We start from the raw sequence: 54721 nt of genomic DNA on the forward strand, positions 1-54721 counted from the left end.
CAGATCAAGTGGGGCCTGGACTACATGAACTCCCGCTACGGCAGCCCCGCCAAGGCCTGGAACTTCTGGCAGGCCAACGGCTGGTACTGAGCCGAACAGCACCCCACAGCGCTTCCGCACCCCCGCCCACCCGGCGGGGGTGCGCGCGTATATACGGACAGAGCCGTTCGGGCTGCTTCCCCCGGCTCCCCGCGTGTCCCGCCCCCTCCCCGCACCCCCTGCCCGCAGGCTGCTGCGCATGCTGCCGGACCCCGAGACGCGCGGGCTGCGGCTGGTGGCCGTACTGCTCACCCTCACCGTGGTCAGCGGGATGATCGACGCCGTCAGCTATCTGGGGCTGGGCCGAGTCTTCACCGCCAACATGACCGGCAACGTCGTCGTCCTCGGCTTCGCCGCCGCAGGTGCCCCCGGCTTCTCGGTGCCCCATACGAGCGTGTCCCTGTGCTGCTTCCTGCTGGGCGCGGTGACCGGCGGCCGGGTGGGTGCCCGGCACACCCAGGGTTCCCGTCGTCGCCGGGCCCGGCTCGCCCTGGCGGCGGAGGCGGTGCTGGTCGGCGCCTCGGCGGCCGTCGCCTTCGCCTGGCCGGACCCGGGGACGACCCGGTACGCGCTGATCGCGCTCACCGCCTACGCGATGGGCCTGCGCAACGCGACCGTCCGCAAGCTGGGCGTACCGGACCTCACCACCACCGTGCTGACGATGACCTTGACCGCCCTCGCCTCCGAGTCCCGGCTCGGCGACGGCACCGGCCACCGCTCCCCGCGCCGTACGGCCGCCGTTCTCGCGATGGCCGGCGGTGCCTGCCTGGGCGCCTGGCTGGTCCTGAGCTACGGCCTGGCCCTCCCGCTGCTGATCGCCGCGCTCGCCTCGGCCGTGCTGGCGGTGGTGGCCTCGGGCAGGGAGTGAGGCGCACCACGCGTCGGCACGTCAGCCGGGCATCGCGCCGGCTAGCACGCGGTGGCTGTAACCGACGCCCAGGAGATGAAGCTGCCGAAGGCGGCGGGGCCGACGTTCAGCACGGGCCCCGCCGGGTTCTTCGAGTCACGGATGGCGACGGTGGTGGCGCAGGGAGGTTCGGCGACCTCCAGGCAATCACCGCCCTGGTCACCGCTGTACGAGGACTTACGCCAGGCCAGGTCCCCGATGGGAGCGCACTCGACGCAATTGCCGCCTTGGTCGCTGCTGTACGACGACCTACGCCACTTGCTCTCCATAGCGGTCCTCCATGACGCCCCGGATCAACTCCGCCGACTTCTTGATCGAGAGCGCGGCGGCCTGGAGGTGATCGTAACGGAGCGAGCAGTCCCTGACGGTGTCCGGGTTCGCAGTCGGATGCCCGCTGCTGTAGCCCTCCGTATAGACGATGCTCGGATCGCTGGTGAAGCGATAGACGTTGAACGAGCCTTGCAGGCCCGGGTGTTCCCCGGCCGAGTACGGCAGGATCTGCACGTTGATCCTCGGGTCATTCTCGAACGTCAATAGGTGGCTCAGTTGCTCGCGCATGACCTCACGGCCACCGATCTCCTGATGCAGCGCGGCCTCGCTGAGGATCATCCAGAAGACCGGCGGGTTCTCCTTCTCGAAGACGCGCTGACGGGCGAGTCGAGCGGTGGTCCGGTCCCCGAGCTTGTCCTGGTTCAGCACGCCGAGTACGGCGCGTGCGTAGGACGGAGTCTGAAGCAGGCCGTGGACGATGTGGGTCTGAAAGGCGCAGATCTCCACCGCCCGCGCTTCCAACTCCGCCGCCTCCTGAAACCACGGCGGAAGTTGACTGCGCAGCACCAGCTGAACCAGCCGGGTAAGCGCACCCCCCGTCCCCAACGCCGCGTCCACCCGCTGGCTGAACTCCAGCGTGGGGACCTTTCTCGCCGTCTCGACCTGACCGATAAGCGACCCGGTGTAGTTGGTGATCTGCCCCAACTCCCGCTGCGTGAGGCCCGCCGCCTCCCGGTACCGCCGTAGCTCGAAGCCGTAGTAGTGGAGCGGAGACGCGCCCGCGTCGAGGGTGCTGATGTTGGCCACGGTGGGACCCCTCTCACGCAACAGAGTCCACGCGGGGACTCGTTGTGTTCTTCCTGTAGCCGAGCGTAGTGAGAACAGGTCAGTCTCGTACCGTGAACCTGAATTTTCCCCACATTCCCCAGTACCGCATGGAAATCACGGTCGGCGAGCACTCGGTGCGCCACATCCGCCGGATCGTCCGCTCGCTGCTGCGCGAGTGGGAGCTGGAGCCGCTGACGTTCGCCGTGGAGCTGGGCGTCAGCGAGCTGGTCACCAACGTCGTACGGCATGTGCCCGACCGCCGCTGCCGGGTGGTCGTGGCCCGGCAGGCGGCGGGGGTCCGCGCCGAGGTGAGCGACGGCTTCGCCGCGCTGCCCCGGATGGAGACCGAGGTGGACACGGAGTCGGAGGGCGGGCGGGGCCTGGCCCTGCTGGACGCCGTGGTGGACAAGTGGGGGGTGTCACCGGGCGCCGGAGGAAAGACGGTGTGGTTCGAGTGCCACGGCGTCCCCACCGCGCCCGGTGGCGAACTCAGCCGATGACCCGTACGGACAGGGGGATCTGGTTGACCACCGTCCGGCCGGGGGCCAGCGTGCTGGTGAAGTTGGTGCAGTTCGCACCGAAGAAGTAAGCCAGCGTCTTGTTCGTCTCGTTGACGAGCGTCCGCGCGCGGGTCTGGAGGTTGATGCAGACGTCGTCCGGCGGGTTGAGGATCTGGAACTCCTGTCCGGCGTTGCTGATGTACCGGATCCTCCCGGTGGCGGCCTGTGCGTCGGGGGTGAGGCCGACGGCCAGGAGGGCGGCCGTACCGACCGCCAGGGCGACTCTGGCGGCATGCGCGATGCGGATCATGAGTGGTGTCCCCTTTCCCGTTCAAGCCCTCGTAAAGGGAAATCCCATCGATCAGGGGGATTAAAGGGGATGATCATGATTTACCACCTGGACAGGCGATAGTTCATGTAATCAGAGTCCGCCTCACCCGGACCGGAGTCCTCTCCGTGGCCGGAACCGGCACCCTCCCGCCGTCCGTCACCTGAAGTCGGTACGGCACCCGGCCGAGTGGCCTCGGTTGCAGGTCAGGGGCGCGATAAGGATCACATCGGGCGCCAGGAATGATCTTGGCCGAGCGGGCAGACGTACCTGCGTACCCGCGGTTTCACTGCACTGTGCATCTAAATGCATACAGCACGTAATGCGCAGAAGCCGCCTATGGTCGATTTTCGGCCCCACGCACGTCATCGTTGCCGTCGGCGGGCCGGACCCTGTCCCCGTCGAAAGGTAGGCGAGCCCCGTTTTGGCGACCGCCACTGCCGTCACCCCGCGTCCGACGACCCGCCGGGCCGCCAAGGCCCGCAATGTCACCGTCACCGATCCCGCCCTGGTCAGGCGCGCCGTCAAGGCGGCAGCGCTCGGCAACGCCATGGAATGGTTCGACTTCGGTGTCTACAGCTACATCGCGGTCACCCTGGGCAAGGTCTTCTTCCCGTCCGGCAACCCCACCGCGCAGTTGCTGTCCACCTTCGGTGCCTTCGCGGCGGCCTTCCTGGTCCGGCCGCTGGGCGGCATGGTCTTCGGGCCGCTGGGCGACCGCATCGGCCGCCAGAAGGTCCTCGCCCTCACGATGATCATGATGGCGGCGGGCACGTTCGCCATCGGCCTGATCCCGTCGTACTCGGTGATCGGCGTCGGCGCGCCGCTCCTGCTGCTGGCCGCCCGGCTGGTGCAGGGCTTCTCCACCGGCGGCGAGTACGCGGGCGCGTCCACCTTCATCGCCGAGTACGCCCCCGACAAGAAGCGCGGCTTCTTCGGCAGCTGGCTGGAGTTCGGCACCCTCGCCGGCTACATCGGCGGCGCGGGCCTGGTCACCCTGATGACCGCCCTGCTGTCCTCCGACGACCTGCTGTCCTGGGGCTGGCGCATCCCGTTCCTGATCGCGGGCCCGATGGGCATCATCGGCCTGTACCTGCGGATGCGGCTGGAGGAGACCCCGGCGTTCGCCGCGCAGCTGGAGAAGGCCGAGGCCCGGCCCAAGGTGCCGCTGCGCGACATGGTCGCGGGCCAGTGGAAGGCGCTGCTGATCTGCATGGGCCTGGTGCTGGTCTTCAACGTCACCGACTACATGCTGCTGTCGTACATGCCGAGCTACCTCACCAGTGAGCTGAAGTACGACGAGACCCACGGCCTGCTGGTCGTGCTCGGCGTGATGGCCCTGATGATGATCGTCCAGCCGTTCGCCGGTGCGCTCACCGACCGGATCGGCCGCCGCCCGGTGATCGCCGCGGGCTGCGCGGGCTTCCTGCTGCTGTCCGTCCCGGCCCTGCTGCTGATCCGCCAGGGCAGCCTGCTCGCGGTCGCCCTCGGCATGGCCGCGCTGGGCCTGCTGCTGGTGTGCTTCACCGCCGCCATGCCGGCCGCGCTGCCCGCGCTGTTCCCGACCCGGGTCCGCTACGGCTCCCTGTCCATCGGCTTCAACGTCTCCGTGTCCCTGTTCGGCGGTACGACCCCGCTCGTCGTGACCGCGCTGATCGGGGCCACCGGGAACATGATGATGCCCGCGTACTACATGATGGCCGCCGCCGTCGTGGGCGGGTTCGCCGTCTGGCGCATGTCCGAGTCGGCGGGCCGCCCGCTGCCGGGCTCCGCGCCGTCGGTCGAGGGCAGCTGACCGCTCCCGCGCGCCTTCAGGGGCCCGCGGCCGGATTCCTCCGGCCGCGGGCCCCTGCCGTGTCCGCGGGCCGTCGGTTCCCGGCCGGCTGCCCCATTCGCGTCCGTCTGCTGGGATCATCGGACGTGCAGGGCGGAACAGCCTCCGGAAGACACTCGGGAAAGGCAGCAGCGCTATGAGCGGGTCGCAGCTCTGGGTCGACGTCGACGACTACTTCACCAGCCATCTCTCACCGGACGACGAGGCGCTGCGGGCGGCCCTGCGGGACAGCGAGACCGCCGGGCTGCCCACGATCGCGGTCACGGCCGCGCAGGGCAAACTCCTCCAGCTGCTCGCCCTGACACAGGGCGCCCGGCACGTGCTGGAGATCGGCACGCTCGGCGGGTACAGCACGATCTGGCTGGGCCGCGCCCTGCCGGAGGACGGCCGGCTGATCACGCTGGAGTACAGCGCCAAGCACGCCGACGTGGCCGTCCGCAACATCTCCCGGGCCGGGCTGGAGCGGATCGTGGAAGTGCGGGTGGGCCCGGCCCTGGAGTCGCTGCCCAAGCTCGCCGACGAGAACCCGGCGCCGTTCGACCTGGTCTTCATCGACGCGGACAAGGCGAACAACCGGCACTACGTGGAGTGGGCGCTCAAGCTCACCCGGGCGGGCAGCCTGATCGTCCTGGACAACGTGGTGCGCGGCGGCCGGGTGGCCGACGCGCGCAGCACCGAACCGGACGTGGTCGGCACCCGCGCCGCGCTCGAACTGATCGCCTCGCACCCGCGGCTGTCCGGTACGGCCATCCAGACGGTCGGCCTCAAGGGGTACGACGGCTTCGCGCTGGCGCGGGTACAGGACTGACCGCGAGGGGCCGGCCGGCCTGTTGACCGGGTTCACAGCTGTGCGTTGCCGCGAGTCCAGGGGCTGTCGGGTGCCGGTTGACTCGGTTCACAGGCTGGCGATGGGCGACGCGGTGCAGGGGCTCGGGGGGGCCGCCACGGTTCACAGCCTGGTGAGGGACAACTCGGTTCACGCGCCGTGCCGAAACACCACGGCTCACAGGCCGGGGAGGGGCGCCTCGGTTCACAGGCCCGCGAAGGATGGCTCGGTTCACAGGCCCGCGAAGGATGGCTCGGTTCACAGGCTCGCGCGGGGTGCCGGGCACGAGGCGAACCGCTGTCCATTGACACCGTTCACAGCCGCCGCGTGCAATCCGCTGCTCACAGACTGTTCGCGCGGCGCCGCCGGTTCACACCTCGTGGAAGAACCCCACGTTCACGCTGCGCGAGCCGGAGCGTTCCTGGACGACGATCTCGCCCGACCCGCCGCGCGGCAGCGGCACGGTCGCGCCGTAGCCGACGGCCCGGGCATGCGGGCCGTAGGTGAGCCGGACGTCGGAGGCCGGGTCGGGCCGGGAGCCGCGCACCCAGGTCAGCTGCCAGGTGCCGTCCGGGACACAGCGGAACTCCAGGTGGACGCGGGAGACGAACAGCCAGTCCTCGGGAGTGACCAGCCGGCACACCGCCGCGTCCCGGCCGGCCCGCAGCACGGTGCCGGGCTCGCTGGGCACCTCGGCCAGCGTCATCCCGGCCGTGGCCCCCGCGTCCGCCCCGGAGACGGCGACCATGGTGAGTTCGAGCACGAGCGTTCCCCCCCTGAAACGTCCTGGTGCGGCGGCGGGTCGCGGCGGGCGGGCCGCCGTACCGTCGCCGCATGATAGGCCGCCCGGCACGGTGGCGTCCGGCACAATGGATCCATGACCGAGCGAAAGCCACCGGGCGTTCCGTTCGACTCCTGGGTGGACAAGCAGATCCGTGACGCGCAGGGGCGCGGGGAGTTCGAGGGGCTGCCGGGGGCGGGGGCGCCGCTGCCGGCGGAGGTCGACTCCACCTATGACGAACTGTGGTGGGTCAAGCGGAAGATGGCCCGGGAGGGGCTCGCGTACCTGCCGCCCGCGCTGGCGCTGCGCAAGGAGGCGGAGGACGCGCTCGTGGCGGCGTACGCGGCGCCCTCGGAGCGGATCGTCCGGAAGATCATCGAGGACGTCAACGTCCGGATCCGGGACATGATGTTCAAGCCGCCGCCCGGGCCTCCGCTGGGCAAGAAGCCGTACGACGTCGAGGAGGTCGTACGGGAATGGCGGCAGCGCAGGGCCACCGCCGGTGGCACGGATCCAGCGGGCTCAGCAGGCTCAGCGGAGTCAGCCGTGCAGTAGCCGTTCGGCCAGTTCCCGGTAGTCCCGCAGGGCGAGCCGCAGCTGTTCGGTGTCGGTCTCGGCGCCGGGCCCGTTTTCCTCGGCGCCCTCCCAGGACGTCCGCAGGGTGCGGCGACGCCGTGTCACCGCCTCGCTGAACCGGGCGGCGATCTCCTCCAGTGTCCGGTCGGCCCGTTCGACGGCCCCCTTCGGATGGTCCACGAACCCCACGGCCACCTCGCGTATCCGCCGTTCCCACTCCTCGACTTCCTCCCGCGCGAGCAGGGGGGAGCCTTCTCCGGAGGGGGCGGGCTGTGCGGCGGCGCCGGTGGCTGCTGCCGAGCCGGGTGCGTCGCGGGTCGATGCGCCCGGTGCCGTCGGCCAGGTGTCGCGGCCCGGGGAGTCGGTCGTCGTCGCCTCGCGCTGGGACGCCTCACCGGGCGCCGGCGCGGCCAGGCCGTTGTCGGGCATCCGGTCCTCCTCCGAGATCGCCTCACGCTCCACCCGGTGACTGGCGCCGAATCCCTGGTCGGCACCGGTTCCGAGCCCTTCCGTGCCGGGCCGCGGCCCGGCTCCGGCGCCCATGTCGTCCGTACCCGGCCGCAGGCCCTCCGTACCCGGCCGCAGACCTTCCGTGCCCGGCCGCAGGCCCTCCGTGCCCGCCGGGCCCGGGGGTGGCGGCGGGGTGTCGTCGGGGGTGCGGTCGTCGCCGGTCAGGCCCTCGCGACCGGGGCCGGAGGAACCGGGAGGCCGGCCGCCGGACGGTCCCGTGCCGCCCGTGCGCTCGCCGGAGATCCAGGTCGTGGCCTGCTCGGCCCGGCCCGGTCCGCCCGGGAGGCGTTCCTCGGGACGGAGCCTGCCCGGGGTCCGGTGGTCCGGGCTCGCGCGGCCCGGGGTCCATTCGTCCGTGCCCGGGGTGTCCTGCTGGGTGTCCTGTTCGGGTGTCCATTCCTCGCCCGGGGCCCGGGAGAGGCGTTCGGTGCGATGGCGGTCCTCGCCGGGACCGCTCGTCCTGTCCCGCATGATGCTCAGCTCGCTTTCGGTCGGCTCCGGTGCAGGGCCCACGGCGTGTGGGAGCGGGCGTGGGGGCGGCCGCCGTGGGAAGCCGTGGCCCGGTCCGTGCCCGCGGAGGCCCGGTGCCGGCCGGGCTCGGCGCTGGTCAGGTCGTCGAAGAGGGCGCGCGCGCCGAGCAGTGCCGCGCGCAGTTCCTCGGTGCCGCCGCCCGTGCGGGCCGTCCGGTGCAGGGTGCGGTAGCCGTCGACGTGGTCGGCGTGGTGCACGGACAGCGCGTCGACCTGCTCCTCGTACCGCCCGCCGTCGGGGTAGCCGCGCGCCGCCGCGAGCTGCGCGAGCAGCCGGTCGGCCTCGGCCACGGCCTCCTTCGGCGAGTCCACGAAGCGTTCCTGCACGGCCGTCCACAGCTGCGTGTACCGCTGCCGCTCAGCCCCGTCCAGGGGACGTTCCCTCAGGTCGCCGTGGCGTTCGAGGCGCTCGCCGAGTTCCCGTTCGGCCGCGTGGGTGTCCCCGTCGTGCAGGGCGACGGTTCGCTCGTACTCCGGCCCGAAGCGCCGCTTCAGGCTTGTCCCGCCGCGTCGGCCGCGGCTGCGCCAGGCGACGAGCCCGGCCGCGCCGAGGACCACGACCGCGGCGATCACGATCAGCAGAATGATCAGCCCAGTGGACATGGTTGCCTTCCGACCCCTTCCGATGGGACCGGCTCCGCCGGCCGGTTCATCACCCGGGTGACCCGGAACCCGGTCCACAAACGACGGCCCGCGCCCCACAATGGCCGCCATGACGTGGACGATCACCGCCGAGCCGTACGACTCCCCGGCCGCCGCCGCACTCTGGCGGGCCTACTACACGGAGGTCAGCGACCGCTGGTACCTGCTGCACGAGGGCCGCCGCACCGACCCCGGGGAGCTGGAGCGGGAGATCGCGGCGAACGCGGGCGCGGACCTGGCCCCGCCGACCGGGTGCCTGCTCGTCGGGCGGTACGACGGCACACCGGCCGGCACGGCGGGCGTACGGCTCCTGGACCCGGACACCGCCGAGCTGACCCGGGTGTTCGTGCTGCCGGGCATGCGCGGCCGGAACGGGGCCGCGCTGCTCGTGTCCGCCGCCGAGGTGCGCGCCCGGCTGCTGGGCGCCCGGCGGATCGTCCTGGACACCCGCGGTGACCTGGTCGAGGCCCGCGCCCTGTACGCCCGCCTCGGCTACACGGAGACCGCCCCGCACAACTCCGATCCGTACGCCGAGCACTGGTTCGGCAAGGAGCTGGGGTCGGACCCGCTCCCGGAACCGGAGCCGGCGGACCGGCTCAGCTGACCTGGGCCAGCGTGGTCCCGTTGTGCGGGCGTTCCCGCTCGGCGCCGCAGAGTTCCCCGGTGAGGTCGTGGACCAGGCGGGAGAGGTCGTCCCGGCGGCCGGGGCCCCACCAGTCGCCGAGCAGTTCGGCCAGCGACTCCTCGCGGACCGCGGCGAGCCGTTCGGCGACCTCGCGGCCCGCGTCGGTCAGTACCAGGTCCAGTCCCCGGCGCTCGGCGAGCCGCCGCTCCTCCACCTGGCGGGCGGCGGCCATGACCGCCTGGAGCGGGACCGCGCTGCGCTCGGCCAGCATCCCCGGTTCCACGGAGCCGTAGCGGCGGATGCGCAGCAGCAGCCAGCCCGCGGCGGGCAGCAGGTCGTACCCGGCCCGTTCGATGATCTTCCGGTAGACCTCGCGGCGGCCCTCCCGGGTGCCCAGCACCGACAGGGCCCGGCAGCACTCGTCGTAGGAGGAGCGGTGGACCGGGTTGGGCGGGATCGTCTCGGAGATGTCCGGCGCGGTGACCGAGCCGCGCAGCCGGTCCTCCTTGAGGAACCAGGCCAGCAGGAAGCCGAGGAGGGCGACGGGGGCGGCGTAGAGGAAGACGTCGGTGATGGCGGACGCGTAGGCGTGCAGGGCGGCCTGGCGCGGGGCGGGCGGCAGGGCGGCGATGCCGCGGGGGTCCGACTTCAGCGCGTCGGCGCTCAGGCCGGGCGGCAGCCGTACGCCCCGGAAGGCGGCGGTGAGCTGGTCGCCGAGGCGGCTCGCGAAGACCGTGCCGAAGATGGCCACGCCGAAGGAGGCGCCGATGGAGCGGAAGAAGGTGGCGCCGGAGGTGGCGACGCCCAGGTCCTCGTAGGGGACGGCGTTCTGCACGATGAGCACCAGTACCTGCATGACCAGGCCGAGTCCGAGGCCGAAGACGAAGAAGTAGGCGCTCATGACGGCGGTCCCGCCGTGCTCGTCGAGCCGGGCCAGGAGCAGCAGGCCGAGCGTGGTGACGGCGGTGCCGGCGACCGGGAACACCTTCCAGCGGCCGGTGCGGCTGACGATCTGCCCGGAGACGGTGGACGACAGCAGCAGGCCGAACACCATGGGCAGCATGTGCACGCCGGACAGGGTCGGGGTCACGCCGTGCACGACCTGGAGGAAGGTCGGCAGGTAGGTCATCGCGCCGAACATGGCGAAGCCGACGATGAAGCTGATGGCGGACGCCAGGGTGAAGGTGCGCACCCGGAACAGCTTCAGCGGCAGCACGGGTTCGGCGGCCCGCCGCTCCACGGCGACGAACGCCACGGCGAGGACGACGCCCAGGACGGCGAGCCCGATGATCCGCGCCGAGCCCCAGGCCCAGGTCGTACCGCCGAGCGAGGCGACCAGTACCAGGCAGGTGGCGACGGCGGCGATCAGGAAGGTGCCGAGGTAGTCGATGACGTGGTGGGCGGCGTGGCGCGGCAGGCGCAGCGCGACCGCGATCACGGCGAGGGCCACGATGCCGACGGGCAGGTTGACGTAGAACACCCAGCGCCAGCTGAGGTGCTCGGTGAACAGCCCGCCGAGCAGCGGCCCGAGCACGCTGGTGGCGCCGAAGACGGCACCGAACAGACCCTGGTAGCGCCCGCGTTCGCGCGGGGGGACGAGGTCGCCGACGATCGCCATGGACAGCACCATGAGTCCGCCGCCGCCCAGGCCCTGGAGCGCCCGGAAGGCGATGAGCTGGGGCATGTCCCGGGCCATGCCGCACAGCGCGGAACCGATCAGGAAGATGACGATGGCCGTCTGGAACAGCCGTTTGCGGCCGTACTGGTCGCCGAGCTTGCCCCACAGCGGGGTCGCGGCGGTGGAGGCCAGCAGATAGGCGGTGACGACCCAGGAGAGGTGTTCCAGGCCGCCCAGGTCGCTCACGATGGTCGGCAGCGCGGTCGAGACGATGGTCTGGTCGAGGGCGGCGAGCAGCAGGCCGAGCAGCAGCGCGCCGATCGGGACCAGCACGCTGCCCGGAACGTGCTCGCCGCCGCGGGTGTGCTCGGCCGCCGTGCCGTGCGTGTCCAGGGCCATGGGGACCTCCCGGGGCTCGGGTGCACCTTCCATCGTGATCTGTGTGACCGGTTATGGCCTGTCGAGCCCTGCGGAAACCGCGGTCGTCCGCATACCCTCTGAAGTTCCCGAGGGGAGGGGGACACGCGTGACGGGAGAGCGGGGCACCACGTGCCCGGAGTGCGGGACGCCGAGGGGGCCGGACCACACGCCGGCGTGCGACTGCACCGAGCGCGCGGCCGAGGCACTGCGCGAGGCCCGTACGGCGGAGGCAGCGGCGGCCGAGGACTTCGACCCCCTGCGGATCCGTCCGTACGTCACGGCGACCCCCTCGACGACGGACCGGCCGCCCGCGCACACCGACTTCGCCGAGCCCCCGCTCCCGCCCGCGCCGGCTCCCCGGCCACAGCCGTCCGCCCCCGAGGAGTCCGATGGCGGAAGCGGCCCCCGCTCCCGCCGCACGCTCCTGCTGGCGGGCGCGGGCATCGGCGTCGCACTCCTGGCGGCGACCGCCTTCGCCCTGGTCACCTACCGCACCCCGACCCACGACCGGGCGGCCCAGGAGATCAGGCAGAGCATCCCGGCAGAACCGACACGGGCTCCCGCGCCGGCCCCGTCCCCGCCGCCTCCGGCGGCCCCGCCCGCTCCCCCGCCGTCCCCGACCGCTCCGGCCCCGACGGCGACCACCACGCCCCCGTCCCCCAGGCCGACACCGACACCGACACCGTCCCGCGGCACCCCGTCCCCCACCCCGTCACCGACGGCCACGTCCGCCCCACCGCCCACACCGTCGCCGCCCCTGGTACTCCGGCGCGGCGACACCGGCCCCGAGGTCACGGAACTCCAGCGACGCCTACGCCGGCTGAACCTCTACGGCGACCGCGTCGACGGCACCTACTCCCGCCCCGTGGAAGACGCCGTACGCAACTACCAACTGGCCCGCGGCATCGAGGAAGACCCCCTGGGCGAATACGGCCCGGCAACCCGAAAAAGCCTGGAAAGGGAAACGAGCGACCCCTGAGGCGCCCCGAAAGGGGCGCGGGGAACGGCGCGACAAGCCACCACGAACCGGCAGGCCGTCAAGGGACGCGGGGAACTGCGCGAACAACCACCACGCGCCCGCACCCGAAAGCCGGGCCCGCGCCCCAGCCGACCCGACCCGCCCCGCTCAGCCGATCCGCAGCCGCACCGTCCCGTCGGCCCCCGCCTCCACCCGCACCCGCGTGAGGTCCCGCACCGCCGCGTCCGGCTCATGCACGACCGCCCGCGGCCCGACCCCCACGACCCGCATCCCCGCTGAGCGCCCCGCCGCGATCCCCGCACCGGAGTCCTCGAACACGACGCAGTCGGCCGGATCGATCCCCAGCCCGGCCGCGCCCTTGAGGAACCCCTCGGGGTCGGGCTTGCTCGCGCCGACCGACTCCGCGGTGACCCGGACCGCCGGCATCTCCAGCCCCGCCGCGGCCATGCGCGCGGTCGCCAGCCCGAGGTCGGCGGAGGTCACCAGCGCGTGCGGCAGCCCCGCCAGCGACGCGAGGAACGCCCCGGCGCCGGGCACCTCGACCACGCCCTCGGTGTCGGCGGTCTCCTCCGCGAGCATCCGCGCGTTCTCCGCGTGGTTCTCCTCCATCGGCCGGCCGGGCAGCAGCAGGGCCATGGAGGCGTACCCCTGCCGGCCGTGGACGACCTTCATCACCTCGTCGCCGTCCAGCCCGTGCCGTCCGGCCCAGCGCCGCCAGACGCGGTCGACCACGGCGTCCGAGTTGACGAGGGTGCCGTCCATGTCGAGCAGGAGGGCACGGCAGGTGAGGACGGTGGGCGTGGCGGTGGCCGGCATCGGCAGCTCCAGAAGGGAGGAAGGCCCGTGTCGGGAACGACGGCGGGAGGGACAAGGCGGCCCCGCCCGCCGGTCAGGGGAAACGGGCGGGAGCCACTTTGTTTCTCCACGGTACAAAACGGCTCCGCCTTTCCGCCACCGCCCCCGGCGAGGATTCACCGTCCGTTCGTCCGCCCGGCCGCTCAGCCGGCCACCGCCTCCCACAGGCTCCAGACGCCGAGCGCCAGCATCAGCATGGCCGCGATCTGCGTGATCAGCCGCAGCGGAACCCGCTTCATCAGGGCCTTTCCGCCGACGATGCCGAGCCCGGCGACGGCCCACAGGCCGAGCACCGCGCCGAGACCGACGGAGACCGGGTCGTCGTAGCGGGCGGCGAGGTTGGCGGTCATGATCTGGGTGAGATCGCCGAACTCGGCGACCAGGATGAGCATGAAGCCGGTGCCCGCGACCTTCCAGAAGGACTGGTCGGCGGGCTTCTTGACCTCTTCCTCGTCCTCGCCCTTCTTCAGCAGGAGCATCGCGGCCCCGCCGAGGAAGAGGACGCCGGTGACGGCGTGCACGATCTGCTGCGGCAGCAGGGTGAGCACGCTGCCGGCCGCTACGGCGAGCACGACGTGCAGCAGGAAGGCGGCGGCGACGCCCGCGAAGACGTACGAGGCGCGGTAGCGGGTGCCGAGCACCAGACCGGCGAGCGCGGTCTTGTCCGGCAGTTCGGCGAGGAAGACGACGCCGAAGACGAGCGCCGTCACGGTGATGCTGATCAAGGTTCCTCAATCGGTCGGGCTGCCCCGCCGAGAGTGCGGTACGTCATGCGATGACACCTCGGCACGGCAGCGCACTCGGCGCCCGCGCCGAGGGGCACGGGCGTGCACTGCTTGCCGAAGGTCTCGCTGGCGGCTCCTGCTGGAGGCCGCCTCCGGGCGCCGGCTCAGGCTCGCTGAGCAGTATGTCGACGGTCCGGCGAAGAGCTACTCCCCTTCTGCGCCTCCCATGGTACGGGATGTGAAAGTTTCGTCGTCAACCTTGTTTTGACATGATCACGTCATTACCGTCTTACCCAACGCTCATCCGCCGGCAACCCCTCATCGCGAGCATTCCCTCGCTCGCGCCCAACACCCACAACTCCAAAGGGAGTTCACCCATGTCCACGTTCTACGCGCGTCGACGGACGAGCATCCTGGCCGCCCTCACCGGCCTGATCGCGTCCGTCGCCCTGTTCAACTCGCCGACGGCCTCCGCCGCCCTGCCCACGCCGGTCAGCGCCGCGACCGCACGCGGATACCTCGCCCAGCTCACGGTGGCCACGGAGAACCGCACCGGCTACAGCCGCGACCTCTTCCCGCACTGGATCACCGTCAGCGGCACCTGCAACACCCGCGAGACGGTCCTCAAGCGGGACGGCACGAACGTCGTCACCGACTCCTCCTGTGCCGCGACCAGCGGCAGCTGGTACTCGCCGTACGACGGCGCGACCTGGACCGCCGCGTCCGACCTCGACATCGACCACCTCGTCCCGCTGGCCGAGGCCTGGGACTCCGGCGCGGGCAAGTGGACGACGGCCCAGCGGCAGGCGTTCGCCAACGACCTCACCCGGCCGCAGCTGATCGCCGTGACCGACAACGTCAACCAGGCCAAGGGCGACCAGGACCCGGCCACGTGGGTGCCGTCGCGGTCGGCGTACCTGTGCACCTACGTGCGGGCGTGGGTGCAGGTGAAGTACTACTACGGGCTCTCGGTGGACTCGGCCGAGAAGGGCGCGCTGACGAACTACCTGGCGAGCTGCTGAGCCGCACGGCGGACACGGCCCGCGCCCCTTCGCTCCGCTCAGGGCGCGGGCTTGCGCCTCATGAGGAAACCCGCCGCCGCGCCCGCCCCGAACAGCGCCGCCACCGAGACGCCCGTGGCGAGCCAGGTGGCGCCCAGCCACTGGGCGCCGTAGTAGCCGAGGGCCACGCTGTAGGCGGCCCAGGACAGGCCCGCCAGAGCGGACCAGGGGACGAAGTCGCGGGCGCGGCGGTGGGCGGCGCCGGCGCAGAAGGAGACGACCGAGCGGCCGGCGGGGGCGAAGCGGGCCAGGACGACCAGGGCGCCGCCGCCGCGGGCGAGGGCGTCACCGAGCCGTTCCTGCGCGGAGGTGAGCCGGCGGGAGCGGGCTATCGCCCGGTCCAGCCGCTCGCCGCCGCGCCAGGCGAGGCGGTAGGCCACCAGGTCGCCGAGGACCGAGGCCGTCGCGGCGGACAGGATCAGGGCCAGGATGTCCGGCACCTCGTGCGCGACCTGGCCCGCCGCGCCGGTGCCCGCCGCCGCTGCCGTCCCCGCCGTGATGACCAGCACTCCGCTGGGCAGCACCGGCAGGAACACATCGAGCAGGACGGAGACGGCCACCACGGCGTAGATCCATGGCCCGGCCGCCAGCGACCCCACACTTTCCCACACGACGACTCCCGACATTCCCCCGTTGACGGCTGTACAGCGTACGCGGGTGGTGTGACAGGAGGTTCGCGGGGGGTTCCCGAGTCGATCACGGGTCGTTCACCAGCACCCGTGCCGTTCGCGGGGAGGTGCACCAGCACCCGTGGCCGACGCGGGCGGGCGGCCGGTCACCCGAGGTCACCGGCCGCCCGTGGGGCGTGCGGTCAGACGGCCACCGGCGTCTTCTCGGCCGCCGTGCCGCTCTCCCGCGCCGGGCCCCGGGCGAAGAGGCGATCCAGGGCGAAGGCGCCGGAGCCGGTGAAGACCAGCAGCAGGAACGACCAGCAGAACAGCACGGACAGCTCGCCGCCGTTCTGTATCGGCCACAGCGCGAGCTGCTGGTGGACGTCGAAGTAGGCGTATGCCATCGAGCCGGAGGCGACCAGCGCGGCCCCGCGGGTGCCGAGGCCGAGCAGGACGAGGGCGCCGGCGACGAGCTGGATCAGCGCCGCGTACCAGCCGGGCCAGGTGCCGGCCGCGATGGTGCCGCCGTGGGTGCCGACGGCGCCGCCGAGGACGCCGAACATGGAGGCGGCGCCGTGCACGGCGAAGAGCAGGCCGATGACGACGCGGAAAAGCCCGAGGACATAGGGCTGAGCGGAATTGAGGCGAGCGGACATCTGGGGATGACTCCTCTTCGGTGTTCTGTCGGGCCGGCCGGGGACGTGGCCGGTCGTGGGGAGGGGGAACCGAATCGAGCCAAGGTTAGGGGTACCTAATCAGTACTTGCAAGTTCAACATCTGGCCATCTGTCATGGTCCCAACAGCCCCTCCGGCCCCTCCCGACACCGACCGCACTCACCTGGTCCCCGACCGCCCCCGCACCTCCAGCGAGCCCAGGAGTTCCGCCGTGGCGCGGGCCACGGCGTCCACGGCCGCGTCGAAGGCCTCGCGGTTGTGGGCGGCGGGGGCCCGGAAGCCCGAAACCTTGCGGACGTACTGCAACGCGGCCGCGCGGATGTCGTCGTCCGTGGCCTCACCTGGCAGCACGGGCGGGCGCAGCGTCTTGATGCTCCGGCACATGTCCCCAGTCTCGCGCCGGACGGCGGGCCCTGCGAAGATCGGCGCGAAGGCGGCCACCGACTCCCGGGGCCGACCGTCGAAGGGAACAATTCCATGACGCATCCGCTCACCGTGGCCGTCCTCGGTCCCGGCGGCACCGGCGGCCTGCTCGCCGCCCTGCTGTCGCGTTCCGGACATCACGTCCTCTGTCTGGCCGGTGCGGAAACGGCCGAAAATCTACGTCGCGACGGCATCACCGTCCGCAGTCCGCAGTTCGGTGACTTCACCGCCGCCGTCGACGCGGACACCGAGCTGCGCGTACCGGTGGACGCCTGCCTGGCCACCGTCAAGCACACCGCGCTCGACGCCGCCCTCACCCGGGTCCCGCCCGCCGTGCTCGGCGACGCCCTGCTCGTCCCGCTCCTGAACGGCGTCGAACACCCCGCTCTCCTGCGCGGGCGCTACCGCCCCGACCGGGTCGCCCCGGGGGTGATCCGCGTGGAGTCGACCCGGGTCGCACCGGGCGTGATCGAACACGGCAGCCCGTTCACGGAGATCGACCTGGCCGGGGACCCGGTCCCGCGGGCCCGGCTGGAGGCCCTGGCCGGCGTGCTGACGGAGTGCGGCGCGACCGCGCGGGTGGCCGGCGACGAGACGGCGGCGCTGTGGGCCAAGATGGCCTTCCTGGCCCCGTTCGCCCTGCTCACCACCCGGTACGGCGTCCCGCTCGGCACCGCCCGCACCCAACACCGCGCCGAGCTGGAGGCGCTGGTCGCCGAGACGGCCGCGGTCGGCCGGGCCTGCGGCGCCCCCGCCGATCCGGTGCGGGCCCTCGCCCGGTACGACGCCTTCCCGCCCGCCGCCAGGTCGTCCATGCAGCGCGACGCCGAGGCGGGCCGTCCGCTGGAGCTGGACGCCATCGGCGGCGCCCTGCTGCGGGCGGCCGAGCGGCACGGCGTACCGGTGCCGGTGGCGCGGCGACTGGTGCGGGAGCTGCGCGGGGCGGGATACTGACCGTCGGTCAGTCGAGCTACTGACCGGCGGTCACTCAGGCGTACTGACCGCCGGTCACTCGTACGGCTGAAACCTCACCCGTACCGCCCGTCCAGCCTCGCTTCGGTAATTCGAACAGGCGTAGCATTGCCGCGTGGCTACGACCTATGAATTCCCCAGTGACCTCCTCGCCGGTCAGGAGGAGCTGCATCAGGTCCGGGCCGAGCTGTCGGCCCTGCTCAAGCGGCTGCCCTGGTCGGTCGAGCCGATGGACGGCTTCAGCGACGACAACGGCTGGCGCAAGGTGGAGCGGCCGGCCTCCCCCGGCTGGACGGAGGACGAGCAGGCCCAGGTGGAGAAGTTGCGGCGGCGCGAGCACGAGCTGGCGGTCTTCGTCAGCACCCACCGGTTCTGGACCGACGTCCCGGCGGCGGAGCGGATGGACGCCCGGACCTGCCTGAAGCACGCCCGCGGGGAGCGGGCGGAGGACTGAGGAGCAGGCGGAGGACCAGGGAAGACGCGGGAAAGGGAAACGGCCCCTCGGAGACGTCTCCGAGGGGCCGTGTCTGTGGGCGCGGACGGTTTCGAACCGCCGACATCCTGCTTGTAAGGCAGGCGCTCTACCCCTGAGCTACGCACCCGGACAGGTCGACAGCCTACATGGCCCGGCGGGCCGCACCGCAAACAGCCGGGAACGTCACGCGGCCCCGGGCGAACCGGCCGGCCCGTGTGTTCGTCCTCACCGGGTGGGAGAATGACACCACCCAGGGCGAACCACCACACGGGAGAGGAATGTGACGGCGACACCGGGCACGCCAGCGACACCGCCGTACCCGTCGCCGTCCGCCGCCGGGACCCGGCGTGGCCGCGGTGCCGTCCGGGACACCCTCGCCCTGCTGGGCCTGCCGCTGCTGGCCGCGCCGCTGCTGGCCGCCGCGTTCGCCGGCGGGGGCGCCCGGCGCTGGTTCGGCGGGCGGGCCGAGAACCAGCGCGCCGAGGCCCAGGCCGCCAAGGACGCCGCGGCGACGGCCTTCTACGAACTCGACACCGCCCAGCGGGACCTGCGGATCTCGGTCGAGACCATCGCGGCGGCGGACGACTCCCCCGCCGCCCGCCGCGCCGTCACGGACTTCGCGGCGCTCGGGCACCGCGTCGACGAGGCCAGCCGGCGCTACATCGAGGCCGTCGACGCCCACGACCTGGACCGGGACGGGCTGGAGGCCGGCCCGGCCGCCCGGGCCCGCACCGAGCTGACCGCGGCCCGGGACGAACTGCTGCGGGTACGGCGGGAACTGGACGAGTTCGGCCGCTCGCTCGGGCCGCTGCTGGACAAGGCGGAGACCCGGCTGGCCCGGCTGGCGCCCGCCGTGGAGCGGGCCCGGCAGTCGCTGCTGGCCGCGAGCAACGCCCTGGACGCCGTACGCGCGCGGCGGCTGCGGGCCGACGACCTGGCCGCGCGGCTCGCCGCCCTGGCCCCGGAGCTGACCCGGCTGAACCAGGGCGCCGGGCAGCACGGGGTGGACGCCACGCTGGAGCGGGCCGAGCGGGTGCAGCGGGAGGCCGGCGCGATCCGGGCCGAGGCGGAGCGGCTGCCCGAGCGGGCGGCCGAGACCGAGCACCGGCTGGTGTCCCTGCGCACCCGGGCACAGGCGCTCACCACCCGGGCCGGACAGGTGGAGCCGGTGCTGAGCGAGCTGCGCCGCCGGTTCACCGCCGCCTGCTGGCAGGACCTCCAGCGGGTGCCCGCGCTGGCGGCCGAGAACGTACGGCAGGCCGAGGCGAAGCTGGCGGAGGCCCGCGCGGCGCGGGACGCCCAGCGGTGGGCCGACGCCACCGCGCTGCTGTCGACCGTCCGGGCCCTGCTGAACGCCGCCGACGAGGCGGTGTCGGCCGCCGGCGACCGGCTGGCCCGGCTGAACGCCGTGCAGAAGGACCCGCAGGAGGAGATCGAGCGCACCCGGTTCGCGATCCGGGACGCCCAGCGGCTGGCGATGGCGGGCCGTACGACACCCGATCCGCGGGACGCCGGGCCGCTGGACGAGGCGGTGGCCCGGCTGGCACGGGCGATCACCACGCTGGAGGAGCACCACCCGGACTACTGGCACTTCCTCGGCGAGACGGAAGCGGTACGGCAGAGCGTGGCACGGGTGGTGACCCGCATCCGCGAGGAACGCGGCACCGCCCACTGAGCCGGCCACCGGGCGGGTCACCGACTCCGCCGGGGGCCGCCCACGCACACCGGGCCGCGGCGAACCGCCGCCGCACGACACCGGCGGCCCCCCGCCGCACCGCACTCGCAGACACCACCCGCCACCCGCCACGACCACCCGAACGGCGGCAGCCGACACCGAACCCACGGGGCCGCCCGGAACGGCGGCCGGCACCGAGCCCCGCGGAGCCCGCGCAGGCCGGACGCGAACACCGAGTCGCCCCGGAGCCGCCACCATCCGAAAAGTCCTGCGGGGACGCCGGAGGGCGGCGTGTTGCCGGGTGGGCGGGGGCGGCGGATAGTGAGTTGACGGACGGATGGCCTCCGCTAGCGCCCGAGGAGGCGGACATGGCCACACACGCGGTGCGTTCGAGGAACGCCCGGGAACGCCGGCGGACCCGGCTGGACGACCACCTGCCCGTGGACCACCGGCTCAACCGGGTCTACCGCATCGGGGCGGGCCTGATCGGCGCGTTCCTGATCGCCTTCGGCATTCTCGGCCTGCTGGACCAGATCGGTTTCTTCAGCACGGGCGGCAACCAGGTCGCCGGACTGAACTCCAACGGCGCGCTCAGCGTGCTGTCGATCTGCATCGGCCTGCTGCTGCTGGCGGGCGCGGTGATCGGCGGGAACTTCGCGTCCACCCTGAACATGGTCCTCGGCGTGCTGTTCCTGCTGAACGGCTTCCTGTTCCTGGGCCTGCTGGACACCGAAAGCAACTTCCTGGCGTTCAAGATCCAGAACGTCTACTTCAGCTTCGTCGTGGGCCTGCTGCTGATGACCTTCGGCATGTACGGCCGGGTCGGACACGCGCTGCCGCACGACAATCCGTACTGGCGGGCCCGCCACCCCGAGTCCTCCCCGCGCGAGGAGGACGGCCGGCGGCAGGGCCCGCGGCAGGGACCTGATCAGGTCCGGTAGGCGTAGAACGCCGCGTTCGGGTACGAGGCGACCAGGCTGGCCACCGACCGGTTGTACGTGTTGGTCGAGTGGTAGGTCACGTACGGCACGCCCCGGCGGTCCCGGGAGGTGACGATCATCGTGTGGTCCTTCGACCCGTCCCGGTTGAAGTCCATCTGGATCACGTCACCGAGGTCCGCCTGGTAGACGTTGGCGAGGCTGGTGGCCCGCTGGGACGACAGGGCGAACCAGGACCACTCGTTCACGCCGACGAAGGAGTCCGACTGGATCTCGGAGTTGCCGAACCACTTGTGGAAGTCGTACGTGTACCCCGGTACGTGCTTCCAGCCGCCCGCCTTCAGGGCCTGGCTGACGAAGTTGGTGCAGTCGCCGCCGGCTCCCTGCCCGTTGAAGTTCGGGTAGGCCGGGTTGTACTTGCTCCAGTACTTCTGCGCGTAGGCCACCATGGCCTTGTAGTCGTAGCCGCTCGCGGAGAAGTTCTTCGCCCTGGCCGGGGCCGGCCAGGTGGTGGCGGCGCGGGCCGCGCTCGGCGGACCGTCGTCCTCGGCCGCGGTCTGCGGCTTGGCGACCTCCGGCTTGGCGACCTGGTTCACCGCGAGGTAGCCGTCGTCGGTGTCGCGGATGCCGGTGAGCCGCCAGTTCCCGTGCCGGTCGGCCGTGAAGGTCAGCTCGTGGTGCGCCTGGAAGCCGGTCGCCGCCGGGCTCTTGGACGTCGTCCTGCCGTAGGTCAGCGATGTGGTCTCGGTGACCGCGACCTTCGCCTTGCGGCCCTTCACCTGCGTCGCGTCGAGCCGGACCTGCGTGCTGCCCGCGCGGTACGTCTCGCCCAGCCGGGCCAGCCGCCCGCGCCGGTCGCGCAGTTCCTTCAGCGCCGACGTCTGTTCCCGCGTCTGCCCGCCGGACAGGCTCACCGAGCCGGAGAAGCCGGACGTGTGCCGGGTCTGCTTCGTTCCGGCGCCTTCCACCAGGGCCTGGGTGCGGTCGGTGAAGACCGCGTCGGCCAGCCGCTGGAAGGTCGCCTTGGTGGCCGCGTCCACCGTCGGGTCGTCGGTCACCGCCGCGCCCGCGCTCCAGTTCGGCACCAGGGCCACACCGGCGACCACCGACGCCGCCGCGGCGGTCACTATGGCCGTACGGCGCCCCTTACGGCTCAGTCTTCTGGATTTCAATGATGTTCCCCTCTACGCCGGTACACCTACCGGGCGAGGGGCATCTTCGCATGGCCGGTACACCGGTTGTGAAGAGGGGCGCACAAGTGGAATCAGCCGTGCGCACCGGTCATTTGACGACCGCCGACCAGTCCGGCGCCTGGGCCGGGTCGAGGCCGCGCAGGGCGGCCAGGGTCTGCGGTTTCTGCACGTCCAGCCAGTCCGCCAGCTCCTTGAAGGAGACGCACTTGACGCCCTCCTTGGTGCACACGTTCTTGACCACCTGGTCGATGGCCTTCATGTAGATGCCGCCGTTCCAGTCCTCGAAGTGGTTGCCGATGAACAGCGGCGCCCGGCTGCCGTAGTAGACCCGGTTGAAGCCGGCCATGTACGAGTCGACGGTCCGCCTCTCCCACTCGGGGAACTTGGCCGGGTCGCCCTGGGTCTCGCCCTCGGACTGGTTGTAGAGGAAGTTGAAGTCCATGGACAGGCCCTGGTACTTGCCGCTCTCGTACGGCAGCATCTGCAGCGGGAAGTCCCAGATGCCGTTCTTCTTCGAGGGCCATATCTGGAAGTCGCCCGGGGAACTGGCGTCGTAGCGCCAGCCGTAGCTCTTGATGGCCTTCAGCAGGTTCGGCTGGCCCTCCAGGCAGGGCGCCCGGCCACCGGTGACCTCCCGTTTGAAGTCGAAGGGCAGCGGCGGCAGGTCGGTGAAGCCGGTGTTGGTCTTCCAGTGCTCCACGAACGTGTAGAACTGGTCGATCTCGCTCTTCCACTGCGCCACGCTCCAGTCGCCGCCGCCCTTGGCGCCGCAGAAGTGGCCGTTGAAGTGGGTGCCGATCTCGTTGCCGTCCTCGTACGCCCTGGCCAGCTCCTCGACGGTGGTGCGGATGTGGTCGTCGGTGGCGTAGTCGATCGCCGCGTCGCCCGGGGCGTGCATCGGGCCCTGGTACTGCGCCTTCTTGCTCTTGGGCAGCAGGTAGATGCCGGTGAGGAAGAAGGTCATGTGGGCGTCGTACTCCTTCGCCAGCTCCCGGTAGTGCGAGAACAGGTGGTCGCCGCCCTCCAGCGCGCCGTCCCAGGAGAAGACCACGAACTGGGGAGGCTTCTCACCGGGCTTGAGCGGCACCGGCTTCAACTGGCCCTTCTGCGGGCCGGTGTAGGAGGTCGAGCCGTCCCCCAGGACCTTGACCTTGCCGTCCCAGGCCGGGCTCGGGGACGGCTTCGGGGTGGCGCTCGGCCTCGGTTTCCTGCCGGCCACGGCGGCCGGTGTGCTGTCGCTGTCCGTACCGGACAGCGCGAGGAACCCGGCCACCAGCGAGGCCACGACGAGGAGCGCGGCCAGGGTCAGGACCTGGGGGCGGGTGGCACGGGGCGCGCCGCGGCGGCGGGGGGCTCGACGGCGGCCTGACGACGACATCTTGCGGGGCATGCGCGGCTCATTCTGGGGAAGGGGCGGGTAGGCGGGGATTCCCTGCTCAGCCGAGGCCCGTCGCGGCCGACCAGAGGGCGTACGGGACGCTGCGGGCGGGCCCGGCCAGGCCCTTGAGCGGCAGTGGCTCCAGGGATCTGGCCAGGTCGATCCGGTAGACGACGATCGCGGTGGACACGGAGTCGGCCGTGCCGACGTACCAGGCGGCGGTGTCCTTGTCGGTGCCGCCGGCCTTTCCGGCCACCCCGGACCGGCCGGCCGCCGCGTCGGGGTGGGCGGTGCGGAAGGAGTCGGTGAGCGCGTCGGTGACCTGCTCGGCCACCCCGGCGCCGACCGCCCGCCGCGGGCGCGGGGTGTTCAGCGCGACCGGGGCGCCGTTGCGGGTGATCCGGCTCACCGAGTACGGCTCGGTGTGGTTGCCGCCCGCGGCGAAGGTGGCGTAACCGCTCGCCATCCGGATCGCGCTGGGCGTGGAGGTGCCCAGCGAAAGACCGGGCACCTGGGGGCCCATGCTGGAGCGCAGCAGCCCGGACGCCACGGCGGTGTCGCGCACCTTGTCCAGTCCGGTGTCCATGCCGAGCTGCATGAACGGGGTGTTCACCGACTTGGCGAGCGCCTCCCGCAGGGTGATCTTCCCGTACGACTTCCCGCCGTCGTTGTGCGCGGCGACCTTCTTGCCGCTGCGGTCCCAGTACGGCCCCTCGGGCGTGGTCACGGGCACGCCGTCGTCGCCGTCGTAGACGCTGTCCGGGCCGACGGGGGTGGCGGGGCCGCTGCGCGTCTTGTGCACACCGTGTTCGAGTCCGGCGGCGTAGACGAACGGCAGGAACGCGGTGCCGGCCGGGACCGTGGTGGCGTTGGACTCGTTGTAGCCCTGCCTGCGGTGGTCCGGGCCGCCGTAGACGGCGAGGACCCTGCCGTCCGCGGCCACCGAGGCGGCGCCGTAGTGCCCGTCCTCCGCCGCCTCGGGAGTGTCGTCCGCCGCCTTCTGGCGGGCCTTGGTGACGGCGTCGGTGAGGGCCTTCTCCCGCTTGCGGTCGAAGGTCGTGTAGATCTGGTAGCCGCCCAGGTCGAACTGCTTGTCCGTCAGGTGCCCGGCCTTCTTGGCGTACTGCGACGCCAGCTCCACCAGGTAGTCGCTCTGCTCGCCGGTGTCGTACAGCGGGTTGGTCCTCAGCGGCTCGGGGAACGTCGTGTACTTCGCCCGCTCCTGCTTCGACAGCTTGCCGATCTTGACCATCCGGTCCAGGATCCACGACCAGCGCTCCACCGCCCGCGCGTGGTTGGCCTTGCCGAGCGTGGGGTCGTACAGGCCGGCGCCCTTGAGCAGCGAGGCGAGCATCGCCGCCTCGGAGACGTTGAGCTTGTCGACGTCCTTGCCGTAGTAGGCCTGGGCGGCGCGCTGGATGCCGTAGGTGCCGCGGCCGAACCAGCTGGTGTTGAGATAGCCCTCGAGGATCTCGTCCTTGCTCATCTTGTTGTCGAGCTTGAGGGCGATCATCGCCTCGGTGAATTTACGGCTGACCGTCTGGTTCTGGGTCAGGTAAACGTTTTTCACATACTGCTGGGTAATGGTGGAACCGCCCTCGGTGTCCCCCTCGCCCACCGTGCGGAACAGGGCCCGGCTGATGCCTTTGAACGATATGCCCGGGTCCGAGTAGAAGCTCTCGTTCTCCGCCGCGAGCACCGCCCAGCGCACGTCCTGCGGAATGTCCTCCAGCGGCATCGCCTGCCGCTGCACCCAGCCCGTACGGGCCATGGGCGTGCCGTCGGACCAGAAGTAGACGTTGTCCTGCTGGGTGGCGTACGCGTTGATGTCGCTCGGTATGTCCGTCATCGCGTACGCGGTGACCAGGAAGGCGCCGAGCAGGCCGAAGGAGGCCAGGACGGTGCCGGTCCACTGGCGCCAGGAGGGTATCCAGCGGCGCCAGCCGGTACGGCCCGGGCGCGGGTAGACGGGCTTGAGGCGGCGCAGGAAGGGGACGGTCCGGCGCGCGTACGGGGCGAGCGGGCCGAGCAGGCGGCTCCCCGGGCGCTCCCGGGCGGCGGCGCGCGTGCCGCGCCGGCGCTCGGCCCGGCCACCGGCCGGGGCGGGGTCCTTCGGGGGTGCGGGGAGACGCAGCCGCATCGTTTCGTCAGCCCGGAGGGCGTCGACTCTCAGATGCAGGGTCTCGTCGGCCGCCGGCGGCCTTTCGCCACGGCCGCCCCCCATGGGGCCGTCCTCCCCCTGCGACGCATCGGTCACGCCTGCGTCTCCCTCCGCACTCGGTCTCGCTCGCGCGGGTGAGCTGAGCATCCTCGCCACGGCGTTCACAAATTATCAGTAACGTTTTCGAATGCCCTGCACATATGCCGCACGGATGACAACACTCATGGAACTTTGAGCTGCCCCCCGCTCCCCCCTGACGGCTAACCTGGGCCCATGCCTCGTTACGAGTACCGCTGCCGGAGCTGCGGCGACACGTTCGAACTGAACCGTCCTATGGCGGAGTCCGCCGACCCCGCGTCATGCCCCGCGGGACATGACGACACCGTGAAGCTTCTGTCGACGGTGGCCGTGGGGGGCGTCTCCGGTGCGCCGGCGCCCGCGCCCCGGGCCGGGGGCGGCGGGTGCTGTGGCGGAGGCTGCTGCGGTTAGCCCGCCTCGGGACACCGGGCCGTTCTCAGGAACTCCCGCAGGATCCGCTCCCCCGCCAGTACCCCCCGTTCCGGCAGCGCGGTGACCTGGGGGGCCGTCCAGTCGGTGTCCGCCAGTTCGCCGTGGCCCGGGCGCCAGCCCCGATCGGCCGCCAGGAGGAGGTCGGCGTCCAGCAGGGAGTCGCCCGCGGCCAGGACCGGCTCCGCGCCGGTGCGGCGGGCGACCTCGCGGACGGCCGCGCCCTTGGTGAGCGGCTTGGGCACGGCGTAGATCTTGCGGCCCTGGAGCGAGACCGTCCAGCCCCGGTTCTCCGCCCACACCGCCAGCTCCTTCACCCAGTCCTCGGGCAGCAGTTCGCGCTCCACCACCAGGTAGGCGAACAGGTCCTCGGCGACCCGGTGCCTGCGCACCCACACCGGGTCCGCCGAGCGCAGCAGATGCTCGCGGACCTCCTCCAGCGGCGCGCACTCGTCGGTGAGCCGCGCCAGCACCCGCGCGTGCCAGTCGGCGTCGGTGACCCCGTCGACCAGCAGATGGCCTCCGTTGGCGCAGATCGCGTACCGGGGCGGCGGGCCCGGCAGGTTGATCCGCTGGTACTGCTTGCGGGTCCGGGTCGTCGACGGCACGAACACGGCCGCGTCACCGAGGTCCGCCAGCAGCCCGGCCGCCGTCTCCGTCATGTAGGACAGCGGCCTGGCCTCGTGCACCTCCACGCACAGCAGCCGGGGCGCCCGGGCGTCCGGCATGGTCAGCGCGAGGGCCGCCGAGGAGTAGATCAGCGTGCGGTCGAGGTCGCTCGCCACCAGCACCGGCATCAGACGTGCACCGCCCTTCCGTCGGCACCCGTGGCACCGCGTGTGTACTTGGGGTGGATCAGCCCGACGCAGCTGTACGGCAGCCCGGCGACCTCCTCCACCGGTACGCCCCGCTGCTCGGCGAGGAGGCGTACGTGGGCCAGGTCGGCGCCGGCGCCCGCGCGGGCCAGGATCTTCCACGGCACCCGGCGCAGCAGCACCCGGGTGGTCTCGCCGACACCCGGCTTGACGAGGTTCACGTCCTGGATGCCGTACTCCTCGCAGATCCGCTCGACCGCCCGCCAGCCCGCCCAGGTCGGGGTGCGGTCGGTGGCGAGCAGTTCCCTGACCGCGCCGGTCACGGTGGGGGCGACCTCCTCGAACCGGGCGGAGACGGCGTCGAGGAAGGCCACGGAGACGTCGGCGGCGGCCAGTTCGCGGTAGAACTTCGCGCCGTGGTAGTCGTCCGGGCCGACCAGGTCCGCGCGCAGCACCGTGCGCGATATCAGCCCGGACACCGTGGAGTTGAGGCAGGCGGAGGGGATGAGGAAGTCGTCCCGGGTGCCGTACGTCCGCACGCAGGAGCCGGGGTCGGCGAGGACGGCGATCTCCGGGTCGAACCCGGTGACGCCCTCCTTCCGCCCGAACTCCTCCAGGGCCTGCGCGAGTTCGCGGGTGATGGCGCCCTTGCCGGTCCAGCCGTCGACGAAGACGACATCCCGGGGGTCGTGGTGGGCGGCCAGCCAGCGCAGCGCGTTGGCGTCGATGCCCCGGCCGCGCACGATCGACACGGCGTAGTGCGGCAGGTCCAGTCCGTGCCGGAACCGCGCCCAGCGGCGCATCAGGATGCCCACCGGGGTGCCCGCGCGGGCCAGGGAGACCAGCACCGGGCGGGGCGACCGCTCGGCGGTCACCAGGTCGGTGACCACGCCGACCGCCTGCGCCAGCCGGGCCGCCGACGCGTCCAGGGCGGCGTGGAACAGCTCCTGGTAGCGCTCGCTGGGCTGGTACTCCACCGGCAGCGACTCGGCGTAGTGCGCGCCGCCGCTCTGGACGGCCTCCTCCCGCTCCTCGGTCGGCGCCTCCAGCGCCACGTCGGACAGGTCCTGGAGCAGCCAGCCGACCTCTTCCGGGGCGTACGAGGAGAACGCGGGACCACGCAGGGGCTCGGGCAGCACGGGCGGCCTTTCGGGAACGTGCGGGACGTACGACGGCACGACCGCGAGCAGGACGTGCGGAACCTGCTCGGCGAGCCGGGCCAGCAGGCCGTCCGGCGCGTGCAGGGCGGGGGTGTCGGCGACGGAGTCGACCACGGCCACGACGGCGTCGAAGCCGGCTCCGGCCACGTTGTAGGCGTAGCGCTCGCCGGGACCGTCCGCCGGGTCGTCGTGGGCCGGGAAGACCAGGCGGCTGCGGATCGCGTACCCCGGGTCGTCGACCACGAGCACGGGCGACCGGGTGGTGGTGGAGAACCGCACCTCGGCGTCCGTACCGCCCTCCAGCTCCCGGGCCAGCCGCAGCGGGACGTACATCAGCTCCTCGGAGCCGAGCACGAGCACCCGCCGCGCGCCGGCGGGCAGGGCGTCCCGCAGCCGGGCGGCCAGGCCGGGGAGCGCGGCTTCGAGCCGGGCGCGGTGGGCGGGGGTGAACCCGTGCCGGCCGCCGTCGGGGAGGCCGGGGGGCCAGTGCAGGTCGACTCTCGCGACGTGGCCCGGCTGAGGCACCCCGTGCGCGGCGCGGGGCGGGACCTCGTGCCGCGCCTCGCGTTCCGCGACCAGCCGCCGCCCCTTCTCCAGCACCCCCTCCGGCAGTTCCACGACGCCGGAGGCGAGCGCGACCACGTCCACCCGTGCCCCGATCTCCCCGGCGAATCGTTCCAGCCGGGCCGTGTCATCGGCCGACCGCATGTCCACCAGGGCGACCACCACGTACCGCTGCCGCGGATACCGCTGGTGCAGGTCACGGATGGTGTTCAGCACCGTGTTGCCGGTGGAGAACTCGTCGTCCACCAGCACCAGCGGCCCCCGCCCGGACAGCAGCCCGGGATCCTCGGGAAGCAGCAGGTGCGACGTGGCGTGGGAGTGCGCCTCCTCGAACCCGCCCGCCGGGGCGACCCCGCGCACCGGCCGCCGCGTGGAGTGCAGGTACGGCACGGAGCCGAGCCCGTCCGCCACGGAGTGTCCCAGCCCGGTCGCGGTCTCCGCGTACCCGAGGACCACCGCGTCCGGCGCCTCGGCACCGAGCAGCGCGGCGACCCGGCGGCCCAGGCGCAGCCCATGGTCGTGGACCACGGACGGCGACTGCGGGACGTGTTTGCCGAGGACGTTCGAGACGAGCAGGTGGGCCCGCTTGGGGTTGCGGCGCAGCGCGAGCCCGAGCAGGGCCGGCAGCCCGTCGTCGCCCACGAGCCCGACACCGAGCCGCTCGGCGACCCAGCTGCCGGACCAGACCCCGTCGTTCACTGCGTTCTTCATGCGTTCCTTGGTCGGAGGGAGAGAGGTTCAGCCGGGTATGCCGGCGGCGAGCAGTTCCACGAAACCGACGTCCTCGTGGGCCACGCCGAACGCCTCGGCGCGCAGCAGGGTCCGCTCGGCCCAGGCGCGGTGCGGCTTCACCTCGTTCATCTTGTTCGTGTAGGCCGACCGCAGTACACCCCCGCCGCCGCGCTCCGGCCGCAGGATGTCCTGGGCGTCACTGAACTCCTCGTGACTGACCACGGAGAGCGCGTGCACGGGCAGGACGTGCGAGGGGTGGATGCAGGTCTTGCCGAGGAGACCGTTGGCCTGGTCGAGGGAGATCTCCCGGAGCAGGCCGTCCATGGCGTGGGCGATCAGCCGCTCGCGCAGTTCCGAAGCCTGCACCTCGAGGAAGGGACTCTGCCTCAGCTGCGGCTTGAACATGCGCTCGGAGGCGCGGAAGTACTCCCAGACGGGGCCGGTGACGGTGAACCCGGTGCCGTCGGCCCGGCCGAGCATGTTCACGACGTCGGCGATCACGGAGGCGACTATCTGGACGTCGTAGGCGGTCATGTCCGGGGCGCGGCGCAGGCCGTAGGAGGAGCAGAAGTCGGTGACGCCGAGGCGCAGGGCCAGCACCCGGTTCCGGTACTTGTCGACCGCGCGGAAGATCCCCTCCAGCGTCTCCATGCGCGACTCGCGGTACAGCAGCTCGGGCGACTCCAGGACCGGCATGGCGAACAGCCGCCGGCCGCCGGCGTGCTCGGCCGCCGCGACGGCCTCCAGGAAGGGGATGCCGCGTTCCCCGGTGAACTTGGGCAGCACGAACCCGGACAGCAGGCGCCCGGCCGGGCCGAGACGGCGGACCAGGTCCGGTATCTGCTCGGGGGTGCGCACCCGGATGAACAGCAGCGGCGGCTCCGCCCCGGGCCGGGCGGCGAGGTCGGCGAACTGCCGGACGAGGTTCTCCTCGCCCGCCCCCACGTCCGCGTCGTCGATCGAGTCCTCCAGGCACAGCACCATCGAGACCACGCCGCTGCCGGCCTGCTTGACGATGTCGTCCGCGAGCCGGGGCCGGGTCGCCGGGCTGTACAGCGTGGCACCGAGGGCCGCGGAGAGCAGGCGGGCCGGGGAGTCGGCGGTGAACGCGCACGGCTCCTGATGGAAGAGGCGCTTCCGCACCTCGGGGGCGATGTGCCCGAAATGACGCATAGGACTCCCTTTGGACTGCGGCCAAACCTCTGGGTTCGGTAAAGGGTGGCCGGTAATAGTACGTAGGGACCCATGTCGGAGGTTCCCAGTGGGCATGAATTCCCGGTAACTCCCCCATGCCGGCACCACGGCCCCCGCATTGTCGTGACCAGGACCGAGAGGGCAGGATGACCGCATGACGCACGCGATGCTGAAGGGGTCGAACGTCCCGCTGGAGGCCACCACGGTACGCGCCGTGCTGCGCTGGACACCCGGGCAGGGAGTTCCGGACGTGGATGTGTCGGCGCTGCTGCTGGGTTCCGACGGCCGTGTGCGCTCCGACGAGGACTTCGTCTTCTACAACCAGCCCCGGCACCCCTCCGGGGCGGTGTGGCGGCTGGGCAAGAAGCGGGTCGCCGAGGGACTGACCGACGCGATCCGGACAGACCTGACCGTGGTCGAGCCGGGCATCTCCCGGATCCTGCTGGTCGCCTCCGCCGACGGGGTCGCCTTCGACCAGGTGCCGGGGCTGGGCATCCTGCTGTACGACGCCTCCGCCGCCGACGGGGAGCCGCTGGCCCGGTTCGACATCAAGCCGGAGACCGGGTCCGAGACGGCGCTGATCTGCGGTGAGCTGTACCGGCGCGGGGAGGGCTGGAAGTTCCGGGCGCTGGGCGAGGGCTACTCCAACGGGCTGAAGGGGCTCGCGACGGACTTCGGCATCTCGGTGGACGAGTCGGAGACGGCGGAGGAGCCACCTACATCCGCCCTGCCGCTGCCGCCGGCGGTTCCGGCGTACGGGTATCCGCAGCCGGTGCCGGTGCCTGTGCCGGCGGCTTCGGCGGGGGAGGGGTACTTCCGGATGCCGCCGCAGGGGCCTCAGTTCATCGGGCGGTAGGCGGACGCGGTCCGCTCACCCCTACGCCTTCGCCTTGTAGCCCCTGCCCCACTGGAGGCCCCAGCCGTAGAGGCGGTCCAGTTCGCCCTGGAAGCCGTAGACGAACTTGACCTCGCGGCGGACGATCAGTTCGTCCTTGATGTTCTCCAGGAGGACGACGGCGCAGGAGCGGGCCTGGGGATGGCGTTCGTCCAGGCCGATCTCGATGCGGGGGCCGTTGCCGGGGTACAGGGTGACGACGGCGTGCGTACGGTCGAAGGCGGGCGTCTGGTCGTAGATGTAGACGAAGACCAGCAGCCGCTTGATGTCCTCGCGGTGGTCGAGGTTGACGTACATCGTCTCGCCGGAACCGGAGCCGAACCGGTCGTCGCCGCTGAGTTTGATGTACGGCGGTGCGTTGACGTCGCCGAGGTAGCCGCCGAGGGGCTGGACGACGCCCTTGGTGCCGTCGGTGAGTTCGTAGAGGCAGCCGAGGTCGAGGTCGACGTTGACCATGCTCTGGCCGTGGCCGAGGATCTCCGGCGGCTTGAGCGCCTTGAAGGGGTGGCGCAGCAGGCTGGTGCGGGAGCCCGGGCCGAAGTCGGAGGTCCGCATCCGCCAGGTGAGGTTGACGCGCAGATTTCCGGTGGCCGCGCCCTGCTTGGTGAGGGACACCGTCGGGTGCCGCCTGGTCAGCTCGATGGCGTTGGTGGCCGCGTTGCCCGAGTCGAAGTCGGCGGCGCGCCCGCCGAGCAGTCCGTCGAAGAAACCCATTCCCGCCCCCAGGTACCCGTCGTGACACCGGCGGGGCGGCCGGCCGTGCCGGCCGCCCCGCTCAGAGCGTTCCTCACCGGCCGGGGTGTCACACCCCGGAGGAGACCTCGGCCTTCGTGCCGCTGCCCTCGCCCGCGGCGGCCAGGGCGCGGTTGCGGCGCACGGAGGAGAAGAAGGACGCCAGGATCAGGACGACACCGATGGAGCCGGTGATGACCTCGTGGATCTCGTACCGGATGGTGACCAGGAGGACCACGGCGAGGGCGCCGATGGCGTAGTGGGCGCCGTGCTCCAGGTAGACGTAGTCGTCCAGGGTGCCCTGGCGGACCAGGTAGACGGTCAGCGAACGGACGTACATGGCGCCGATGCCGAGGCCGAGGGCCATCAGGACGATGTCGTTGGTGACGGCGAAGGCGCCGATCACGCCGTCGAAGGAGAAGGACGCATCCAGGACCTCCAGGTAGAGGAACATGAAGAACGCGGCCTGGCCGGCCAGCACGATCGCGGGCTTCTTCTTGCCGCTGCGGGCCGCCTCTTCCTCCTCCTCGTGCTCGCGCTCCTCCTCTTCCTCCAGCTTGTCCTCGAAGTAGCCGGAGAGACCGCCGACGATCATGTAGGTGATCAGGCCGGCGATGCCGGAGATCAGCACTGTCTGGGCCTTGTCGGCGTGGAGGCCGCCGTGCTGGTGGGCGTGGGTGGCGACGGTGAAGGAGGCGATCAGCAGGACGACCAGGGCGATGCAGACCGACAGCATGTCGACCTTGCCGAGCTTGGCCAGGGGCCGCTCGAGCCAGCGCAGCCACTGGATGTCCCGGTCCTCGAAGATGAAGTCCAGGAAGATCATCAGCAGGAACATGCCACCGAACGCGGCGATCGCCGGGTGGGCGTCGGTGACCAGCTGCTCGTAACGGACCTTGTTGTTGATCGCGAGGTCGACGGCCTCGATCGGGCCCATCTTGGCGCTGATGGCGACGATGACGACGGGGAAGACCAGCCGCATGCCGAAGACGGCGATGAGCACACCGACCGTGAGGAAGATCTTTTGCCAGAAGGGGCTCATCTTCTTCAGGATTCCGGCGTTGACCACCGCGTTGTCGAAGGACAACGAGATCTCCAGGATGGCCAGGATCGCCACGACCCCGAAGCCGGTCCATCCCCCGTAGAACGCCGCCGCGATCAGACCGAGCACGGTGATCGCGAAGGACCATCCGAAGGTTTTGAGAAGCACTGGCTACCCCATCATCTGTTGAGGCCCCTCCCGGACGAATTCCGAGGAGAGTTCTCCCCCGCGCCGTACGCGGCTTTACGAAACGTTGACTCCGAAGTCTAGAGCGATGCCCCGCAGGCCCGACGCGTACCCCTGACCGACCGCCCGGAACTTCCACTCGCCCTGGTACCGGTACAGCTCGCCGAAGATCATGGCCGTCTCGGTGGAGGCGTCCTCGCTGAGGTCGTAGCGGGCCAGCTCCTGGCCGTCGGCCTGGTTGACCACACGGATGAAGGCGTTGGAGACCTGGCCGAAGGTCTGGCCGCGCTCGTCCGCCATATGGATGGAGACCGGGAAGATGATCTTCTCGCAGTGGAGCGGGACCTTGGCGAGGTCCACCAGGATCGACTCGTCGTCGCCCTCGCCCTCACCGGTGAGGTTGTCACCGGTGTGCTCCACCGAGCCGTCGGGGCTCGTGAGCTGGTTGTAGAACACGAACCAGTCGTCGCCCAGCACCCGGTTCCCGGCGCCGCACAGCAGCGCGCTGGCGTCCAGGTCGAAGGGGGCGCCGGTGGTGGAGCGCGCGTCCCAGCCGAGGCCGATCAGGACATTGGTGAGGTTCGGTGCGGCCTTGGAGAGGGAGACGTTGCCTCCCTTGGCGAGCGTGACGCCCATGCTGGTCCTCCCCTGGGGTGCTTCCCTGGTCTCCTGCGCGTCCGGCGCCGCCCGTGAACGGTGCGGCGCCGGACCCTGCGGATGTCGTTGTGCTGCCGGGATCAGACGTTGACGCCGAAGTCCTGCGCGATGCCGCGCAGCCCGGAGGCGTAGCCCTGGCCGATGGCGCGGAACTTCCACTCCGTGCCGTGGCGGTACAGCTCGCCGAAGACCATGGCCGTCTCGGTGGAGGCGTCCTCGCTGAGGTCGTAGCGGGCGATCTCGGCGCCCCCGGCCTGGTTGACGACGCGGATGAAGGCGTTGCGGACCTGGCCGAAGGACTGCTGGCGGTTCTCGGCGTCGTAGATCGACACCGGGAACACGATCTTGTCGACGTCGGCCGGGACGCCGGCCAGGTTCACCTTGATCTGCTCGTCGTCGCCCTCGCCCTCACCGGTGAGGTTGTCACCGGTGTGCTCCACCGAGCCGTCGGGGCTCTTGAGGTTGTTGAAGAAGACGAAGTGCTGGTCGCTGACGACCTTGCCGGAGTTGTTCAGCAGCAGCGCGCTCGCGTCGAGGTCGAAGTCGGTGCCGGTCGTGGTCCGCACGTCCCACCCCAGGCCGACGATGACCGCGGTCAGGCCCGGGGCCTCCTTCGTCAGCGATACGTTGCCGCCCTTGCTGAGGCTGACTCCCACGGGTCCTCCATGTGGTGTTCAGGGGCGGGGAGCCCCGTCGTGCTTCGGATATGGGATCAACGTGCCGATCCTAGTGACGGGTTCCCGCCCCCCGCAGACCTTGGGCCGAGGAAACCCAGGTGTCGGCCCGCCCGGCTCACAGAGTGTCGAGCGCCTTCACGTACTCGCCGAGGTCACGGGCGTCCGGCAGGCCGTTGACCACGGTCCACCGCACGACGCCCTCCTTGTCGATGATGAAGGTGCCCCGGACGGCGCAGCCCTTGTCCTCGTCGAAGACGCCGTACGCGCGCGAGACGTTGCCGTGCGGCCAGAAGTCGCTCAGCAGCGGGTACTCCAGGCCCTCCTGCTCGGCGAAGACGCGCAGGGTGTGGATGGAGTCGTTGGAGACGGCGAGCAGCTGGGTGTCGCGGTCCGTGAACTTCGGCAGGTTGTCACGCAGCTCGCACAGCTCGCCGGTGCACACACCGGTGAAGGCGAAGGGGTAGAAGAGCAGGACCACGTTCTTCTCGCCGCGGAAGTCCGAGAGCTTCACGCTGCGGCCGTGGTTGTCCTTGAGCTCGAAGTCGGGTGCCTTGTCGCCGACCTGGATCGCCATCGTCGTGCATCCCTTCGGTGGGCTGTTCGGGTGGGAGTGACGCATGAGCGCACACCGGCGCTCGGGTCCACCCTACGCAGCGGTCACCGAGGGGGGTGACGCCGGCCGGCCGGGCCTTCGGGCCCGGCCGGCCGGCGGCCGGCTCAGACGGTCACCGCTTGGACTTGGCGGCCTTGGGCGTCGCCAGGCGCGAGCCGCTCCAGTCCTTGCCGACGCTGACGCTCTTCGACGCCGTCAGGCCGGCCGTCGTGGCGGCGTCCTGGATGTCGCTCGGTTCCACATACCCGTCACGGCCGGTCTTCGGCGTGAAGAGCAGGATGGCGCCGCCCTCTTCGATGTACGTGGTGGCATCCACCAGCGCATCCGTCAGGTCGCCGTCGTCGTCACGGAACCACAGCACAACGGCGTCGGCCACGTCGTCGTAGTCCTCGTCCACGAGGTCAGTCCCGGTGACCTCCTCGATGGCCTCGCGGAGCTCCTGATCGACGTCGTCGTCGTAGCCGATCTCCTGGACCACCTGCCCGGGCTGGAACCCCAGCCTGGCGGCAGGGTTCGTCCGCTCCTCCGCGTGGTCCGCGGTCGCGCTCACGGGTTGCCTCCTGATCATGTCTTTGTTGAGTATCTCAGCCACGCGCGTGCGCGAAGCATTGGCCGTAGTCCACACGGGCGGGGCGGATCGCGCAAGTACCCGGCCGTCGGGACCGTCGAAACGGTGACGATCCCGGCCGTGTCGTCGCAACTCCTGGCACCGTATCGCGCTTTTCCCCCACCCACATCACGCCGGTGTGCCCGGTTTGCCCCGTTCGGAATCATCCTGGCTTACGTCGCTCGAACAATTTTGCCAAGCACGTCACACCCCGGGCGTATCGTTGCGTTTTGACCGGTGGTGCGCCGGCGGAGACGACCGTGGAGATGACGTACGCGTTCCCCAGGTACACGATGGGGAACGGTGCAGGCAGGTGTTAACGAGTACTCGCCCTCCGACAGGTAAGGAACAGCGTGGCTTCCGGATCCGATCGAAACCCGATCATCATTGGCGGCCTTCCGAGTCAGGTTCCTGACTTCGATCCCGAAGAGACCCAGGAATGGCTCGACTCCCTGGACGCCGCCGTCGACGAGCGCGGCCGGGAGCGGGCCCGCTATCTCATGCTGCGCCTGATCGAGCGGGCCCGCGAGAGGCGCGTGGCCGTGCCCGAGATGCGCAGCACGGACTACGTGAACACGATCCCCACCAAGAGCGAGCCGTTCTTCCCCGGCAACGAGGAGATCGAGCGCAGGATCCTGAACGCCACCCGCTGGAACGCCGCCGTCATGGTCTCACGTGCGCAGCGTCCGGGGATCGGCGTCGGCGGCCACATCGCCACCTTCGCCTCCTCCGCCTCGCTCTACGACGTCGGCTTCAACCACTTCTTCCGCGGCAAGGACGAGGGCGACGGCGGTGACCAGGTCTTCTTCCAGGGCCACGCCTCCCCCGGCATCTACGCCCGCGCGTACCTGCTCGACCGGCTCACCGACGAACAGCTCGACGGCTTCCGCCAGGAGAAGTCGAAGTACCCGAACGGCCTGTCCAGCTATCCGCACCCGCGCTCGATGCCGGACTTCTGGGAGTTCCCGACGGTCTCCATGGGCCTCGGCCCGCTCTCGGCGATCTACCAGGCGCGGATGAACCGCTACATGCAGGCGCGCGGCATCGCGGACACCTCGCGATCGCACGTGTGGGCGTTCCTCGGCGACGGCGAGATGGACGAGCCGGAGTCGCTCGGCCAGCTCACCCTGGCCGCCCGTGAGGGCCTGGACAACCTGACCTTCGTGGTCAACTGCAACCTCCAGCGCCTCGACGGCCCGGTGCGCGGCAACGGCAAGATCATCCAGGAGCTGGAGTCGGTCTTCCGGGGCGCCGGCTGGAACGTGATCAAGCTGATCTGGGACCGCTCCTGGGACCCGCTGCTCGCGCAGGACCGGGACGGCATCCTCGTCAACAAGATGAACACGACCCCGGACGGCCAGTTCCAGACGTACGCCACCGAGTCCGGCGCCTACATCCGCGAGCACTTCTTCGGCGACGACCACCGGCTGCGCGCGATGGTCGAGAACATGACCGACGACCAGATCCTGCACCTGGGCCGCGGCGGGCACGACCACCGCAAGATCTACGCCGCGTTCAAGGCGGCCAAGGAGCACGAGGGCCAGCCGACGGTCATCCTGGCCAAGACGGTCAAGGGCTGGACGCTGGGCCCGAACTTCGAGGGCCGCAACGCCACCCACCAGATGAAGAAGCTGACGGTCGACGACCTCAAGCGCTTCCGGGACCGGCTGCACCTGCCGATCTCCGACAAGGAGCTGGAGTCCGGCCTGCCGCCGTACTACCACCCGGGCCCGGACTCGGAGGAGATCCAGTACATGCACGACCGCCGCCGGTCCCTCGGCGGCTACGTCCCGACGCGCGTCGTGCGCTCGCAGCCGCTCGCCCTGCCGGACGACAAGGCGTACGCGACCGTGAAGAAGGGCTCGGGCCAGCAGTCCATCGCGACGACCATGGCCTTCGTCCGGCTTCTGAAGGACCTGATGCGGGACAAGGAGATCGGCAGGCGGTTCGTGCTGATCGCACCGGACGAGTACCGCACGTTCGGCATGGATTCCTTCTTCCCGAACGCGAAGATCTACAACCCGTTGGGCCAGCAGTACGAGTCGGTGGACCGCGAGCTGCTGCTCGCCTACAAGGAGTCGCCGACCGGCCAGATGCTGCACGACGGCATCTCCGAGGCGGGCTGCACGGCCTCCCTGATGGCCGCGGGCTCGGCGTACGCCACACACGGCGAGCCGCTGATCCCGGTGTACGTCTTCTACTCGATGTTCGGTTTCCAGCGCACCGGTGACCAGTTCTGGCAGATGGCCGACCAGCTGGCGCGCGGTTTCGTCCTGGGTGCGACCGCCGGCCGTACGACCCTGACCGGCGAGGGACTCCAGCACGCGGACGGCCACTCCCAGCTGCTGGCGTCCACGAACCCGGCGTGCGTGGCCTACGACCCGGCGTACGCCTACGAGATCGCGCACATCGTCCAGGAGGGCCTGCGCCGGATGTACGGCGGCTCGCCCGAGCACCCGCACGGCGAGGACGTCTTCTACTACCTCACCGTCTACAACGAGCCGATCCAGCACCCGGCCGAGCCCCCGAACGTGGACGTCGAGGGCATCGTCAAGGGCATCCACAAGATCGGCGAGGCCACCGGCGGGGCGATCCCGGCGCAGATCATGGCGTCCGGCGTGGCGGTCCCCTGGGCCCTCGAGGCGCAGCGGATCCTCGCCGAGGAGTGGAACGTCCGCGCGGACGTGTGGTCCGCGACGTCCTGGAACGAGCTGCGCCGCGAGGCCGTGGACTGCGAGCGGCACAACCTGCTGCACCCGGAGGAGGAGCAGCGGGTGCCGTTCGTGACCCGCAAGCTCGGTGGTGCCGAGGGTCCGTTCGTGGCCGTGTCCGACTGGATGCGGTCCGTTCCGGACCAGATCGCGCGCTGGGTGCCCGGCCCGTACCAGTCCCTGGGCGCCGACGGGTTCGGCTTCGCCGACACCCGGGGCGCCGCGCGCCGCTTCTTCCACATCGACGCGCAGTCCGTCGTGGTGGCGGTGCTGACGGAGCTGGCGCGGGAGGGGAAGGTCGACCGGTCCGTGCTGAAGCAGGCCGTCGACCGGTACCAGCTGCTGGACGTCTCGGCGGCGGATCCGGGACCGGCCGGGGGCGACGCGTAGCCGTTGCGCTCGGCTCCGGCCGGCAGGGGTGGCGGGGCGCGAGGGGCCGTGGGTCGTCCGCGGGCCGGTGGGGCGCGAGCGCGCGGTTCCCCGCGCCCCTTCGGGGGCGCCCGCCTTACCGTTTCTTTACGATGCGGGCATGGAGGAATTGTCCGCGCAGGCGCGGTGGGAGCGGTACACCGAACGGCCGTTGCTGGGGCTCGCGGTGGCCTTCGCCGTCGCTTACGCGGTGCCGATCGTGGACGCGTCCGCCGGGCGCCCGCTGACCGCCGCGTGCACGGGGGTCGAGTGGGCGGTGTGGGGGGCGTTCGCCCTGGACTATCTGGTCCGGCTGGCGCTCGCCCCGCACCGGAAGCGGTTCGTCCGGCGGCACTGGCTCGACCTGTGCGCGGTGGTGCTGCCGGTCCTGCAGCCGCTGCGGCTGCTGCGGCTGGTGTCGACGCTGCTGCTGGTGGGCCGGCGGGCGCGGATGGCTCCGCAGATCCGGCTGACCACGTATGTCGTCGGGGCCGTGATCGGGCTGTTGATGTTCGGCTCGCTGGCGGTGCTGTCCGTGGAACGCGAGTCACCGCACGGGAACATCCGGACGCTGGGTGACGCCGTGTGGTGGTCGTTCACGACGATGACGACCGTGGGGTACGGCGATCACGCGCCGACGACGGGGCTCGGGCGGATGATCGCGGTCGGGCTGATGCTGTCCGGCATCGCCCTGCTCGGTGTCGTCACCGCGAACATCGCCGCGTGGTTCATCTCGCGGTTCGAGAAGGACGACGTGGAGGAGCGGCGGCAGACGGAGGCGATCGCCGCCCTGACCGAGGAGGTGCGGGCGCTGCGCGCCGAGGTGGCCCGGCTGGCGGAGGCGGAACACCGAAGGGGCGCGGGGAGCCGCGCGATCAGCCACGGCTCACCCACGCCCGGCAACGGGCCGCAGGCCCGCTAGAGGAGCCCGTTGCCCCAGGTCGCCGCGCCCGCGAGGGCGATGACGGCGAGCAGGGTGTCGATCGCGCCCAGGATCAGGGCCACCAGCGCCGGCACATTGCGTTCGCCGGACCAGCTGCGGCCCATGGCCTGCCAGCCGCAGAAGATCGCGACGGGACCGAGGACGATCCCCAGCGCGAAGAATCCGGCCACCGCGCAGATCGCGCCGATGATCCCGAGCGTCGCGCGGTCCGGCCCGGTGCGTTGCCACGTCCGGCTACGCGACCGGGGGTACCCGCGTGTTCCGTGCCCGAAGCCTGCCATCATCAACTCCCTGAGGCATATGGACAGTTCGGCTTCACGGTGCGGGTACCCCGGTTCCGCCGGAGCAGACCCGGCGCGCTGTCCCCCTCCGACAGCGCGCGCCGCGGCCCCGTGGTCCTCCTATGCGCTGCGGAGGAGTTGACCCACTGTGACCTGCGGCGCGCGCCGGGAGCCAGCGATCTTGAGCGGAGTCACCCGGATAGGCGAACTCCGCCGGGTGGGCCGTCAGATGTGGCCCACGCCCGCACCCGCCTCCGCGTTCGTGCCGCGCTTGGTGAGCAGCGCGACGAGGACGGCGACCGCGGCCACGCCCGCCGCCACGAGGGAGGCGAGGCTCATGCCGTCGATGAAGGTGTGGTGGGCCACCTCGGTGATCTTCGCGGCTATGGGGGCCGGGGTGTTCTCGGTCACCGGAGCGACTCCCTGCTGGACCGCCTCGGCCGCCTGGTGCAGCTGCTGCGGGGGAAGCTTCGGCAGCCCGGCGTCCGCCCAGTTGTCCGCGAGGGTGTGGTCGACCTTGGAGGCCATCACCGCGCCCAGCACGGCCGTGCCGAGGCTGCCGCCGATCTGCATCGCCGCCTGCTGGAGACCGCCCGCGACACCGGACAGCTCCATCGGGGCGTTGCCGACGATGACCTCCGTGGCGCCGACCATGACCGGCGCCAGGCCGAGGCCGAGCAGTGCGAACCAGACGGACATCAGACCGCTGCCGGTGTTCTCCTCCAGCGTGGACATGCCGTACATGGCGATCGCGGTGACGGCCATGCCGCCCGCCAGCGGGATCCGCGGTCCGGCCTTGGTGATGAGGGCGCCGGCCAGCGGCGAGCCGACGATCATCATGCCGGTCAGCGGCAGCAGGTGCAGGCCCGCGTCGATCGGGCTCATGCCGTGGACGTTCTGCAGGTAGAAGGTGACGAAGAACAGACCGCCCATGAACGCGATGGCCATCAGGACCATCAGGACGACGCCCGCGGACAGCGGCACCGAGCGGAACAGCGCCAGCGGGATCAGCGGCTCCCGCACCCGCTTCTCCCAGACGGCGAACAGGACGAAGCCGACGACCGAGGCGATGAGGAACAGCCAGGTCCTGCCGTCGCCCCAGCCCCAGGCCGGAGCCTTGATCAGGGCCCAGACCAGGCAGAACATCGCGCCCGAGAGCAGGGCGATGCCGAGCACGTCGAAGGAGCGCGGAGCGTTCTCGGCGCGGTGGTCGAGCAGGATGAGCAGGCCGAGCAGCAGGGCGAGGGCGCCGACCGGCACGTTGATGAAGAACACCGACTGCCAGTTGACGTGCTCGACGAGGACACCGCCGAGGATCGGGCCGCCGGCGGTGGAGGCGCCGATGACCATGCCCCAGATGCCGATGGCCATGTTGAGCTTCTCGGCCGGGAAGGTCGCCCGCAGCAGGCCGAGCGCGGCCGGCATCAGCAGCGCGCCGAACAGGCCCTGGAAGACGCGGAAGGTGACGACCGCGGCGATGCTGTCCGACAGTCCGATGGCACCGGAGGCGGCGGCGAAGCCGGTGACGCCGATGAGGAAGGTCTGCCGGTGGCCGAAGCGGTCGCCCAGCTTGCCCGCCGTGATCAGGGAGACCGCGAGCGCCAGGAAGTAGGCGTTGGTGATCCACTGCAGCTGCGCCCAGCTGGCGTGCAGGTCCTTGCCGATGGCCGGGTTGGCGATGGCCACGATGGTGCCGTCGAGGGCCACCATCATGACCCCTACAGCGACGGTGATCAGCGTGAGCCACGGGTGGCCGCGCAGGCCCGTGCGCGGCCCGGACGGGGCGGCCGGCGCTTCGTCCCCCGGACCCGTCGCGTCGATGGTGGTCTGACTAGTCATACACTCAGATTAGTGACAGCCGCTGACAGTTGACAAACCAATTCACTAGTCGGTTACTGACACGAAAAATGGGGGGTCACAGGCCGGGCCGGACCGACGGTCCGCCCTCGTTCACCAGGAGAGTGGCCATGGAGACGCTGCGCGAGCGCAAGAAGCGGCGTACACGGGAATCGCTGCTGCGGGCCGCCCTGGAACTGTTCACCACGCAGGGGTACGAGCGCACGACCGTCGACGAGATCGCCGAGGCCGTCGACGTCTCCCAGCGCACCTTCTTCCGTTACTTCGCGGGCAAGGAGGATGTCGCCTTCGCGGTGCAGGACATGGCGGAGGCCGCGTTCGTGGCCGCCGTACGGACGCGTCCGCCGCACGAGGCGCCGATGCGGGCCCTGCGGCAGGCGTTCCTGGAGAGCTGGGACGAGATGCGCGAGACCGTCGAGTCGGTCGTGCCGGTCGAGCTGCACCTGAGCATGTACCGGACGATCGAGGCCGAGCCCGCGCTGCTCGCCGCCCGGCTGCGCCGGCTGGCCACGACGGAGGAGGCCCTCGCGCGGGTGCTGGCCGAGCGGGAGGGCGTCGACGTGGACACCGACCCCCGGCCCCGGCTGGCGGTGGCCGTGTTCGGCGGGGTGATGCGGGTCACCGAACGGCAGTGGTGCACCGGCGAGGACTCCGGGCCCGAGCTGATCCGGACGCTCACCATGTCGTACCTCGATCAGGTGGGTTCGGCGCTGACCGGAAACTGGCGGACCACCTGAGATCGTTGGCAGAGCGCCGACCCCATGACCACCGCCGCCGAAACGTGATGCCTGTCACTCGGTTACCCCGAGACCCGCCCGCTCTCCTAGTGTGTCCTCCCAGTGACTTCTTTCGACACCTCCCCGCAGCTCAGCATCTGGCGCGCCCTGCTGGCGCTGGCCGTGGTGTTCGTGATGCTCGCGACCACCGGCTGGACCGCCCTGCGCACCCACCGGGAGTCGTCGGCGCTCGCGGCCTCGCTCGCCGAATGGCGGCACGGACACCTCCACGGTCTCCGGCTGCCCGACCCCGACGCCGCCCCCGCCCGGCTCGCGCGCTTCTTCGGCTCGCTCACCCCGGGCGACCGCGACCGGCTGGCCCGCCGCTATCCGCTCGCGGTCGGCAACATGAACGGCGCCCCGGTCCCTCTGCGCTACCGGGCCAACCACCTCGCGCTGGAGCGGGCCCGCCGGACCGAGCGCTCCCGCATGCACGACGGCCGGCTCAGCACCGCGGGCCAGCAGGACGCGGGCCGGCGGATGCACCGCTACGAGTCCCTGCTGAGCGCGGGCCGGCAGATCCTGGCCTTCGACCCCGAGGGCTCCGGCCGGGTCGCCGAGGTGTTCGGCGACCTCGCCGCCGCCCGGCGGATCTCGGTCGTCGTCCCCGGCGTCGACACCGACCTGCTCACCTTCCAGCGCACGAGCCGTCCCTACAGCGCCCCGGTCGGCATGGCCAAGGCGCTGTACGCGGCCGAGCGCGCGGCACGCCCCTCGGCCCGTACGGCCGTGATCGCCTGGGCCGACTACACCTCTCCCGACGGGCTCGGGGTGGACGCGGCCACCGGGCGGCGCGCCGAGGAGGGCGCCGTACGGCTGAACGCGCTGCTGCGCGCTTTGCCCGGCCGGGCCCCGGTGTCGATGTTCTGCCACAGCTACGGCTCGGTGCTCTGCGGGGTCGCCGCACGCGGCATGCCCCGCCGGGTCGCCGACCTGGCGGTGGCCGCGAGTCCCGGCATGCGCGCGGCCAGCGCCGCCGGTCTCGGCACGACGGCCCGGGTGTGGGCCATGCGGGACGCCAGCGACTGGGTGCGCGATGTGCCCTATCTGGAGCTGGGCGGTCTCGGCCATGGCGCCGACCCGGTGTCCCCGGGGTTCGGGGCGCGGGTGCTGTCGGCCCGGGACGCCGAGGGACACAGCGGTTATTTCCAGCCGGGCACGGACAGCCTGCGCAATCTCGCCGACGTCGGGGTGGGCGCGTACGACGAGGTGACGTGCGCACGGGAGGACGATGCGTGCCGGTCCGGTCTGTCCGGTGCGCCGACGGCCCAACGCGCGTAGAAACAGCAGGAAGTGCGGTCCGCGAAGGTGGCGACGGAGGGACACGTGCCGCATACGATGAGCCGCATGGGTGACGTACTGGCGGGATTTCATGCCGTCTGGGAGTTCGAGTCCGACTCCGTGCTCATCCGTTACGAACGGGGGATTCGAACACCGAAGCTGTGGCAGGCGCTGGGCGAGCGCCGGATCCCGCTGGCGGCGGTCGAGGGCGTGACCCTCGCCCCGGGCCGGCGCGGGACGGTCGTCCTGCGCCTGGTGCCGCGCGCCGGCGCCGATCCGCTGATGGAGGCGGCCGACGGGCAGCTGAAGGAGGGCTCCGACCCGTACCGGCTGGTGCTGCCGGCCGAGCGGGAGACCCTCGCGGAGTACTACGCCGACGAGCTGAAGGGGCTGCTCACCGAGTCCGGCCCCGCCGACCGGCACCTGGTCGCGGCGCCCGGGGCGCCCCTCCAGTTCAAGGCCTACGACGGCAAGGCCTCCTTCGACGGGACGTCCGTGCAGTTCCGCTGGTCCTGGACGGGGGCGTCCTCGACGAAGTGGAAGGCCGGCGACCAGAGCTTCGCGGTGGCCGAGCTGAGCGGGGTGGAGTGGCGCTCGCCGGAGGTCTTCGAGGGACACCTGCGGCTTCTCCGGCGGGCGGCCGGCCCTGCGGCGCCCGCGCAGCCCGACCAGGATCCGGCTGCCGTCGTCTTCGGGCTGGGCTACGGCCCGGTGCACGAGTCGCTGCCGTTCGCCGCGGCGGTGCTGGCCGCCGTCCGCACCCGGGGGCCGGTGCCCGCGATACCGGCCCCGGCCCGGCGCGACCCCGCCGACATCGCCGAACGCATCCGCCACCTCGGCGAACTGCACCAGGCCGGGCTGGTCACCGACGAGGAGTTCTCCACCAAGAAGGCGGAACTCCTGGCGGAACTGTGACCCCCGGGTCGCCCCCGGCCGGGGCGGAGGGGGTGGCGGAGGTGGCGGGCTGACCGGGGGCCGGTCATGACCAGGCAGACCGGACGGCCGGACAACCGGCGTGACCGAGGGACCGGCGGGACGGGAAGACCGACCTGGCCAAACGGGCCGAGGGCCAATCCGGCCAGGCACGCCAGGCGGGCGACGCCACCAGACCGCCGGGGTGGCCAACTGGCCGAGGGCCGACGGGACCGGACAGCCGGGGCAGCCGGGGCAGCCGGACAACCGGCGTGACCGGCGTGACCGACGACACGGAAAAACCGACCCGACCGGACGCCGACGCCCAACACGGCCACACAGCCGACGCCACCAAGCCCCCGGGCCCGCCAACAACCAGCGTCACCGGACGACACACCCGGCCGGACCGCGAACCTGGCCGGAGACCGTTGCCACCAGGCAACCGAGGTGCCTGACGGGACGGAAATGACCGACCTGACCGGTCGGCCGACGGCCAGGCGGGCCACACAGCCGACGCCACCAAGCCACCGGGGTGGCCAACTGACCGAGGGCCGACGGGACCGGACAGCCGGGACAGCCGGGGCAGCCGGACAACCGGCGTGACCAACAGACCGACGACACGGACGCCGACGCCCAACACGGGCCACACAGCCGACGCCGCCAAGCCACCGGGGTGGCCGGCTGACCGAGGGCCGACGGGACCGGGCAGCCGGCCCGCGTACTCGGGTGGTGGGTGTTACTCGCGGCCCGCCGAGGCGAAACGCATGTCCGGGTAACGGTCGCCGGAGACCTGGCCCGCGATCGGCTCCAGGGCGGCCAGTTCCTCCTCGGTCAGGGTGATGCGGGTCGCCGCGACGTTCTCCTCGACCCGGCCCGGCTTGCGGGTGCCCGGGATCGGCACCACGGTCAGGCCGGCGACCGACGCCCGCTGCTGCGCCCAGGCCAGGGCGATCTGGCCGGGGGTGGCGCCCCGGGCCTCGGCGATGGCCCGGATCGGCTCCAGCAGGGCCGCGTTGGCGGCCGCGTTGGAGCCGGTGAAGCGGGGGTGCTGACGGCGGAAGTCGTCGCTCGTGAGGTCCTGCTCGGCGTTGGTGAAGGAGCCGGTGAGGAAGCCGCGGCCGAGCGGCGAGTACGGCACCAGGGCCACGCCCAGGTCCCGCGCGGCCGGTACCACCCTGGCCTCGATGTCCCGGCTGAACAGGGACCACTCCGACTGGAGGGCCGCGATCGGGTGCACGGCGTGCGCGGCGCGCAGTTCGTCCGCGGTCACCTCGCTGAGCCCCAGGTGCTTGACCTTGCCCTCGCGGACCAGCTCCGCCATCGTGCCGACGGTCTCCTCGATGGGGACGTTCACATCGCGGCGGTGCATGTAATAGAGGTCGATCACCTCGACGTCGAGCCGCTTCAGGCTGGCCTCGACCGCCTGGCGGATGTAGGGGGCGTCGTTGCGGATGATCCGCTTGGTCGGGTCGTCCGGCGGGATGGACAGCGCGAACTTGGTGGCGATGACCACCTCGTCCCGGTGGGCCTTGAAGAACGGGGAGAGGAACCGCTCGTTCTCCCCGTCGCCGTAGGCGTCCGCCGTGTCGTACAGCGTGACGCCCAGCTCCAGCGCCCGGTCCAGCGCGGCGCGGGCCTGCCCGGCGTCCGTCGGGCCGTAGCCGAAGTTCATGCCCATGCAGCCGAGGCCCTGCACGCCGACCTCCGGCCCGTCCGTGCCGAGCCGTACCGTCGGAATCCTGGCGTCGGTCATCGAGTGGTCCCCTCCATGGCGTAAAAACTGATCTTGCGGTCGAGTACGGCGAGCGTGTCGCGCAGTTCGGCGATCCGGTTGAGGACGTCCCGGCGGGTCGACTCCAGCAGGTCCCGCCGCTCCGCGTAGGTCCCCTCGCCCTCCCGGACCAGCTCCGCGTACCGGACCATGTCCGCCACCGGCATGCCGGTCAGCCGGAGCTTGGTCACGAAGTCCAGCCAGTCCAGGTCGCGGTTGCGGTAGCGGCGCTGGCCGGTGTGCGAGCGGTCGACGTGCGGCATCAGCCCGATCCGCTCGTACCAGCGCAGGGTGTGCGCGGTCAGCCCGGTGAAGGCGACGACCTCGCTGATCGTGTAGTGGTCCTGGCCGTCGGGGCGGGGGTGGCGCCGGGGAGGGGCGGAGCAGATGTCGGCGGGGGTGGCGTCCTCGGTGGCCGCTGGCGTGGTCTGCATCACCGTCATGCCCCCACGCTATGGGGTTGGAGTGCACTCCAAGCAAGCCGGTCCGGTGAGAAATCCCCGGGACCCGGCCCGGAGGCGGTGACTAGCCTGCGCCCCATGAGTCTCGTACGGCGGGCCCGGCCCGAGGATGCCGGGGAAGTGCTGCGACTGCGCCAGATCATGATCGACTCCCTGTGGGGCGACGGGGGCGGCGGGGGCGGCGGGGGTGACGGAGCGGCCGGCTGGCAGACCGAGTCGCTGCCGGGACTGCGCGAACAGCTCGCCAAGGACGACGGGGACTTCGCCGCGTTCGTGGTGGACCACCCCGGCCGGCCGGGCGCACTGGCCGCGCTGGTGGCGGGGACCGTGGAGTACCGCATAGGCAAGCCCGGCAATCCGCGGGGCCGGGTCGGGTACGTCTTCAGCGTGGCGACCGACCCGGACGTCCGCAGGCGGGGCTACGCGCGCGCGTGCATGGAGGAGCTGCTGGCCTGGTTCCGGGCGCGCGGCGCCGGGCATGTGCTGCTCAACGCCTCGCCGGAGGCCGAGCCGCTGTACACCTCGCTGGGCTTCACCCGGGATCCGGACCCGTCGATGCGGCTGCCGTTGTGAGCCGCATAGGCTCGGACGCATGTCGTTGCAGAGCCTGGCGCTGATCGAGAACTGGCCCGTCCCCACCGCCGCGGCGGGAGTCGTACGAGCCGACGGGACCGTCCTCGGGACGCACGGTCCCGTCGGGCACCGCTTCCCGCTGGCCTCCGTCACCAAGCCGCTGGCGGCCTACGCGGCGCTCGTCGCCTACGAGGAGGGCGCGATCGAGCTGGACGAGCCGGCCGGTCCGCCCGGGGCGACGGTCCGTCACCTGCTCGCGCACACCTCGGGGCTGGCCTTCGACGAGCACCGGGTGACGGCCCCGCCCGGGGACCGGCGGCTGTACTCCAACGCCGGGTTCGAACAGCTCGGGGATCACATCGCCAAGGCCACGGACATCCCGTTCGCGGAGTACCTGCGCCAGGCCGTGCTGGAGCCGCTGGGCATGACGGCCACGTCGCTGGAGGGCTCGCCCGCCAAGGACGGGGTGTCGACGGTCGAGGACCTGCTGCGGTTCGCGGCGGAGGTGCAGGCGCCCCGGCTCCTGGACCCGCGGACGGTGGCGGCGGCGATGACCGTGCAGTACCCGGGGACCAAGGGCGTCCTGCCCGGCTACGGGCACCAGAACCCGAACGACTGGGGCCTCGGCTTCGAGATCCGCGACGGCAAGTCCCCGCACTGGACGGGCGCCTCGTCCTCACCGCGCACGTTCGGTCACTTCGGGCAGTCCGGTACGTTCCTGTGGATCGACCCCGACGCCGGGGCGGCCGGGATCGCCCTGACCGACCGCGCGTTCGGCCCCTGGGCGATCGAGGCGTGGCCGGCCCTGACGGACGCGGTTTTGACGGAACTGCGCGGCTGACGACGGCCACGGCCTCCGGGGGCCACGGCGCCCGGGGGCTACGGCGTCAGCTCCCACAGCAGCAGGTCCGCCGGGGTGGCCGCCAGCGCCTGGAGCCCCTCGGCGCCGGTGATCCGCGCCGCGTCGCCGGGGCCCAGCTCCGCCCCGGCCAGCCGGACCGTGCCGCGCGCCACATGGACGTACATCCGCGGCGCGTCCGGCACCGCTGTCCGCTCCCCCGGCTCCAGCCGCCGTACGTGCAGCACCGCGCCCGCGGCCGGGACCGGGTACCGGACGGGGCCCTCGGCGGCCGGGACGAGGGTGTAGGAGGGGGTGCCGCCGGGCTCCCGCGGGGTCAGCCACATCTGGAGGAAGGTCAGCGGGGCCGGGCCGTCGTTGCGTTCCACGTGCCGCACGCCCGCCGCCGCGCTCAGGTGCTGCACGTCCCCGGCGCGGACCTTGGTCTCGTGTCCGGCGGAGTCGCGGTGGGTCAGCTCGCCCTCGACGACCCAGGTGACGATCTCGGTGTGGCTGTGCGGGTGCTCGTCGAACCCGGCGCCGGGGGCGAGCCGTTCCTCGTTGCAGGCGATCAGCGCGCCGAACCGCAGGTTGTCGGGGTCGTAGTGCGGTCCGAAGGAGAAGGCGTGCCGGGTGTCGATCCCGGCCTCCGGGTCCCCTCCGCGATAGCGCTCACCGGCGCGCCGTACATCCGTCGTCACGGCCCCCACGGTAGCCCTCCGGGCCGCACGGGCCGCGGGGCAGCCCCCGTCCAGGGCACCGGAAGCGCCCGCACCGGGCGGACGCCGTCTCCCCCGGCGTGGTCCGTACACCGGTGCCGCGTACCGCCGACGCCGGTGTCCGGGGCCCGGACGCAGAGCGGCTCACGACCCCTCGGCGCGCTCGGGAGCGGAGCCGGAAACGCACCCCGCGCCCCCGCCCTCACCGAAACGACCCGCGACGCAGCACCAGCGAGGGACACGTCCAACGGGCCGCCGGAACCACAGGCCACGAGACCGCGCGAAGTCCGGCCGGCACACCCTCCGGCCCGCCCCCGGCCACCCGGCGAACCCGCACCGGACGAACCCCGAACGCACCCCGCGCCCCCGCCCACACCGAAACGACCCGCGACGCAGCACCAGCGAGGGACACGTCCAACGGGCCGCCGGAACCACAGGCCACGGAACCGCGCGAAGTCCGGCCGGCTGCGTCTTCCGGGCCGTCGCCCGGCCGCCCGGCGAGGGCCTGCCCGGGTGTCCCGGCAGGCCCTCCCGGCCGCCTGCCCCGGCCGGGCCGGACGCCGCCGGCCTCCGGGCGGGCCGTCGGCCACCGCCCCCCGGCGGCGCACGGTCGCGTCCCGATAAGGCAGTCTTGTCCCCGTGCCCGAACCCGAATCCCACCATGGTGACCCCGCAGCCCGTCACGTCCACCCGCACGCCGCGACCCTGAAGCGGCTGGAGAAGTCCTCCGGGAGTCTCGCCGCGCAGGCCATCGCGCGCATGGACGAGACCCTGCCGTGGTACCGGGCCATGCCCCCGGAGAACCGTTCCTGGATCGGACTCGTCGCCCAGGCGGGCATCGCGGCCTTCACCGAGTGGTTCCGGCGCCCGGACGCCCCGCAGGCGATCTCCACCGACGTGTTCGGGACGGCGCCGCGCGAGCTGACCCGGGCCATCACGCTGCGGCAGACCGTGGAGATGGTGCGCACCACCATCGAGGTCATGGAGTCCGCCATCGACGAGGTGGCCGCCCCGGGCGACGAGAGCGTGCTGCGCGAGGCGCTGCTGGTGTACGCCCGGGAGATCGCCTTCGCCACCGCCCAGGTCTACGCGCAGGCCGCCGAGGCACGCGGTGCCTGGGACGCCCGGCTGGAGTCGCTGGTGGTGAACGCCGTGCTGAGCGGCGAGGCCGACGAGGGCGCCGTCAGCCGGGCCGCCGCGCTCGGCTGGAACTCCCCGGAGCACGTCTGCGTGGTGCTCGGCACCGCGCCCGACGGGGACAGCGAGCTGACCGTGGAGGCCATCCGGCGGGCCGCCCGGCACGCCAAGCTGCAGGTGCTGACCGGGGTGCTCGGCGACCGGCTCGTGGTCATCGCGGGCGGCAGCGACAACCCGCTGGCCGTCGCCCGCTCGCTGATCGGGCCGTTCGCCGCCGGACCGGTCGTCGCCGGACCCGTCGTACCGGACCTGCTGGCCGCCACCCGGTCCGCGCAGGCCGCCGCCGCCGGACTGAAGGCGTGCTTCGCCTGGCAGGACGCGCCGCGGCCGGTGCTCGCCGACGATCTGCTCCCGGAGCGCGCCATCGCGGGCGACCCGAGCGCCCGCGAGCAACTGGTGGAGGAGATCTACAGACCGCTGGAGGAGGCGGGCTCGGCGCTGCTGGAAACGCTGAGTGTCTACCTGGAGCAGGCCAGCAGTCTCGAAGGCGCGGCCAGAATGCTCTTCGTTCACCCGAACACCGTGCGCTACCGGCTCCGACGTGTGACTGACGTCACCGGCTGGTCCCCCTCGGATGTACGATCCGCGTTCACACTGCGGATCGCGCTCATCCTGGGGCGTCTGGCCGATGGGGAACCCCAGACATAAGGTTTTGTCGGGGCTCCACAAAAGCCCCTCGTGTTCTTCGTCCCTGTCCCCACGGGCGGCCCCCGCCGTCCCCAAGAGAGAGTGTGAGAGTGCTCGTACTCGTCGCTCCCGGCCAGGGCGCCCAGACGCCCGGCTTCCTGACTCCCTGGCTCGACCTGCCCGGTGCCGCGGACCGCGTGGCCGCCTGGTCGGACGCCATCGGACTGGACCTCGCCCATTACGGCACCGAGGCCGACGCCGACGCCATCCGCGACACCGCGGTGGCGCAGCCGCTGCTGGTCGCCGCCGGCCTGCTGTCGGCCGCGGCACTCGGTGACATCTCCGAGATCGCGCCGGGCGCGGTCGCGGGCCACAGCGTCGGCGAGATCACCGCCGCCGCCCTCGCCGGTGTCCTGGACGACACGGCCGCCCTCGGCCTCGTCCGCAAGCGCGGTCTGGCCATGGCCGACGCCGCCGCGGTCACCGAGACCGGCATGGCGGCGCTGCTCGGCGGTGACCCCGAGGTCACCGTCCCGCACCTGGAGAAGCTGGGCCTGACCCCGGCGAACATCAACGGCGCGGGCCAGATCGTCGCGGCGGGCACGCTGGAGCAGCTGACCGCGCTGAACGAGGACAAGCCCGAGGGGGTCCGCAAGGTCGTCGCGCTGAAGGTGGCCGGTGCCTTCCACACGCACCACATGGCGCCGGCCGTGGCGAGCCTGGAGAAGGCCGCGGCGGAGCTTTCGCCGGCCGACCCGAAGGTGACCTACGTCTCCAACAAGGACGGGCGGGCCGTCGCCTCCGGTGCCGAGGTGCTCCAGCGGCTGGTCGGCCAGGTCGCCAACCCCGTCCGCTGGGACCTGTGCATGGAGACCTTCAAGGAACTGGGCGTCACCGCGATCGTCGAGGTGTGCCCGGGCGGCACCCTGACCGGCCTGGCCAAGAGGGCCCTGCCCGGTGTCGCGACGCTGGCCCTGAAGACCCCCGACGACCTCGAAGCGGCCCGGACTCTGCTCGCAGAGCACGCCGGCGCCTAAGGAGCCGTACATGGCGAAGATCAAGCCCAGCAAGGGCGCCCCGTACGCGCGCATCCTCGGTGTCGGCGGCTACCGGCCGACCCGGGTGGTGCCGAACGAGGTGATCCTGGAGAAGATCGACTCGTCCGACGAGTGGATCCGCTCCCGCTCCGGCATCGAGACCCGGCACTGGGCCGGTCCCGACGAGACCGTGGCCGCGATGGCCATCGAGGCCTCCGGCAAGGCGATCGCGGACGCCGGCATCGACGCCGAGCAGATCGGCGCGGTGGTCGTCTCCACGGTCTCGCACTTCAGCCAGACCCCGGCCGTCGCCACCGAGATCGCCGACAAGCTCGGCACCGACAAGGCCGCCGCCTTCGACATCTCGGCCGGCTGCGCGGGCTTCGGCTACGGCCTCACCCTCGCCAAGGGCATGGTGGTGGAAGGTTCCGCCGAGCATGTGCTGGTGATCGGCGTGGAGCGGCTGAGCGACCTCACCGACCTGGAGGACCGGGCGACCGCCTTCCTGTTCGGCGACGGCGCCGGCGCGGTCGTGGTGGGCCCCTCGCAGGAGCCGGCCATCGGCCCGACCGTGTGGGGCTCCGAGGGCGACAAGGCCGAGACGATCAAGCAGACCGTGTCCTGGGACCGGTTCCTCCCCCACCCTCGGCTCCGCTCGGGCGGGGGGACCCCCACCGGCGACCTGTCGGAGCTGCCCGTCGACAGCGAGGGCAACGTCAAGTTCCCCGCGATCACGCAGGAGGGCCAGGCGGTGTTCCGCTGGGCCGTGTTCGAGATGGCGAAGGTCGCCCAGCAGGCGCTGGACGCGGCCGGGATCAGCGCGGACGACCTGGACGTCTTCATCCCGCACCAGGCCAATGTGCGGATCATCGACTCGATGGTGAAGACACTCAAGCTGCCGGAGCACGTCACGGTCGCCCGTGACATCCGCACCACCGGCAACACCTCGGCCGCCTCGATCCCGCTCGCGATGGAGCGGCTCCTGGCGACCGGGGAGGCGAAGAGCGGTGACACCGCGCTCGTCATCGGATTCGGGGCGGGTCTCGTGTACGCCGCCACGGTCGTTACCCTCCCCTAGGCACTCCGTGCCGGATCACGCGGTCCGGGTCGGATACAAATGCCTTTAAACCCGTCTGGAATATCAAGAAGGAGCGCCTGACATGGCCGCCACTCAGGAAGAGATCGTCGCCGGTCTCGCCGAGATCGTGAACGAGATCGCCGGGATCCCGGTCGAGGACGTCAAGCTGGACAAGTCCTTCACCGACGACCTGGACGTCGACTCGCTGTCCATGGTCGAGGTCGTCGTCGCCGCCGAGGAGCGCTTCGACGTGAAGATCCCGGACGAGGACGTCAAGAACCTCAAGACCGTCGGCGACGCGACCGACTACATCCTCAAGCACCAGGCCTGAACCACCGCGTAGGCCGCGTGTAGCAAGGCCCCGCCACCCGGCGGTGGCGCCGTAGTCCCCGCACCGGCGGGGGTGTCCTCCCGTATCCGTTGGAGAAAGAATTCCCGTGAGCCCGACCAATCGCACCGTGGTCGTCACCGGTATCGGCGCAACCACACCGCTGGGTGGCGACGCAGCCTCGACCTGGGAGGCCCTGGTCGCCGGCACGTCCGGTGTCAGCCTGCTGGAGCAGGAGTGGGCGGCGCAGCTGCCCGTCCGCATCGCCGCGCAGATCGCCGTGGAGCCGGGCGAGATCATCCCCCGGCCGCAGGCCCGCAAGCTGGACCGGTCCGCGCAGTTCGCGCTGATCGCCGCTCAGGAGGCCTGGAAGGACGCCGGTTTCACCGACAGGGCCGGGGTGGACTCCTCCGTGAACCCCGACCGTCTCGGTGCGGTCATCGCCTCCGGCATCGGTGGCGTGACGACCCTGCTGGACCAGTACGACGTGCTCAAGGAGAAGGGCGTACGCCGCGTCTCCCCGCACACCGTGCCGATGCTGATGCCCAACTCCCCGGCGGCCAACGTCGGGATCGAGCTGGGTGCCCGCGCCGGTGTGCACACCCCCGTCTCGGCCTGCGCCTCGGGCGCGGAGGCCATCGGGTACGCGATCGAGATGATCCGCACCGGGCGTGCGGACGTGGTCGTGGCCGGTGGTACCGAGGCCGCCATCCACCCGCTGCCGATCGCCGCGTTCGGCAACATGATGGCGATGTCCAAGAACAACGACGACCCGCGGGGTGCCTCGCGTCCCTACGACTCCGGCCGCGACGGCTTCGTGCTCGGCGAGGGCGCCGGTGTGATCGTCCTGGAGTCCGAGGAGCACGCGAAGGCCCGCGGTGCCCGGATCTACGCGGAGGCGGTCGGACAGGGCATCTCCGCCGACGCCCACCACATCACGCAGCCGGAGCCGTCCGGCAACGGCATCGCGCACGCGCTGCAGAACCTGCTGGACAACACCGACCTGAAGCCGGCCGAGATCATGCACGTCAACGCGCACGCCACGTCGACGCCGCAGGGTGACGTGGCCGAGATCAAGGCGCTGCGCAAGGTGTTCGGCGACGACGTCGACCACATGGCGATCTCCGCGACCAAGTCGATGACCGGTCATCTGCTCGGTGGCGCCGGTGGTGTGGAGACCGTCGCGT

55 protein-coding genes, 1 tRNA gene and 1 pseudogene (1 of these 57 cut by a window edge) are annotated in these 54721 nt (G+C 71.8%); 27 read left to right on the forward strand and 30 right to left on the reverse strand.

Going from position 1 to position 54721, the window contains the following annotated elements; genetic code table 11:
* Window positions 1-90, forward strand: a pseudogene (locus tag AB0E62_RS14460) (lytic transglycosylase domain-containing protein); the annotation flags it as partial.
* Window positions 91-238: 148 nt separating this feature from the next.
* The gene (locus tag AB0E62_RS14465) at window positions 239-907 is read left to right on the forward strand and encodes a YoaK family protein (RefSeq protein WP_362192818.1); all 669 of its coding nucleotides are present in this window, start codon (window positions 239-241) and stop codon (window positions 905-907) included.
* Window positions 908-948: 41 nt separating this feature from the next.
* On the opposite strand, the gene AB0E62_RS14470 is transcribed toward AB0E62_RS14465, so the two are convergent.
* Window positions 949-1215, reverse strand: coding sequence for a DUF397 domain-containing protein (locus tag AB0E62_RS14470; protein ID WP_362192265.1), 267 nt, complete (start codon window positions 1213-1215; stop codon window positions 949-951).
* The gene (locus tag AB0E62_RS14475) at window positions 1196-2023 is read right to left on the reverse strand and encodes a helix-turn-helix transcriptional regulator (protein WP_362192267.1); all 828 of its coding nucleotides are present in this window, start codon (window positions 2021-2023) and stop codon (window positions 1196-1198) included. Before AB0E62_RS14475 ends, AB0E62_RS14470 begins: the two co-directional genes overlap by 20 nt.
* 128 nt (window positions 2024-2151) lie before the next feature.
* Between AB0E62_RS14475 and AB0E62_RS14480 the strand changes: the two genes are divergently transcribed.
* On the forward strand, window positions 2152-2544 hold the full coding sequence (locus AB0E62_RS14480) for an ATP-binding protein (protein ID WP_362192269.1): 393 nt from the start codon (window positions 2152-2154) through the stop codon (window positions 2542-2544).
* Here AB0E62_RS14480 and AB0E62_RS14485 read toward each other — a convergent pair.
* Window positions 2534-2854, reverse strand: coding sequence for a hypothetical protein (locus tag AB0E62_RS14485; RefSeq protein ID WP_362192271.1), 321 nt, complete (start codon window positions 2852-2854; stop codon window positions 2534-2536). The two genes, AB0E62_RS14480 and AB0E62_RS14485, sit on opposite strands and share 11 nt — an antisense overlap.
* A 442-nt stretch (window positions 2855-3296) precedes the next feature.
* Between AB0E62_RS14485 and proP the strand changes: the two genes are divergently transcribed.
* Together proP and AB0E62_RS14495 are read left to right on the forward strand one after the other, a co-directional pair.
* Complete coding sequence (gene proP / locus AB0E62_RS14490) at window positions 3297-4667, forward strand: glycine betaine/L-proline transporter ProP (RefSeq protein ID WP_362192272.1); 1371 nt, start codon at window positions 3297-3299, stop codon at window positions 4665-4667.
* Between the two features lie 175 nt (window positions 4668-4842).
* Window positions 4843-5514, forward strand: a complete 672-nt coding sequence (locus tag AB0E62_RS14495; protein ID WP_362192274.1) for an O-methyltransferase — start codon at window positions 4843-4845, stop codon at window positions 5512-5514.
* Between the two features lie 388 nt (window positions 5515-5902).
* On the opposite strand, the gene AB0E62_RS14500 is transcribed toward AB0E62_RS14495, so the two are convergent.
* Window positions 5903-6295, reverse strand: coding sequence for a hypothetical protein (locus AB0E62_RS14500; RefSeq protein ID WP_362192276.1), 393 nt, complete (start codon window positions 6293-6295; stop codon window positions 5903-5905).
* 114 nt (window positions 6296-6409) lie between these two features.
* Between AB0E62_RS14500 and AB0E62_RS14505 the strand changes: the two genes are divergently transcribed.
* Window positions 6410-6868 carry a DUF1992 domain-containing protein gene (locus tag AB0E62_RS14505; RefSeq protein WP_362192278.1) on the forward strand — a complete coding sequence of 153 codons (459 nt, stop codon included), beginning with the start codon at window positions 6410-6412 and terminating at the stop codon, window positions 6866-6868.
* On the opposite strand, the gene AB0E62_RS14510 is transcribed toward AB0E62_RS14505, so the two are convergent.
* Together AB0E62_RS14510 and AB0E62_RS14515 are read right to left on the reverse strand one after the other, a co-directional pair.
* Complete coding sequence (locus AB0E62_RS14510; protein WP_362192280.1) at window positions 6854-7870, reverse strand: hypothetical protein; 1017 nt, start codon at window positions 7868-7870, stop codon at window positions 6854-6856. The two genes, AB0E62_RS14505 and AB0E62_RS14510, sit on opposite strands and share 15 nt — an antisense overlap.
* Window positions 7871-7875: 5 nt before the next feature.
* Window positions 7876-8532 carry a hypothetical protein gene (locus AB0E62_RS14515; protein ID WP_362192281.1) on the reverse strand — a complete coding sequence of 219 codons (657 nt, stop codon included), beginning with the start codon at window positions 8530-8532 and terminating at the stop codon, window positions 7876-7878.
* Window positions 8533-8641: 109 nt separating this feature from the next.
* On the opposite strand from AB0E62_RS14515, the gene AB0E62_RS14520 reads away from it, so the two are divergent.
* Complete coding sequence (locus AB0E62_RS14520) at window positions 8642-9175, forward strand: GNAT family N-acetyltransferase (RefSeq protein ID WP_362192283.1); 534 nt, start codon at window positions 8642-8644, stop codon at window positions 9173-9175.
* On the opposite strand, the gene AB0E62_RS14525 is transcribed toward AB0E62_RS14520, so the two are convergent.
* Window positions 9168-11246 (reverse strand): MDR family MFS transporter, encoded by a 2079-nt coding sequence (locus AB0E62_RS14525; RefSeq protein WP_362192285.1) that lies wholly within the window; start codon window positions 11244-11246, stop codon window positions 9168-9170. The genes AB0E62_RS14520 and AB0E62_RS14525 overlap by 8 nt on opposite strands.
* Before the next feature lie 94 nt (window positions 11247-11340).
* On the opposite strand from AB0E62_RS14525, the gene AB0E62_RS14530 reads away from it, so the two are divergent.
* Entirely contained in the window at window positions 11341-12213 is an 873-nt protein-coding gene (locus AB0E62_RS14530) for a peptidoglycan-binding domain-containing protein (protein WP_362192287.1), read from the forward strand.
* A gap of 147 nt (window positions 12214-12360) precedes the next feature.
* On the opposite strand, the gene AB0E62_RS14535 is transcribed toward AB0E62_RS14530, so the two are convergent.
* Both AB0E62_RS14535 and AB0E62_RS14540 read right to left on the reverse strand, forming a co-directional pair.
* Window positions 12361-13029: an HAD family hydrolase gene (locus AB0E62_RS14535; protein ID WP_362192289.1), complete on the reverse strand. Its 669-nt coding sequence runs from the start codon at window positions 13027-13029 to the stop codon at window positions 12361-12363.
* 182 nt (window positions 13030-13211) lie between these two features.
* Window positions 13212-13793: a TMEM165/GDT1 family protein gene (locus tag AB0E62_RS14540; RefSeq protein WP_362192291.1), complete on the reverse strand. Its 582-nt coding sequence runs from the start codon at window positions 13791-13793 to the stop codon at window positions 13212-13214.
* A 377-nt stretch (window positions 13794-14170) separates the two neighbouring features.
* On the opposite strand from AB0E62_RS14540, the gene AB0E62_RS14545 reads away from it, so the two are divergent.
* Window positions 14171-14815, forward strand: a complete 645-nt coding sequence (locus AB0E62_RS14545) for an HNH endonuclease family protein (protein ID WP_362192293.1) — start codon at window positions 14171-14173, stop codon at window positions 14813-14815.
* Window positions 14816-14853: 38 nt separating this feature from the next.
* On the opposite strand, the gene AB0E62_RS14550 is transcribed toward AB0E62_RS14545, so the two are convergent.
* From AB0E62_RS14550 to AB0E62_RS14560, 3 genes are all read right to left on the reverse strand, one after another.
* The gene (locus AB0E62_RS14550) at window positions 14854-15465 is read right to left on the reverse strand and encodes a VTT domain-containing protein (protein WP_362192295.1); all 612 of its coding nucleotides are present in this window, start codon (window positions 15463-15465) and stop codon (window positions 14854-14856) included.
* 200 nt (window positions 15466-15665) lie between these two features.
* On the reverse strand, window positions 15666-16121 hold the full coding sequence (locus AB0E62_RS14555) for a DoxX family protein (protein ID WP_362192296.1): 456 nt from the start codon (window positions 16119-16121) through the stop codon (window positions 15666-15668).
* Between the two features lie 178 nt (window positions 16122-16299).
* A complete protein-coding gene (locus tag AB0E62_RS14560) occupies window positions 16300-16524 on the reverse strand; it encodes a DUF2277 domain-containing protein (RefSeq protein WP_362192298.1) in 225 nt (74 codons plus the stop codon).
* Between the two features lie 93 nt (window positions 16525-16617).
* Here AB0E62_RS14560 and AB0E62_RS14565 point away from each other — a divergent pair, with 93 nt between their 5' ends.
* Both AB0E62_RS14565 and AB0E62_RS14570 read left to right on the forward strand, forming a co-directional pair.
* The gene (locus AB0E62_RS14565; RefSeq protein WP_362192300.1) at window positions 16618-17517 is read left to right on the forward strand and encodes a 2-dehydropantoate 2-reductase; all 900 of its coding nucleotides are present in this window, start codon (window positions 16618-16620) and stop codon (window positions 17515-17517) included.
* Between the two features lie 133 nt (window positions 17518-17650).
* Window positions 17651-17989, forward strand: a complete 339-nt coding sequence (locus AB0E62_RS14570; protein WP_362192302.1) for a hypothetical protein — start codon at window positions 17651-17653, stop codon at window positions 17987-17989.
* A 76-nt stretch (window positions 17990-18065) separates the two neighbouring features.
* On the opposite strand, the gene AB0E62_RS14575 is transcribed toward AB0E62_RS14570, so the two are convergent.
* Window positions 18066-18137: transfer RNA gene (locus tag AB0E62_RS14575), tRNA-Val, on the reverse strand.
* 153 nt (window positions 18138-18290) lie between these two features.
* On the opposite strand from AB0E62_RS14575, the gene AB0E62_RS14580 reads away from it, so the two are divergent.
* Together AB0E62_RS14580 and AB0E62_RS14585 are read left to right on the forward strand one after the other, a co-directional pair.
* The gene (locus tag AB0E62_RS14580; protein WP_362192304.1) at window positions 18291-19685 is read left to right on the forward strand and encodes a hypothetical protein; all 1395 of its coding nucleotides are present in this window, start codon (window positions 18291-18293) and stop codon (window positions 19683-19685) included.
* 368 nt (window positions 19686-20053) lie between these two features.
* Window positions 20054-20626 carry a DUF4383 domain-containing protein gene (locus tag AB0E62_RS14585; RefSeq protein WP_362192306.1) on the forward strand — a complete coding sequence of 191 codons (573 nt, stop codon included), beginning with the start codon at window positions 20054-20056 and terminating at the stop codon, window positions 20624-20626.
* Here AB0E62_RS14585 and AB0E62_RS14590 read toward each other — a convergent pair.
* From AB0E62_RS14590 to AB0E62_RS14600, 3 genes are all read right to left on the reverse strand, one after another.
* A complete protein-coding gene (locus tag AB0E62_RS14590; protein ID WP_362192821.1) occupies window positions 20614-21717 on the reverse strand; it encodes an amidase domain-containing protein in 1104 nt (367 codons plus the stop codon). The two genes, AB0E62_RS14585 and AB0E62_RS14590, sit on opposite strands and share 13 nt — an antisense overlap.
* A 187-nt stretch (window positions 21718-21904) precedes the next feature.
* Window positions 21905-23206: a hypothetical protein gene (locus tag AB0E62_RS14595; RefSeq protein WP_362192308.1), complete on the reverse strand. Its 1302-nt coding sequence runs from the start codon at window positions 23204-23206 to the stop codon at window positions 21905-21907.
* Between the two features lie 46 nt (window positions 23207-23252).
* Complete coding sequence (locus AB0E62_RS14600) at window positions 23253-25418, reverse strand: transglycosylase domain-containing protein (protein WP_362192824.1); 2166 nt, start codon at window positions 25416-25418, stop codon at window positions 23253-23255.
* A 210-nt stretch (window positions 25419-25628) separates the two neighbouring features.
* Between AB0E62_RS14600 and AB0E62_RS14605 the strand changes: the two genes are divergently transcribed.
* The gene (locus AB0E62_RS14605) at window positions 25629-25844 is read left to right on the forward strand and encodes a zinc ribbon domain-containing protein (protein ID WP_362192310.1); all 216 of its coding nucleotides are present in this window, start codon (window positions 25629-25631) and stop codon (window positions 25842-25844) included.
* Here AB0E62_RS14605 and AB0E62_RS14610 read toward each other — a convergent pair.
* The 3 genes from AB0E62_RS14610 to AB0E62_RS14620 are packed head-to-tail and all read right to left on the reverse strand — an operon-like array spanning window position 25841 to window position 30306.
* Window positions 25841-26659 (reverse strand): HAD family hydrolase, encoded by an 819-nt coding sequence (locus AB0E62_RS14610; protein WP_362192312.1) that lies wholly within the window; start codon window positions 26657-26659, stop codon window positions 25841-25843. The two genes, AB0E62_RS14605 and AB0E62_RS14610, sit on opposite strands and share 4 nt — an antisense overlap.
* A complete protein-coding gene (locus AB0E62_RS14615) occupies window positions 26659-29112 on the reverse strand; it encodes a phosphoribosyltransferase (RefSeq protein ID WP_362192314.1) in 2454 nt (817 codons plus the stop codon). Before AB0E62_RS14615 ends, AB0E62_RS14610 begins: the two co-directional genes overlap by 1 nt.
* A 27-nt stretch (window positions 29113-29139) precedes the next feature.
* Window positions 29140-30306, reverse strand: a complete 1167-nt coding sequence (locus tag AB0E62_RS14620; RefSeq protein ID WP_362192316.1) for an HpcH/HpaI aldolase/citrate lyase family protein — start codon at window positions 30304-30306, stop codon at window positions 29140-29142.
* A 175-nt stretch (window positions 30307-30481) separates the two neighbouring features.
* Between AB0E62_RS14620 and AB0E62_RS14625 the strand changes: the two genes are divergently transcribed.
* The gene (locus AB0E62_RS14625; protein WP_362192318.1) at window positions 30482-31183 is read left to right on the forward strand and encodes a TerD family protein; all 702 of its coding nucleotides are present in this window, start codon (window positions 30482-30484) and stop codon (window positions 31181-31183) included.
* A gap of 21 nt (window positions 31184-31204) precedes the next feature.
* Here the strand turns inward: AB0E62_RS14625 and AB0E62_RS14630 are convergent, their stop codons facing one another.
* The 6 genes from AB0E62_RS14630 to AB0E62_RS14655 all read right to left on the reverse strand — a co-directional run bounded on the left by AB0E62_RS14630 (window position 31205) and on the right by AB0E62_RS14655 (window position 35679).
* Window positions 31205-31936: a Tellurium resistance gene (locus AB0E62_RS14630; RefSeq protein WP_362192320.1), complete on the reverse strand. Its 732-nt coding sequence runs from the start codon at window positions 31934-31936 to the stop codon at window positions 31205-31207.
* A gap of 88 nt (window positions 31937-32024) precedes the next feature.
* The gene (locus AB0E62_RS14635; protein ID WP_362192322.1) at window positions 32025-33164 is read right to left on the reverse strand and encodes a DUF475 domain-containing protein; all 1140 of its coding nucleotides are present in this window, start codon (window positions 33162-33164) and stop codon (window positions 32025-32027) included.
* A 75-nt stretch (window positions 33165-33239) separates the two neighbouring features.
* Complete coding sequence (locus tag AB0E62_RS14640) at window positions 33240-33818, reverse strand: TerD family protein (protein WP_362192324.1); 579 nt, start codon at window positions 33816-33818, stop codon at window positions 33240-33242.
* Window positions 33819-33919: 101 nt separating this feature from the next.
* Window positions 33920-34495 (reverse strand): TerD family protein, encoded by a 576-nt coding sequence (locus tag AB0E62_RS14645; protein WP_030604488.1) that lies wholly within the window; start codon window positions 34493-34495, stop codon window positions 33920-33922.
* A gap of 136 nt (window positions 34496-34631) precedes the next feature.
* Window positions 34632-35090, reverse strand: a complete 459-nt coding sequence (locus AB0E62_RS14650) for a peroxiredoxin (RefSeq protein ID WP_362192326.1) — start codon at window positions 35088-35090, stop codon at window positions 34632-34634.
* A 151-nt stretch (window positions 35091-35241) separates the two neighbouring features.
* Window positions 35242-35679: a DUF3052 domain-containing protein gene (locus AB0E62_RS14655; RefSeq protein WP_030776836.1), complete on the reverse strand. Its 438-nt coding sequence runs from the start codon at window positions 35677-35679 to the stop codon at window positions 35242-35244.
* Window positions 35680-36089: 410 nt separating this feature from the next.
* Here AB0E62_RS14655 and aceE point away from each other — a divergent pair, with 410 nt between their 5' ends.
* Together aceE and AB0E62_RS14665 are read left to right on the forward strand one after the other, a co-directional pair.
* The gene (gene aceE, locus AB0E62_RS14660; protein ID WP_362192328.1) at window positions 36090-38837 is read left to right on the forward strand and encodes a pyruvate dehydrogenase (acetyl-transferring), homodimeric type; all 2748 of its coding nucleotides are present in this window, start codon (window positions 36090-36092) and stop codon (window positions 38835-38837) included.
* 139 nt (window positions 38838-38976) lie between these two features.
* Window positions 38977-39777, forward strand: a complete 801-nt coding sequence (locus AB0E62_RS14665; RefSeq protein WP_362192330.1) for a potassium channel family protein — start codon at window positions 38977-38979, stop codon at window positions 39775-39777.
* Here the strand turns inward: AB0E62_RS14665 and AB0E62_RS14670 are convergent.
* Both AB0E62_RS14670 and AB0E62_RS14675 read right to left on the reverse strand, forming a co-directional pair.
* Complete coding sequence (locus AB0E62_RS14670) at window positions 39774-40079, reverse strand: small hydrophobic protein (protein WP_362192332.1); 306 nt, start codon at window positions 40077-40079, stop codon at window positions 39774-39776. The genes AB0E62_RS14665 and AB0E62_RS14670 overlap by 4 nt on opposite strands.
* A gap of 225 nt (window positions 40080-40304) precedes the next feature.
* Window positions 40305-41918, reverse strand: coding sequence for an MFS transporter (locus AB0E62_RS14675; RefSeq protein ID WP_362192334.1), 1614 nt, complete (start codon window positions 41916-41918; stop codon window positions 40305-40307).
* 128 nt (window positions 41919-42046) lie between these two features.
* Here AB0E62_RS14675 and AB0E62_RS14680 point away from each other — a divergent pair, with 128 nt between their 5' ends.
* The 3 genes from AB0E62_RS14680 to AB0E62_RS14690 all read left to right on the forward strand — a co-directional run bounded on the left by AB0E62_RS14680 (window position 42047) and on the right by AB0E62_RS14690 (window position 44908).
* Window positions 42047-42673 carry a TetR family transcriptional regulator gene (locus AB0E62_RS14680; protein ID WP_362192336.1) on the forward strand — a complete coding sequence of 209 codons (627 nt, stop codon included), beginning with the start codon at window positions 42047-42049 and terminating at the stop codon, window positions 42671-42673.
* A 102-nt stretch (window positions 42674-42775) separates the two neighbouring features.
* A complete protein-coding gene (locus tag AB0E62_RS14685; RefSeq protein WP_362192338.1) occupies window positions 42776-43993 on the forward strand; it encodes an alpha/beta hydrolase in 1218 nt (405 codons plus the stop codon).
* Between the two features lie 66 nt (window positions 43994-44059).
* Complete coding sequence (locus AB0E62_RS14690) at window positions 44060-44908, forward strand: DUF4429 domain-containing protein (RefSeq protein ID WP_362192340.1); 849 nt, start codon at window positions 44060-44062, stop codon at window positions 44906-44908.
* Between the two features lie 733 nt (window positions 44909-45641).
* Here the strand turns inward: AB0E62_RS14690 and AB0E62_RS14695 are convergent.
* On the reverse strand, window positions 45642-46658 hold the full coding sequence (locus tag AB0E62_RS14695) for an aldo/keto reductase (RefSeq protein ID WP_362192342.1): 1017 nt from the start codon (window positions 46656-46658) through the stop codon (window positions 45642-45644).
* Window positions 46655-47119, reverse strand: coding sequence for a MerR family transcriptional regulator (locus tag AB0E62_RS14700; protein WP_362192344.1), 465 nt, complete (start codon window positions 47117-47119; stop codon window positions 46655-46657). The genes AB0E62_RS14695 and AB0E62_RS14700 overlap by 4 nt, the downstream gene beginning before the upstream one ends.
* Before the next feature lie 96 nt (window positions 47120-47215).
* On the opposite strand from AB0E62_RS14700, the gene AB0E62_RS14705 reads away from it, so the two are divergent.
* Together AB0E62_RS14705 and AB0E62_RS14710 are read left to right on the forward strand one after the other, a co-directional pair.
* Window positions 47216-47710, forward strand: coding sequence for a GNAT family N-acetyltransferase (locus AB0E62_RS14705; protein WP_362192346.1), 495 nt, complete (start codon window positions 47216-47218; stop codon window positions 47708-47710).
* Between the two features lie 19 nt (window positions 47711-47729).
* Entirely contained in the window at window positions 47730-48551 is an 822-nt protein-coding gene (locus AB0E62_RS14710; RefSeq protein ID WP_362192348.1) for a serine hydrolase domain-containing protein, read from the forward strand.
* Between the two features lie 38 nt (window positions 48552-48589).
* On the opposite strand, the gene AB0E62_RS14715 is transcribed toward AB0E62_RS14710, so the two are convergent.
* The gene (locus AB0E62_RS14715) at window positions 48590-49258 is read right to left on the reverse strand and encodes a pirin family protein (protein ID WP_362192350.1); all 669 of its coding nucleotides are present in this window, start codon (window positions 49256-49258) and stop codon (window positions 48590-48592) included.
* A gap of 648 nt (window positions 49259-49906) precedes the next feature.
* On the opposite strand from AB0E62_RS14715, the gene fasR reads away from it, so the two are divergent.
* The 5 genes from fasR to fabF all read left to right on the forward strand — a co-directional run.
* Window positions 49907-51112: a fatty acid biosynthesis transcriptional regulator FasR gene (gene fasR, locus AB0E62_RS14720; protein WP_362192352.1), complete on the forward strand. Its 1206-nt coding sequence runs from the start codon at window positions 49907-49909 to the stop codon at window positions 51110-51112.
* Window positions 51113-51201: 89 nt separating this feature from the next.
* Window positions 51202-52128, forward strand: coding sequence for an ACP S-malonyltransferase (locus AB0E62_RS14725; RefSeq protein WP_362192354.1), 927 nt, complete (start codon window positions 51202-51204; stop codon window positions 52126-52128).
* Window positions 52129-52138: 10 nt separating this feature from the next.
* The gene (locus AB0E62_RS14730) at window positions 52139-53206 is read left to right on the forward strand and encodes a ketoacyl-ACP synthase III (RefSeq protein ID WP_362192356.1); all 1068 of its coding nucleotides are present in this window, start codon (window positions 52139-52141) and stop codon (window positions 53204-53206) included.
* Between the two features lie 82 nt (window positions 53207-53288).
* Window positions 53289-53537 carry an acyl carrier protein gene (locus tag AB0E62_RS14735; protein WP_030604530.1) on the forward strand — a complete coding sequence of 83 codons (249 nt, stop codon included), beginning with the start codon at window positions 53289-53291 and terminating at the stop codon, window positions 53535-53537.
* A 106-nt stretch (window positions 53538-53643) separates the two neighbouring features.
* On the forward strand, window positions 53644-54721 hold the 5' portion of the coding sequence (fabF, locus tag AB0E62_RS14740) for a beta-ketoacyl-ACP synthase II (RefSeq protein WP_362192359.1). The gene runs 185 nt beyond the window's last position; only the first 1078 of its 1263 coding nucleotides appear in the window; the start codon lies at window positions 53644-53646; the stop codon falls past the right edge of the window.

This window comes from Streptomyces sp. NPDC038707 (assembly GCF_040636485.1).
Classification (GTDB): Bacteria; Actinomycetota; Actinomycetes; order Streptomycetales; family Streptomycetaceae; genus Streptomyces.

What these genes read in the sequence shown, in the direction of transcription:
- AB0E62_RS14465 (WP_362192818.1), top strand. Translation starts at nt 239, where the DNA reads ATGCTGCCGGACCCCGAGACGCGCGGGCTGCGGCTGGTGGCCGTACTG.
- AB0E62_RS14470 (WP_362192265.1), bottom strand. Translation starts at nt 1,215, where the DNA reads ATGGAGAGCAAGTGGCGTAGGTCGTCGTACAGCAGCGACCAAGGCGGC.
- AB0E62_RS14480 (WP_362192269.1), top strand. Translation starts at nt 2,152, where the DNA reads ATGGAAATCACGGTCGGCGAGCACTCGGTGCGCCACATCCGCCGGATC.
- AB0E62_RS14485 (WP_362192271.1), bottom strand. Translation starts at nt 2,854, where the DNA reads ATGATCCGCATCGCGCATGCCGCCAGAGTCGCCCTGGCGGTCGGTACG.
- AB0E62_RS14495 (WP_362192274.1), top strand. Translation starts at nt 4,843, where the DNA reads ATGAGCGGGTCGCAGCTCTGGGTCGACGTCGACGACTACTTCACCAGC.
- AB0E62_RS14505 (WP_362192278.1), top strand. Translation starts at nt 6,410, where the DNA reads ATGACCGAGCGAAAGCCACCGGGCGTTCCGTTCGACTCCTGGGTGGAC.
- AB0E62_RS14510 (WP_362192280.1), bottom strand. Translation starts at nt 7,870, where the DNA reads ATGCGGGACAGGACGAGCGGTCCCGGCGAGGACCGCCATCGCACCGAA.
- AB0E62_RS14515 (WP_362192281.1), bottom strand. Translation starts at nt 8,532, where the DNA reads ATGTCCACTGGGCTGATCATTCTGCTGATCGTGATCGCCGCGGTCGTG.
- AB0E62_RS14520 (WP_362192283.1), top strand. Translation starts at nt 8,642, where the DNA reads ATGACGTGGACGATCACCGCCGAGCCGTACGACTCCCCGGCCGCCGCC.
- AB0E62_RS14525 (WP_362192285.1), bottom strand. Translation starts at nt 11,246, where the DNA reads ATGGAAGGTGCACCCGAGCCCCGGGAGGTCCCCATGGCCCTGGACACG.
- AB0E62_RS14535 (WP_362192289.1), bottom strand. Translation starts at nt 13,029, where the DNA reads ATGCCGGCCACCGCCACGCCCACCGTCCTCACCTGCCGTGCCCTCCTG.
- AB0E62_RS14545 (WP_362192293.1), top strand. Translation starts at nt 14,171, where the DNA reads ATGTCCACGTTCTACGCGCGTCGACGGACGAGCATCCTGGCCGCCCTC.
- AB0E62_RS14555 (WP_362192296.1), bottom strand. Translation starts at nt 16,121, where the DNA reads ATGTCCGCTCGCCTCAATTCCGCTCAGCCCTATGTCCTCGGGCTTTTC.
- AB0E62_RS14560 (WP_362192298.1), bottom strand. Translation starts at nt 16,524, where the DNA reads ATGTGCCGGAGCATCAAGACGCTGCGCCCGCCCGTGCTGCCAGGTGAG.
- AB0E62_RS14565 (WP_362192300.1), top strand. Translation starts at nt 16,618, where the DNA reads ATGACGCATCCGCTCACCGTGGCCGTCCTCGGTCCCGGCGGCACCGGC.
- AB0E62_RS14585 (WP_362192306.1), top strand. Translation starts at nt 20,054, where the DNA reads ATGGCCACACACGCGGTGCGTTCGAGGAACGCCCGGGAACGCCGGCGG.
- AB0E62_RS14595 (WP_362192308.1), bottom strand. Translation starts at nt 23,206, where the DNA reads ATGCCCCGCAAGATGTCGTCGTCAGGCCGCCGTCGAGCCCCCCGCCGC.
- AB0E62_RS14600 (WP_362192824.1), bottom strand. Translation starts at nt 25,418, where the DNA reads ATGGGGGGCGGCCGTGGCGAAAGGCCGCCGGCGGCCGACGAGACCCTG.
- AB0E62_RS14605 (WP_362192310.1), top strand. Translation starts at nt 25,629, where the DNA reads ATGCCTCGTTACGAGTACCGCTGCCGGAGCTGCGGCGACACGTTCGAA.
- AB0E62_RS14610 (WP_362192312.1), bottom strand. Translation starts at nt 26,659, where the DNA reads ATGCCGGTGCTGGTGGCGAGCGACCTCGACCGCACGCTGATCTACTCC.
- AB0E62_RS14615 (WP_362192314.1), bottom strand. Translation starts at nt 29,112, where the DNA reads ATGAAGAACGCAGTGAACGACGGGGTCTGGTCCGGCAGCTGGGTCGCC.
- AB0E62_RS14620 (WP_362192316.1), bottom strand. Translation starts at nt 30,306, where the DNA reads ATGCGTCATTTCGGGCACATCGCCCCCGAGGTGCGGAAGCGCCTCTTC.
- AB0E62_RS14625 (WP_362192318.1), top strand. Translation starts at nt 30,482, where the DNA reads ATGACGCACGCGATGCTGAAGGGGTCGAACGTCCCGCTGGAGGCCACC.
- AB0E62_RS14630 (WP_362192320.1), bottom strand. Translation starts at nt 31,936, where the DNA reads ATGGGTTTCTTCGACGGACTGCTCGGCGGGCGCGCCGCCGACTTCGAC.
- AB0E62_RS14640 (WP_362192324.1), bottom strand. Translation starts at nt 33,818, where the DNA reads ATGGGCGTCACGCTCGCCAAGGGAGGCAACGTCTCCCTCTCCAAGGCC.
- AB0E62_RS14650 (WP_362192326.1), bottom strand. Translation starts at nt 35,090, where the DNA reads ATGGCGATCCAGGTCGGCGACAAGGCACCCGACTTCGAGCTCAAGGAC.
- AB0E62_RS14665 (WP_362192330.1), top strand. Translation starts at nt 38,977, where the DNA reads ATGGAGGAATTGTCCGCGCAGGCGCGGTGGGAGCGGTACACCGAACGG.
- AB0E62_RS14670 (WP_362192332.1), bottom strand. Translation starts at nt 40,079, where the DNA reads ATGGCAGGCTTCGGGCACGGAACACGCGGGTACCCCCGGTCGCGTAGC.
- AB0E62_RS14675 (WP_362192334.1), bottom strand. Translation starts at nt 41,918, where the DNA reads ATGACTAGTCAGACCACCATCGACGCGACGGGTCCGGGGGACGAAGCG.
- AB0E62_RS14680 (WP_362192336.1), top strand. Translation starts at nt 42,047, where the DNA reads ATGGAGACGCTGCGCGAGCGCAAGAAGCGGCGTACACGGGAATCGCTG.
- AB0E62_RS14690 (WP_362192340.1), top strand. Translation starts at nt 44,060, where the DNA reads ATGGGTGACGTACTGGCGGGATTTCATGCCGTCTGGGAGTTCGAGTCC.
- AB0E62_RS14695 (WP_362192342.1), bottom strand. Translation starts at nt 46,658, where the DNA reads ATGACCGACGCCAGGATTCCGACGGTACGGCTCGGCACGGACGGGCCG.
- AB0E62_RS14700 (WP_362192344.1), bottom strand. Translation starts at nt 47,119, where the DNA reads ATGACGGTGATGCAGACCACGCCAGCGGCCACCGAGGACGCCACCCCC.
- AB0E62_RS14705 (WP_362192346.1), top strand. Translation starts at nt 47,216, where the DNA reads ATGAGTCTCGTACGGCGGGCCCGGCCCGAGGATGCCGGGGAAGTGCTG.
- AB0E62_RS14710 (WP_362192348.1), top strand. Translation starts at nt 47,730, where the DNA reads ATGTCGTTGCAGAGCCTGGCGCTGATCGAGAACTGGCCCGTCCCCACC.
- AB0E62_RS14730 (WP_362192356.1), top strand. Translation starts at nt 52,139, where the DNA reads ATGGCGAAGATCAAGCCCAGCAAGGGCGCCCCGTACGCGCGCATCCTC.
- AB0E62_RS14735 (WP_030604530.1), top strand. Translation starts at nt 53,289, where the DNA reads ATGGCCGCCACTCAGGAAGAGATCGTCGCCGGTCTCGCCGAGATCGTG.